This window comes from uncultured Litoreibacter sp., from assembly GCF_947501785.1.
In the GTDB taxonomy this organism is placed as follows: Bacteria; Pseudomonadota; Alphaproteobacteria; order Rhodobacterales; family Rhodobacteraceae; genus Litoreibacter.
Genome location: NZ_CANMXB010000001.1, coordinates 502,986 through 559,392, shown reverse-complemented (window position 1 = coordinate 559,392; position 56,407 = coordinate 502,986). Strand labels below are relative to the sequence as shown.

Genomic DNA, 56,407 nt, shown 5'->3' with positions numbered 1-56,407 from the left:
GTGGTTTTCCGCACCAACGAAGCCTTCCTTGCCGGGTGACACAACGAAATCGAGGCCCAGCTCCCACAGGCTGTCACCCGCTGGCGTGCCGTCTTCAAACGGGAAGGTTTCCGAGTTGTCGCCGGGGTAGAACAGCAGGTACGACTCAATCCGCAACATATCCAATGTGCTGAACTGTGTCGGGCGGATGCCCATGCTTTCGCCCTCGGACAGGATGTTGTCCCAGACATGGACGGCGTCCTTACGCCCCACGAAAATCTCATAGCCACGCTCGCCAGTATAACCGGTGCGGCTGATCATGACGTTCCGGCCAAACAGCTTGGTGTGGATGATGCCGAAATAAGCCAGATCACGAATGCCATCGATATGCTTGGCGAGGAAATCCACCGCGACGGGTCCTTGCAATGACATGTCATGCAGGTCATCATCCATGATGACGGAGCAGTTCTTGGCGGCGGCGACTTTGGTCAGCTGCTCCATCCCGGTGCCGGTACCATGCACGACCATCCAGGAATTCACCGCGAGGTGGTAGATCACGCAGTCATCGACAAAGAGCCCGCGCTCGTCGAGCATCGCGGCATAGGTCGAACGCCCCACCCCGATCTTTTCGACATTGCGGGTGGTCCCGCGGTCAATGACATAGGCCGCGTCTTCGCCCACAACATGCACCTTCTTCAGGCCGGACACATCCATGAGGCCCGCCTTCGTGCGGATGGCCTCATAGTCAGCTTTCGCGCGTTCAGGGGTGTTGTCGTAGAACCATGCGGTCCCCATCCCGTTCCAGTCTTCCAATTCGCCGCCGATCTCGGCATGGCGGCCAGCAAGCGCGGAATGTCTCCAAAGAATGGCCATATTGTCTCCCCTGTTTTTTGAGTCTTTTGTCGACAGTATTCAGCCCTAGCCCAATTCAAAAAGCAAGAACGTGAGGCAAATTATTTTCCTGTCAGGCAAGTTTTGAGATGCGAAAAGGCCGCCCTCCCGGAGCGGCCTTCCCAATTTCGTCTTGGTTTACTTCTCGAAGCGTGACGCCTTCTTTTTCTCAGAGGCGTTGCCGATCACCAGCACGGCTGCGCAGATCGCGGCGGCGATCAGGGTGTAGAGACCCGGCGCTGCCGACCCCCATCCCATGAACATCGCACCGTCTACAACCGACCAGCTTGCTTCATCATATGGAAAACCCATGGTTCTCTCCTTTTCTCAACGGTTATTCAGCTGGAGCCGCGGAGGCAGGAATGCCTTCGGGGTAGCCCTGAGCTGGAACTTTGACGGTATCCATACCGGCGATCTCTGCACCTTCCGGCACACGCAGCATCCCCATGCCCTTGAGCATAAGCGAGACCACGTAGCCCGGTACGAAGCCCAACAGGAAGAAGACAACAGCGCCCACGATCTGGCCAATCAAGCTGATCGTCGGAGCCTCACCTGCGGCACCTTGCAATGCAGGGTAGCCTGTCGCGAAGACGCCCAGCATGATCACACCATAGAGGCCAATCGTACCGTGTACCGTCACCGCTCCAACCGCGTCGTCAATACCACGCTTCTCGAGCCAGGTAGCGCAAGGCTTGAGAATGACACCGGCAGAGAAAGCCACGATGAAGGTCAGCGCCGGATAGTAGATATCCAGACCAGAGGCCGCCGAGATGATCCCGGCAAGCGCACCAGACATCATCCAGAACGGGTCCTTCGTCATGATCCAAGCGCCGATGATGCCACCGGCAATCGCCATCAGGATGTTGAAGGACAGCGCCGACAGCGTAATCGGTGTGCCGTAAATGGTGGATGGTTTGTCTGCAAACCAGCTCCATGCCTCGCCCGGTACGATCACGCAGGCCATCAAGAAGCCCCAGAAGCCGACGATGATGAACATCAGGCCCACGACTGTCATTGGCATGTTGTGGCCCGCAATCTCGTTGGCTGAGCCATCAGCGTTGAACTTGCCGATCCGTGGCCCAAGGTTGATGAGCACACCCAAAGCGAAGAAGCCCGCCACAGCGTGCACCAGCCCGGCAGCGCCGAAGTCATGCACACCGAATTTTGTGACCAGCCAGCCATCGGCGTGCCAGCCCCATGCGGCCGCGACAACCCAGGCAAACGAGCCCAGAACGATAGCGAGGATCACGAAGCCCACTGTCTGGATACGCTCGATCACGGCACCGGACATGATGGACGCGGTGGTCGCCGCGAACAATGCAAAGGCCCCGAAGAACACGCCCGACGCTTGGTCGGCGATGTTTGGACCCATATATTGCGCGCTTTCGCCCCAACCCCATGCAATGGCGTTGGCATATTCAATGCCCGAGATGCCTGCAGGCCCCGGCTCGCCGGGAATGCCAGTTGGGAAGCCCCAATAGACCCACCAACCGAAGAAGTAGAAGGTCGGGATCATAAACGCGAAGGCTAGAATGTTTTTGACGCCCGAAGACAGGACGTTCTTCATTCTTGATGCGCCCATCTCATAGGCCAAGAAACCCGCATGGATGATGATCATCAGCGGGATTGTTAGATAATAAAATGTTTCGGCGAACATGGTGTTGGTGACTTTGGCACCGCCCCCTGCCGCCTCTAACTCGGCCACTTTGGCAACGAGTTCCGCAAGTTGTTGTTCCACGATAGACCCCCGTGTCTTTCTGTTGGCATTCAGTGCACCGTCATATGCAATCTCGCGGTGCTGCGAGGAATGAAGCACGACTTCGCGATTCAAGCGACTCTTTTTTGCCTTAGGTGAAAAAAAGTTTCCCACGGGTTGAGCGACCCAATTTTCGGTGCTAGCGTTTGAGTCGAACTATTCATCACCTGTGGGAGGGCCCCGGCCATGTGCGGGATCGTCGGACTTTTTCTGAAAGACAAATCTCTGGAGCCCGAGTTGGGCAACATGCTGACGGACATGCTCGTCACAATGACCGACCGCGGACCTGACAGCGCAGGCATCGCAATTTATGGCGGTGAAACAAAGAGTAACGCCAAACTGACAATTCAATCTGACACCCCGGATACCGATTTCGACAAGCTGGATGCCGCGCTCGGAGAGCTGATCGAAGGCAAAGTAAAGATGTCAGTGAAAGACACCCATGCCGTGCTCGACATTCAAGCCGATCAGGTCGCCGAGGCCCGCACTGCTTTGGCCGAAATTCGGCCTCGAATCCGGGTGATGAGCCATGGCGAAACGCTCGAAATTTACAAGGAAGTCGGCCTGCCAAAAGACGTGGCAGAGCGCTTCGATGTCCGCAACATGAGCGGAACACATGGAATCGGTCACACCCGCATGGCCACCGAGTCGGCGGTCACGACCATGGGCGCCCACCCGTTCAACACCGGATCTGATCAGTGCCTCGTCCATAACGGCTCGCTGTCCAACCATAACTCGCTCCGCCGCAAACTGCGCCGTTTGGGCGTGCATATTGAGACCGAGAATGACACCGAAGTCGGCGCGGCCTATCTGACTTGGAAGATGCAAACCGGCTCCACCCTTGGTCAGGCGCTGGAAAGCTCGTTGGACGACCTCGATGGGTTCTTCACCTTCCTCGTGGGCACCAAAGACGGCTTTGGCGTGGTGCGTGACCCCATTGCGTGCAAACCTGCCGTGATGGCCGAGACCGATCAATACGTGGCCTTCGGGTCTGAATACCGCGCGCTGGTCAACCTGCCGGGCATTGAAGAGGCCCGCGTCTGGGAGCCTGAGCCCGCAACCGTCTATTTCTGGTCGCACAACGCGGCCCCAACCGCGCAAGAGAAAGCGGCTTAAATGCAAACATTCGATCTGGAAGCGCAGGGTCTGCGCGCGCTGAACGCCACGCTGCATGCGCAGGCGGACAACACCAACCAAACCAAGTGGGAAATCATCAACCCCAAAGGCAGCCACGCGATTGCCGTGGGTCTGGACGCGCCTATTGAGGTGAATGTCAAAGGCTCCACCGGCTATTACTGCGCGGGCATGAACAAGCAGGCGACGGTGCATGTGCATGGCTCCGCTGGGCCGGGTACGGCAGAAAACATGATGTCCGGCACCGTAATCGTTGAAGGTGATGCGTCGCAATATGCAGGGGCCACGGGTCATGGCGGCACACTGATCATCAAGGGTAATGCGTCCTCGCGCTGCGGCATTTCGATGAAGGGCATCGACATCATCGTGCATGGCAACATAGGCCATATGTCCGCCTTCATGGCGCAGTCCGGCAATATCGTCGTGTGCGGCGACGCGGGCGACGCGTTGGGTGACAGCTGTTATGAGGCAAGGTTTTTTGTGCGCGGGTCGGTCAAATCACTGGGGGCAGACTGCATTGAGAAAGAGATGCGGCCTGAACATATTGAGCTGCTGGAAGAGTTGCTGGAACGCGGCGGCTGCGACGCCAAGGCGTCCGAGTTCAAGCGCTACGGTTCTGCCCGCACATTGTACAATTTCGACGTCGACAACGCTGCGGCATATTGAGGGATCGCTAAGATGAAAGACACAGATGCAAAAGGCATCCCGCACACCACGCCGCGCCAATCGGCGACGTTCACCCAGGACGCCAACAGCGACATTCGTCGCGCGGCGGCGACCGGTATCTACGATATTCGCGGCGGCGGGGCAAAGCGCAAAGTGCCGCATTTCGACGACCTGCTATTCCTTGGCGCGTCGATTTCACGCTACCCGCTAGAAGGTTACCGCGAGAAATGCGGGACGGACGTCACGCTGGGCACACGCCATGCCTCCAACCCGATTGAGCTGGATATTCCGATCACTATCGCAGGTATGAGCTTTGGTGCCTTGTCCGGCCCTGCCAAAGAGGCGTTAGGGCGTGGTGCATCGGCCGCGGGGACGTCGACTACCACTGGCGACGGCGGCATGACGCCAGAGGAGCGCGGGCATTCCTCCAAGCTAGTCTATCAATATCTGCCTTCGCGTTACGGGATGAACCCTGACGACTTGCGCAAGGCCGACGCGATCGAGATCGTCGTGGGCCAAGGCGCAAAACCTGGCGGCGGCGGGATGCTCCTAGGGCAAAAGATTTCAGACCGCGTGGCGGAGATGCGCAACTTGCCAAAGGGCATCGACCAACGTTCATCTTGTCGTCACCCCGATTGGACCGGCCCCGACGATTTGGAGATCAAGATCCTTGAGCTGCGAGAGATCACCGGCTGGAAGGTTCCAATTTACGTGAAGGTCGCAGGCGCGCGTCCGTATTTTGACACTACTCTAGCGGTCAAAGCCGGCGCAGATGTTGTGGTTCTGGACGGAATGCAAGGTGGCACTGCTGCCACGCAGGATGTGTTCATCGAACATGTAGGTCAGCCCACGCTTGCCTGCATCCGCCCCGCCGTGAGGGCTCTGCAAGACCTCGGCATGCACCGCGAAGTGCAGCTGGTTGTCTCTGGCGGTATTCGCAATGGGGCAGATGTGGCCAAGGCCATGGCGCTTGGTGCCGACGCAGTGGCCATTGGCACAGCGGCGTTGATCGCACTGGGCGACAATGACCCGAAATGGGAGGCCGAGTATAACGCGCTTGGCACCACCGCGGGCGCCTACGATGATTGGCACGAAGGGCAAGACCCTGCCGGCATAACCACGCAGGACCCCGAGCTGATGAAACGCTTTGACCCTGTGGAAGGCGGTCGCCGTCTGCGCAACTATCTCAAGGTTCTTACGCTGGAGGCGCAAACCATCGCGCGGGCCTGCGGCAAGAACCATATGCACAATCTGGAGCCAGAGGACCTCGTGGCCCTGACCATGGAGGCCGCCGCCATGGCACAGGTCCCGCTGGCAGGCACCGACTGGTACCCCGGAAAACCAAACACCTCATACTGACAACGAAGGGCGCGGCCATCACGGCACGCGCCCTCACTACGAAGACCAATAGGGATAAACGAAAATGGCAACTGACCTCGCGAAATTCGCCAAAGACAACGGCATCAAATACTTCATGATCTCTTTCACCGACCTGTTCGGCGGACAACGCGCCAAGCTGGTCCCCGCCCGCGCTATTGCGGATATGCAGGAAGAAGGCGCGGGCTTCGCGGGATTCGCGACGTGGCTGGACCTGACCCCAGCCCACCCCGATATGCTGGCAGTGCCAGACCCTGAGGCAGTGATCATCCTGCCCTGGAACAAAGAAATCGCATGGGTCCCAGGCAACTGCGTGATGGAAGGCGAAGACGTCGCCCAGGCCCCGCGCAACGTGTTGCGCCGCCTGATCGCCGAGGCCGCCGACGAGGGCATGCATGTCAAAACCGGCATCGAGGCGGAGTTCTTCTTGCTGACCCCCGCCGGTGACCAGATCAGCGACGAATACGACACCGCCGCGAAGCCTTGCTATGACCAGCAGGCCTTCATGCGCCGTCTGGACGTGATCCGCGAGATCTCCGACCACATGCTGGAACTGGGCTGGAACCCCTACCAGAATGACCACGAGGACGCTAACGGCCAATGGGAAATGAACTGGGATTTCGATGATGCGCTGACCACGGCGGACAAGCACTCCTTCTTCAAGTTCATGACGAAATGCATAGCTGAAAAGCACGGCTACCGCGCGACCTTCATGCCGAAGCCTGTTGAAGGTCTAACTGGCAACGGCTGCCACGCTCATATCTCCGTCTGGGATGCGCCCGGCAATGCGTCGAAGACGAACGTCTTCGCGATGGAGCCAAATGACAGGTCACAAACGGCTGAACTGGGCCTGTCGGAGAAAGGTCGCCACTTCCTGGGCGGCATCATGAAGCACGCCTCAGCCCTGGCCGCTATCACCAACCCGACGGTGAACAGCTACAAACGCATCAACGCACCGCGCACCATGTCAGGGGCCACCTGGGCGCCCAACACCGTCACATGGACCGGCAACAACCGCACCCACATGGTGCGCGTCCCCGGCCCCGGCCGGTTTGAGCTGCGCCTGCCTGACGGCGCGGTGAACCCTTACCTGTTGCAGGCTGTGATCATTGCGGCTGGCCTGTCTGGCGTGCGGTCGCAAGCCGACCCCGGCAAGCGACATGACATCGACATGTATGCCGACGGCCATAAGGTGCGCGGCGCGCCGAAGCTGCCGCTGAACATGCTCGACGCCATGCGCGCCTATAACCGCGACAAAGAGCTGAAGGCCGCGATGGGCGAGGAATTCTCCGCTGCCTATCTGAAGATGAAGCAGCAGGAATGGAACGATTTCACCTCGTATTTCTCGCAATGGGAAAAAGACAACACGCTGGACATCTAAGGAGATAACTGCGCAATGACCAAACGTGTCGCAATCATTGGCGCCGGCCCTTCTGGCCTTGCGCAACTTCGTGCGTTCCAATCCGCCAAGCAAAATGGCGAGGACATTCCTGAGATCGTCTGCTTTGAAAAGCAATCCAACTGGGGCGGTCTGTGGAACTACACGTGGCGCACTGGGGTGGACCAATACGGCGAGCCCGTGCACGGCTCGATGTATCGCTACCTGTGGTCCAATGGTCCCAAGGAGGGTCTGGAGTTTGCTGATTATTCCTTCGAGGAACATTTCGGCAAACAAATCGCGTCCTACCCGCCGCGAGCCGTCCTTTTTGACTACATTCAAGGCCGGGTCGAGAGAGCCGGTGTACGGGACTGGATCCGGTTTGAAACCGTGGTCCGACGGGTGGAGCATGAAGATGGCAAGTTCTCTGTCACCGTGAAAGACCTGCCGAACGACACCGAATATACGGAAGAATTCGACCATGTGATTTGCGCATCAGGCCATTTCTCAACGCCTAACGTTCCCGAGTTTGAGGGCTTTGACACGTTCAAAGGCCGGGTGCTGCATGCGCATGATTTCCGCGACGCGCTCGAGTTCAAGGATCAGGATATCCTGATCGTCGGGACCTCCTATTCTGCCGAAGATATCGGGTCGCAATGTTGGAAATACGGGGCCAAGTCGATCACCGTGTCGCACCGGACGGCGGCGATGGGATATGACTGGCCGGACAATTGGGCGGAGGTCCCGTTGTTGACCAAGGTCGACGGCAACACCGCGTATTTCAAGGATGGCACCAGTCGCCATGTAGACGCGGTTTTGCTCTGTACCGGCTACCAGCACCACTTCCCCTTCATGGCGGAAGAGCTGCGTTTGAAGACCGCGAACCGGCTGGCAACGGCTGATTTGTACAAAGGTGTGGCCTGGGTGGATAATCCTGACCTGTTCTATCTCGGCATGCAGGATCAGTGGTTCACCTTCAACATGTTCGATGCACAAGCGTGGTGGGTCCGCGACGCCATCATGGGCAAGATCGCCATACCCTCAAAGGCCAAGATGGAAGCCGACGTGGCCGACCGCGTGGCGCGCGAAGACGCGGGCGAGGATGACTATGACGCCATCTGGTATCAGGGCGACTACATCAAGGAGCTGATCGCCGAGACCGACTATCCCAGCTTTGATGTCGAAGGTGCTTGTCAGGCATTCAAGGAGTGGAAAGGCCACAAGAAGAAAGGCATCATGACATTCCGCGACAATTGCTACAAATCGGTGATGACGGGGACGATGGCGCCGGTTCATCATACGCCTTGGAAGGATGCTCTGGACGACAGTTTAGAGGTCTACTTGCAGAACTGATCGGACTTCCCGCATGCGAGGGATTCACCAACACGTTGAAAACAAGGGGTCTTTTCGAATTTCAGAATTCGTTAAGACCCTTTTTCATTAGTACCACTCATCTTCCAGCGCAGCCTTTCGATCTGCGACGAAACCTTCCAGTTCCGCGCGAATTGAAGGCTCCATCGGGGGTGTTGCGTCGCTTGCGAGCATCTCGCGCCAAGTATCAAAGGCGCGCTCTTCAGCGGTATGGCTGCCCGCCTCGGACCAAGTTTCGTAGGGACCTGGCTCGGCAATGGAGGGTTCGAAATTCGCGTCCGCAAAATGCGCCATCGTGTGATCTGTAGACAGGAAATTCTCGCCGGGACCAGCTTGATGGTAGGAGGCTTTGGACAGGCTATCTTCCGAGACCTCCATGCCACCAACCATTTTCAAGATCGCGCCGCAGGCATCCAGATCCATGACGAATTTCTCGTAGCCCATGGTCAATCCACCCTCAAGCCAGCCTGCGGCGTGCCAGACCTGATGGGTGCCTGACATCACCGTCGCCCACATGGCGGCCACGCTTTCAGCCATGGCTTGCCCGTCGGCGGAGTTCGCGCCGGAGATGTGCCCGCCACCGGAGCGGAAGGGCACACCCAAGCGTCGCGCCATTTGGCCTAAAGCGAAGATCACAAGATTGGCCTCTGGCGTCCCAAAAGTGAGCGCACCTGTTTTGAGGCTCATCGTGTTGTGAAAGCTGCCATAGACCACGGGGCAGCCGGGACGGATCGCTTGGGTCAGGGCAATGCCTGCCATGATTTCCGCATGGGTCTGCGCGGCCATGGCCGCCGGTGTCACGGGCCCCATCGCGCCGCCAAAGATCGCGGGCGAGATGCAGACGCATTGCCCGGCTTGCGCGTAAACCTTCAACGCGCCGGTCATGGTGGCGTCATAGACCAGTGGCGAATTCACGTTGATATTGGCCTGAATGACAGCGCCGCTCTCCATCTGATCTCCAAAGACAATCCGCACCATGGCCAGGCTGTCTTCGGCGCGATGCGGCTCGGTCACGGCACCCATGAAAGGTTTGTCGCTGAGGGTGAGATGGGCCAGCACCAGGTCGAGATGGCGTTTGGAAACGGGGATATCGGTGGGTTCCACCACTGTGCCGCCGGAGTGGTGCAGATGCGGGGTCATGTAGCTGAGGCGCACGAAATTCTGAAAATCTTCAAGCGTCGCGTAGCGGCGGCCTTTGTCCAGATCGGTGACAAAGGGCGAGCCGTAGCCGGGCATGAAGACAAGGTGATCGCCGCCAAGCGTCACGGTTTTGGCGGGGTTTCGGGCGTGCAGATCGAACTGCGCAGGGGCAGTCTCACACAGGGCGCGCGCGAGGCCGGAAGGGAACCGCACACGTTCGCCGTCAATGCGCGCCCCTGTCCCTTGCAGATGTTCCAGCGCTTCGGGGTCGTCGCGGAACTCGATGCCAATCTCTTCGAGCAGCCATTCAGCTTGAGCCTCTAGGGCCTCGATATCTGCCTCGGGAAACGGAGCGTAGGGCGGGATCAGACGACGGACCTTTACGGGGGTCACGACGGTGCGTTTTGCCTTAAGCCGGGCTGCGCGGCCCTTGCGCCTGGGTGCATCTGCCATTGCGCCCTCCTTTCATCAGGATGGCGGTTTGACAGGCCAGAGGTCTAACGGAATTGCGACGTCGGTTTTGACTTAGCTGGCGGGAGTGACGCGGAGAAAGACGTATGTCTGCTGCAAACCGCCCTTGTCTTTGAGGGAGACCCCGACCTCGCCCTGTGGGGCGTTGAAGATGCGCAGGTCGTAAAAATCGGGATGATTTACGTCTTGGTCATCTTCTACTTCAAGCGCGGTGAGAAGGCAGGATGGAACGGCCTTCATCACCGCTTCAAATGCCTGTGTGGCCTCGGGCGCGCGGTAGTCGAAAGGCCATGCACAATGGGTTGACGTTTCGCCTGAAAGTGCCAGCGACGTTGTGCATTTTGCATCATGGTTGAAGGGGGGCGGCAGGACCATTGTTTTGCCGCTATGGAACAGGGCATTCAGCTGCGGGCAGAAAGCCTGCGCGGATGTTGTGGTCAGGATAAGAGTCGCGATCAGCGCCTTCATTTGGGCACCAACTGTTCGCCTTCGACCACCCTGAAGGGCGTGGGCGGGGTCTTTTTCGAGACCCAGTAATAGGTCCCAGCAAACTCCATGACAAACCAACCTTCCCACTCAGCATCACGGGGCCAGATAGATTGGTACTCGTCTTTTTCCCGATCCAGACGCCATTCACCTAAAGTGGAACGTGCATTTTCCTGCGCGTAGATGGTGGAGCCGTCAGAGGCGAAATATTGGCGGTAGTTGGCCCCTTCCCATTCGCCGATGGCGGTGTTGCCGGACAGCAAAGCCTCGATCTCGTGTGCTTTGAGTATTACGGATTGGGCCTGCGCCGGAAGTGCGACGGTCATCGCCAAAGCGCTTAGTATGACCGCGCGCCGGTTCATGATCTGGGACGCTCCTTCTTAGGATCAAAGGCGGCGAGGTCTTCACGGATGGTGGCCGGAAGGCGTTTTTGATGACCGTCCAGTTTGCCAATCTCGATCTGTGTGCCAGGCTCCGCATGTGCGACGTCGATCCGCGCCATTGCAATGTTTTTGCCCAGAAGTGGCGAGCGCATGGAGGACGTGACCTCCCCTATCTGCGCCCGACCGATATGGATGCAATCGCCGTGATCCACCTGCACTTGGCTGTCGACGTCAAGGCCCACGAGTCTGCGCTGCGGATGCTCTTTGCGGCGGATCAGGGCGTCGCGGCCGATGAAGTCGTCCGGCTTGGACTTGAGCGGCACGGTAAAGCCGATGCCCGCCTCGAACGGGTCGGTCTGGTCGGAGAAATCGTAGCCTGCGAAGATGAGGCCCGCTTCGATGCGCACCAGATCGAGCGCTTCAAGGCCCATCGGGGTCAGGCCGTGGTCTTGGCCTGCCTCCCAGATCGCGTCGAATATTTCGGCACAATGTTTGGGATGGCACATGACTTCGTAGCCCAATTCACCGGTATAGCCCGTTCTTGAAAGAACGAACGGCGTGCCGGATTCGTTATGCAGCCGCGCGGGCGTGTGGCGGAACCAGCCAAGCTGGTCAAACTCGGGGTTATGCGGGGCCGTCCACGTGATTTTGCGCAACAGGTCGCGGCTTTCGGGGCCTTGCACTGCGACGTTGTGCAGCTGGTCGGTTGAACTGCGCACCAGCACCTTCAGCCCCAGTTTCTCGGCCTGCTCGCGGATCCATTCCCCACCGTAATCATTGCCGCCAATCCAGCGGAAGTTGTCTTTGTCGAGCCGGAACACGGTGCCGTCGTCGATCATGCCGCCATGCTCATAGCACATCGCGGTGTAGACGACACCGCCAACAGGCAGCGTTTTCATGTTGCGGGTGAAGACATATTGACAGAGTGCTTCGGCGTCGGGGCCGGTGATCTCGAATTTGCGCAGGGGGCTGAGGTCCATGATCACCGCCTTTTGACGGCAGGCATGGTATTCCTCGATGGGCCCGGCCTCGGCGAAGCAATTGGCCAGCCAGTAGCCGTTATATTCGATGAAATTGCGGGTGTGCTTGGCGAAGCTGTCGTGGAAGCCGGTTTGCTTGGTCATCTTGGGTTCCGCATCTGGAGTGGGCCGGTACGCGACCGAGCGTTGGAAAGTTTCTTTGCCCGAGTAGGTGCGGACGTGAATGTCGGTGGGGTTCCAGCCATTGGCGGCCGTGGTGTCATCGGGACAGGCGGAGGACACGCAGACGATGTCTGTCAGGGCGCGCAACAACACATAGTCGCCTGGTCGGGACCACGGCTCGTCGGCATACATGACGCCGTGTTCGTCGAGGAAGGTGTTGAAGAAGAAGTTGATCGCCATCCAACCGGGGCGCGCAGTGACGTTGAATTTCGACAGCGCGGTGTTGAAGTTTTCTGAGCAGTTGGCGTGGCCGGGGTAGCCGATATCGTCGTAATATTTGGCGGAACACGCCAATGCGAATGCGTCGTGGCGACCGCATGTGTCTTGGACGACTTCGACCAGCGGCAGCATTTCCTGATCATAGTATTTCGCGTGCAGACCGGGCATTGGGTAGGCGTGGCCCATCAGCGTGCGGGTCGTCGTCACATCCAAAGCGTGCTCGATCCCCTTGTCCAGCTTGCGCGCGGAGAAGCATTCGAAATCCGTGCACTGGCGACCGTCGACGTCGATGATCTGGATATAGTCACCGGCTTTCACGAAGAAGGCTTCGGCGGTTTGGGTATGGACGCGGATGTCGTCTTGGATATCCGCCAGCGGGTCGGGCAGTTCGAATTTGACATGGGACTTGATCGTCGCGCGTTTGATCAGGACAACCAGCGGGGTGGTGGTGTTCTGCTCCTCGATATCCATCGCCTCCCCCGGGGCTGCGATGACGACCACGCCGTCACGTTGGGCGCGAAGTGTTTCTTCGGCCTTGGCACGAGTGTCGGCATCAAACAGGCGCAAAGCGTCTGCGTCCGCTAGGTCAATTTTGCGCGCGTCCAGCCCCATGCGGAATCCGCGCAGGGATTGGTCGGAACCAGTGAGCAAAGCTTGCAAGCCGGTGGGTTTGGCATTGGGGGTGGCCCCTAGAATGCCAAGATCAACCCGCCCCTTGGCATCGGCAGAGACCACTTCAGCCACCTGCCCGCCCTCGTCATTGATAACGGTTACCTGATCGCCAGCCTCAACCGGGATCAGCACCGCGCCGGAGCCTTCGACGACATAGCGTTCCGTTCCAGGCGGCATGGAGAAGACACGTGGCTGGATAATCTCACTGGGACGCGGCGGACCGGGCTGGACCCTGGGGTAAAGATCATCGAGCATGTGTCATTCCCTCCCATGCCCATGTTGCATGAGCGGAATAAAACTTTAACAATAAGAATAACGAGGCCAAGTGAGTCTCGCAAGCATTCGAGGCAGCCTAGCATGGAAATTTCAGCGCTCACCCAATGGGGACTTGCATGGGAGCGCTGACGCTCGGGTTGATCGCTGCGCTCTGCTGGGGCTTTCACGACATTTGCGTGCGCTATGTGTCGCAACGCACCGGCATCCTGCCCGCGTTTCTGACGGTGCTGGTGGTGGGCTGCTTGCTAGTGGTGCCGTTGGCAGTCTTTGCCGAAGGTCTTTGGCCAAAGGGCAATGGCGTCTGGTGGTCCCTCGCGTCCGGCCTGATGTTCGGACTGGCAGGCAGCGCACATTACAAGGCGTTTTCAATCGGACCCGTGCGGCTGGTGGCGCCGATCATAGGGGCCTACCCTGCACTGTCTGTTGGCTGGGCCGTCCTGAACGGCGAACCTATCACCTTGTTTCAATGGCTGGCGGTCTTCATGATCATTGGCGGGGTCGGGTTTGTCGCCGCCTCCTCCGATGATGAGGCATCTGCCGCCCCGAAGCTGGAGGCCGTTATCTGGTCGATCCTCGCTGGCGCCGGCTTTGCAATCACCTTCGCGCTGGGCCATATCGCAACCATATGGGGCGCGGAATTGGCAACCATCGCAATTGCACGTATCGCGGCGATGCTCGTTTTGATTGCACTTGCATTGGGCCTGCCGGGGCCGGTTCTGCCGCAACGCGCGCAATTGCCAATATTGGCGGTCATGGGGGTTCTGGATACTGTGGCGCTTGGGGCCGTGCTGATCGCAGGCACCCGCGACAACCCGGAATTTGCGGCAGTTGCTGCGTCAACCTTTGGGTTGCTCACAGTTCTATTGGCCTGGCTGTTCTTGAAAGAGAAAATGACGCTCACCCAATGGGGCGGCGTCATGATTGTATTCGCAGCGATTGGATATCTGGCGCTTTAGCCCGGCTCGTAGCTCAGCAGGCTGATCTTCGTGCGCGCCCGCATCTTCGACGGCGTCATCCCGTATTCATCCTTGATGGCCTTGGCCAACGTGTCACAAGAACCAAAGCCGGTGGCCACGGCGACCTCGACCATTGGCAGCAATGTTTCTTCGATCATGATGCGGGCGCGTTTCGTGCGAATGCGTTTGTAGAACTTGGCCGGCGTGTCATCGAAGACTTTGCGGAACACCCGCTCCAAATGTCGGGTCGACAAACCAAGATCGGCAGCAAGATCGGCCATGGGGATTGGATCGGAAATCGCGTTTTCCATCCGCCGGATTGCCTCGGTGACATTGGCGTCGAAGAGCGCCTCGTTATCCGCAATGTTTTTGGGTTGCTCAGCGTCGCTTTTGCGGATCGTGTGCAGCAGCAACCGGTTGCCAAGTTCGGCCACCTGCACGCTTTCAAGAAGCGGCGCGATCAGCCCGATGACCAGCTCGGACGTGGCTCCCGCCCCGGCCCCAGTAATGATCCCATCAGAGTTTTCGCTGAACCGGGCGGTGAGGTTGGGGTGGTACCCCGTCTCGGCCAGGGTCGCGATGTCGCGCCAATGGGTGGTCAGCTTGCCAGCCGGGGATCTTGTGCTGCGGATGTAGCCTGTCGCCGCATCCGACAGCAGCACAACGGGCAGCGCCTTGCGCTGCATGGCGCGGGCACGCCGCAGCCACGGCGTCTGTCCCGCTTTCACGCCGCCCACCACGATCATCACATCTGAAAAGCCGTGATCTTCGATCGCGGGTTCCGCCCGGACCATCATGTCGCAGGCCCCCGACACAAACCCCGGCGTGTCAGAGACGAAACGCCATGTGAATGTGGAACGAGCCAAAATATCATTGGCCGTATTCAGCGTATGGGTGATGGAGGCCAGTTCCAGATCGCAAAACCCAGCGCTGACAAACAGCTCGACCGTGCGGGTCAACGGCTCCTTTGCGTGGCGGGGGTTGATGGTGGCGAAGCTGTTAAATCCGGTTTGTCTCAGTCCCATACCCTTACCTCACCCAGCCTGCGGCAACCTGCCGTTGATAGGCCACCACCGCGTTGCGCATGAGAAGCGCGACGGTCACGGGGCCTACGCCGCCAGGAACCGGAGTGATCCAGCCGGCGACCTCCTTCACGGCGTGCGTGTCCACATCGCCCACAATCCTGGTGTTGCCATCCGCGTCGGTGATCTGGTTGATACCGATGTCGATGACCGCGGCGCCCGGCTTGATCATGTCCGGGCTAAGGAAATTGGCTTTGCCAACCGCCACCACCACCACGTCGGCGCGGCGCGAATGCATGGCGACGGAGCGGGTCATATGGTGGCAGACGGTCACGGTTGCGCCTTCGGCCATCAACATCATGGCGGCGGGTTTGCCGACGATCTCGGAATGGCCGATCATGACGACCTCAAGCCCTTCAAGGTCAAGGCCGGTTTCTTTGATCAACTCGACGCTGGCCGCGGCGGTACAGGGCGCAAGAGCCACGTCGGAATAGACGATATTGCCGATGGACGCGGGGTTCATGCCCTCCACGTCCTTCAGCGGATGGATCGCAGATTGCAGGGAGCGCACATTGATATGGTCTGGCACAGGCCGCTGCAAAATGATCCCAAGCACCTCCGGGTCATCATTCATAGCCTGGAGCTTGGCTTTGGCGTCCTCCTGACTGATCGCGGCATCCCAGTATTGTTGGTCGAACTCCAACCCGGCCCGTTCCGCCCCACGCGCCTGATTGCGCATGTAGACAGCGACTTCCGGATTATCGCCGATCGAAATGGAAACCAGCCAAGGTATATTCGACTGCATCTCAATCTGGGCCCGGCACTCGTCAAAGATCCGCGCGGCAACGGCCCTTCCGTCCAGATCAAGGTGATGACTCGTCGTGTCTTTCATGTGAATTTCTCAAAGTTTAGTTGGAACAGGACACTGCCACTTCATTCACATTGGTAAACATTTTTTCCTTAGGGTCAACTTCGATATCGAAACCAACCGTAAATGTGAGCACTCCAATGAGTGTATTGGATATTGGCCTATGAGCTTTCGCATGCCAGTAAGAATCCGCTTCCCGCCCTGTTGGACGAAAGGTTCAACACCCACCCCCACCAACCAAGGATAGCAATCCTCAAGAACGAAAGCGCTTTAGAACCTCGCGCTGGCGCTCCCGGCTCATGGGCAGGTATGACTGATAGGAGGTGGACAGGTGTTCGTGGCCAAGGTTCATCGACCATGCTTTGATCTCTTCTAGGGTCTCACACGTCTCCACACCAAGCAGGAACAACGTCTTGCGGAAGCTATGTGGGGTGTACTCTGGCATTCCCAATCTGGAGAAGGCATTGCGAATGATCTTGTTGAGGCTAGCCGTAGACGCATAGCCCTCCCTGGCCAGCCCCAGATTGGCAAAGCCCTCGCCGTCTTTCACGCCTACGAGCGCCTTAGGGAAAAGAGCATCCTCTTGTCCAAAGAATTTGTCCTCTCTCAGATACGCCACCCAAGCGGCAAAACAGTCTAGGTATGCAGACGCAACGGGAAAGAACCATGTGTCGATGTCTTTGGCATTTTTGGTCGCCACTTCGCGGGCATCTTGGCGTAGATGGCACTCAGTGAGGTTCACGTGCTTAAGTTTGAGCGTCGCAACCGCACCAATACGCGCTCCAGTGAGCATCAAGAAGGCAAAGAGAGCTTTGTCACGCATTTGGACCTCCGTATCGCTAGGAAGTGCCTCAAACGCCCGTGAAGCTGCAGGCAATGACGGATACGGAACATCGCGTTGGGCATGGGCAATGCGGGCGTTCTTACGGTTGTTCTTGAAGTATGCCGCGTCGCTATAGGTGAATTTTGAGCGGAATCCATTGCGACCTGACAGCCAAGTAAAATACTTCCGCACCAAAGCAAGCGTTGCATCAACCGTTGCGTGACTGAGTGCCTTCCCAGTGCGGGGGTGCTTTGCCCTGTTGAGTTCTTTTTTGAACTGCACGGCCTGCTCGATATGGAACTTCGTGAAGGGTTTGAAACCGGTGCTTTCTTCGAATTTAAGGATTGCCGCTAAGACTTTGTCAGTTGACTTCTCATCAAGGCCCTCGGTCTCTTCTAAGAACAAGACATAGTCCCGTTTCATGCGCTCGTTCTGAGCGTTTCGTTTTGCCATTTTGTGGCTCCTTTTCTGCTCTAATATTCGGATGGATTCCGAAACCCTGCGAAGTGGTGTTTTCAGCTAGGTCTGAGAGGTTCCTTTAGGCTTGCTAAGAGCTGTTCCGGACAATCTCAAAATACTGAGCGAGTTGAGAAAGGCTGCGCTCACTTGCAAACCGCCGACACTGCCCCTCACAGACCTCGCAAAATGCTTCCAACTGTCCGTGCAATGCGGAATACGGCGTGTAAAAAACCACCCGATCCAAAGGGCGTGTTGGCGTTTTGCATGTAAGGCACCGAAACTGATCCGGTGCCATTTGGTTGGCTGGTTTGGTTTTTGCCTTGATGAATGCAATCAAGTCTTCACCTACGATCACATGCGGCCTCGTGTCGGTTATCACAACAAGCCCAGCTTTACGCCAAGACCGGACCGTGGCCTCTTTACGATCAAGCAAATATGCCGCGTCGGGATACGTGTAATGACGATTGGCCTTTACGAGACGCGCCGAAAGACGCCGCCCCACTAGCCTTCCCCCTGCCCTGGTTCCACTCGATTGGCATTCGCCCAAGCGTTAAGGTCAGCGCCGCGATAGATGATCTTACGGCCAAGACGATAGAAGGCTGGACCCATGTTCTTATGCCGCCATTGAGCCAGCTTGTCGCGGTCGCCAATGAGGTCAAGTTCTGGATCACCCAGAACGTAGTTACGGTTTTGCTCGAATAGGTTTGCCATTCAGTTACCCTTTCACGGTATTTGAGTGGCTATGTCTTTTAGTCGTTGCGTCTTGATTTAGAACAATGACGAGTCGCCGCCTAACCGCATGCACCAATCAGCTGATTGGGCTAAGTGGATCGCAACACGGTTAAAACCACTTAACCGGTTTTTGGGAAGAGTTGACGATACCGAACTCGGAAAGCGTCGTCGCTCGCAAACAAGGTTAAATAGTTGTCCAATTGACCGCTACCTTGAGACCACAACTCTTGGTTTTCCTCGGTTGCGTCACTAACCGCAAGCTTCGCAACTTCAACGGGCTTCATCCTCGATAGAGCCGGGTTTTCACCTACTAGGCGGGCCATATGGGAAAACAGATGATCGAGCCGTTGCTCCTTTCGATCCTTAGACTTTCCCTTCTTTCCACGCTCCCTGTAACTCTTCTCATACTCTTGCGCTTTACGTGCGTCCGGTTCCAAAGTTACATAGTTTTGGGCACTCGAAAATAAGCGCCCAACGCAATACCCCAGATCAAAAATGTCCTGAGTAACTTGGTCGTCCACAAAGCCTTCTCGCACTAAATCGAGCAATTGCAACGCAGCGACGATATCAACCTCAAGCCGGTCATAATCCCTATCCAAATCAACATTCGTCGATAAGCTTAGCTTTTCGGCCATATTTTCAAGGTGTTTCAGCTCAATCCTACTGTCGATCACATTGTTTGACTGGACGTGGTCGCAACAGGCACTGAACGTCCCGAAACAGCTATCGAATTGATCTCGTCCAATTAAAAAGCGGCGTACGTTTCTGCCAGATTGACGGACCGCCAAAATGTAACCATCGAACTCACCACCCAATGCGAAGAAACTCACATCTACGACAGATGAGGAAACTGTTATTGGGCCAAGCTCGCAAATTGCATCGTAGGTTTCCTGAAAGGAGCCGTAGTCTTTCTCCATTCGAACGCCGTGGCGGCGGCTCATACCACGCATAGAGTCCTCTTCAGCAACCCAACGCACAAGTTCCAAGTCTTTTATCTCCAGCTCGGCTTGGCTCCCCTCAGGCTGTTCCAATTCGCAAAACCTTTCCATTCTGTCCACTCACAAACTGTGACCACCGCTTTAATAACCTACGCCGCTTGTCCAGCAAATCAGACCGCGCATAGGCCCGTTCCACATCAGACCCGACCTTATGCGCCAAACTCAACTCGGCCACCTCACGCGGCGCATTTGCCACCTCTGACGCCCAATCTCGGAAGGTAGAGCGAAAGCCGTGCACCGTGACGCCCTCAACGACCATCCGGCGCAAAAGCATCAACATCGACATATTGGACAACGGCTTGTGACGCTTCTGACCCTCAAACACGACTTCAGATTTCATCGCCCTCAAAGGCTCAATGATCGCCAGCATCTCTTCAGTCAGCGGAACACGGTGCGCCGCCCCTGTCTTCATACGCTCTTCCGGACAGGTCCAGACACGCGCCTCAATGTCTAGTTCATCCCAACGCATCCCCAAAACCTCCCCTGTACGGCTTCCCGTCAGGCAGGTGAACATCAGCGCCTTTGCGGCCATCGCGTTACGGGTCTTGAGAGAGGCATAGAAGGCAGGCACGTCCCGCCAGTGCATTGCCTTATGGTGTTTCGGCTTGGCCGTCACCTTCGGCAACACCTTAGCGTCTTTGATTGCCGTGACCGGGTTTTCGCCCGAACGCATCCCCTTCGACTTTGCTACATCCAAAACCGTCTTGATCCGCTGCGCCAATCTCCGCGCCGTTTCGTGCTTCTCCGTCCAGATCGGAGATAGGCACATCAAAACTTCGGGTTGGTCGATGCTATCAATCGGCATCCGCCCGATCTTGGGGAAGGCGTAATCGCGCAGGGTGTTGATCCATTGCTGGCCGTGCTTGGCGTTCTTCCAAGTCGGCATCCGGTCAATGTGAACTTGTTGGGCAACCTCTTCGAAGGTTGGTATTTCCTGCTTGGCGTTAAAGCGTGGATTTAGCCCTTGCTTGGCCATGCGCCGATATTCAAGCGCCCGTTCTCGCGCTTGATTGATCGTTACGATGTCAGCGCCACCAAGGCCAAAGTCGGTGCGCAACGGCGCGCCCCTCTTGTTCTTCTGCCCTTTGACCACAACCCGCACGATCCAGCGCCGTGCACCGGAGGGGTCCACGACCAAATACAAGCCATTGCCGTCGCCATGACGCCCTGCGCCGAGGTTCTCAACCAGCTTCTTCGTTAGTTTGCCAGATAAGGCCATTCAAAAAATACCACAATTCATACCACTCACGAGACAAATATATATGCTATCGAAATAAACTCAACACAAACCGCCATCGGCACTTATGCTATATAAATAGAGAAAAAATATCGCCGGAGACGACCAATTCAAACTCTAAGGAATGGGGTGGTGGCGGACAGACAGGGATTCGAACCCTGGAGACGGTCTCCCGCCTACACACTTTCCAGGCGTGCGCCTTCGACCACTCGGCCACCTGTCCGTAACGCGGGGTTTACCCAAACCTGCCCCGCCTTTGCAAGCGCTTTCCGAAACATCGCGTCTGTCTTCTCATGTTCCCAAATATCCCCGCCGGAGGCGCCACGCGATCAATACATGCGCCGCGTCGCATCAGCGCGTCAGCTCGCCAATTTCAATGAACAAACAACGCGCGGAAGCGCCCATTTGGGTTCCTTAGGCTCCGTCCTTGGCCTTGCGCGGTTTGGGCGCCGGCTTCGCACCCGGCAAGCTCTCCGGGTTGCGCAGCCAGACGTCGCGTTGGGCGAATGGGATCTCGATGCCCTCTTCGGCAAATCGCTTGGCGATCTGATGGTTTATCTCGGACGGGGCCTGCATGACGTAATTGACGTCGCGCAAGATCGCGCGGATCTCGAAATCCATCGAATCCGCGCCGAATCCTATGAAAAAGACATTTGGCGGCGGCTTGATGATCACCTGCGGATGCGCCTCGGCGATCTCGCGCAAAACGCGCTCCACCAGCCGGGTGTCTGTGCCATAGGCCACCCCCACCGGCACAATAATGCGGCCCGTCAGATTGCCCTTGGTCCAGTTGGTCACCGAGGTCGAAATCAAGTCCGCGTTCGGCACGATCACGTCGCGCCGGTCAAAGGTCTCAATCCGGGTGGCGCGCACCGAGATGTTGCGCACCACGCCCATCGTGCCGCCCACTTCGATCCAGTCGCCTTCGCTGATCGGGCGCTCCACCAGCAAAATGATGCCCGACACGAAGTTTGACACGATGGTCTGCAGCCCGAAACCGATGCCCACCGACAAGGCACCTGCCACAATCGCCAGCGAGCTAAGGTCGATCCCCGCGGTGGTGATCGCCATAAGTGCGGCCAGGAAAATACCGACATAGCCCAGCCCCGACACAATTGCGTTGCGCCCGCCAATGTCCATTTTGGTCTTGGGCAGCACTTGTGTCTTCAACGTGTTCTGCACCAGCCGCGTCAGCATGTAGCCGATGGCAAAGACCAGCGCGAAGGTCAGAAAATCGGTCGGGGAAATACGGCTTTCGCCGATCTGAAATCCGGCGGAGACAGTGGCCCATGTCTCGCTGATATCGGCGGAACGTGCGCCCCAGATCAGGGCCAGAATGGGCAGGGACAGCAAGACCAGCGCGAAGCCGATCAGCACCGGGATCAATGCGTTCACCTTCGCCTCGTCGCCCATGACCATTGCGTAGATGTCGCGCACGAAACGCTGCAGCACGGCCAGCAGCGCGAAAAGCGCCAGCGTCAGGACGGATGAAAAGACCAGCTGCCCCCCGGCGGAGACATAGCCGACCGCGGCCAGGACCGGCCCGGCCACGCCGACCAGCGCTGCCGCGCGCCCGAACGTCTTTATCACAAGATTGGGACGGCGCGGCGTCTGCTCGTCGGCCGCGTCAGGATCGTCTGCGGGGCCCACGCGGGCGGCCTTGATCAGGATCTGGCCGAGCCGGAACAGCATGAGCCCCGCGGCCGCAATGATTGGGAAAGACAGCACGCTTTGCACCGGTCGGGTCAGCAGCTGCTTGAGAAACTCTGTCTCCGACAACGCGCCCAGCCCAAGGTGAAGCGACAGCAAGACCGCAAGCATGATCGCATAGAACCGCCCCTCCCCCTGCCCGCCTGCCTCTGGTGAAAGGATCGGGTAGGCTGGTGTCAGCTTGGGGAACAGCTGGGTCGACAACCACCGCGCGGCGGCCAAGGCGGTCACCAAGACCGCAAGAATGCTCAACAGTTTGTCGCCGACGATGGCCGTCAACTCGGTGGACTCGATGGCGTAAATCAGCGTCAGCATGCCCGCCACCGGCAGGATCACCCCAAAGATCGAGGCCACAAAAGCCGCGACCCGAAACGCCGCCTTACCGTCCGGTCGGCTTTGCCGCCACGCCAGAACCGCGCGTTCGATCCAAGCACCTGAGCGGAACACCAGCACAAAGCCCACAACCAGCAGCACGATGGTCCAGACAACGCCCTGCCGCAGCGCGCCACTGCGCGAGACGTAGTTGTTGCGCACCTCGCCGATGGCGGCCTCCCCGACCATGCCGACGGCTGACACTGCGTCAGGCCACAGGACCGGGTTCAGGGGCGTCGGGTCGAGCCGCAGCACCAGCGCCGCCTGCCGTTCGCGTACCAATGTGTCGAGCTGCGAAATCAGGCCGTTCGCGCGTGTATAGGCCTCTTCCGCGGCACGCACCGGGGCCAGGGCCTCGTTCAGCTGCTGTTCCAGCGCCGCCCGCCGATCCGAAATTTCGCTTGGGACACCGGCCTCCCCTTCGGGCTTGGGTCCCAGCGCCTCGATCTGGCCGCGCAGGGTGGCAATCCGTTGGCGGTTGATGTCTTGCGCGGCCAGAAAGGCCTCGCGCCACTCGGCCAGTTGGGTGCGCAGCACGTCCAACCCTTCGTTGGAGGCAAGCGCCGTATCCAGCACGTCCTCCGCCCGGCGGGCGTCGCGTTCCCAGACCGAATAGTTCGGCGCCGTCGGCTGGCTGAGCACCTGCTCCTGCGCCTGAGCCGGGGCCGCTCCACTGATCCCCAGGGCAACGCCGCAGGCCAGCAGTATTGCAAGAAGGACGTATTTCATTCTTCAAAAACGGTCGGCAACTTTTGCGCGGCGGCGTCCAGCCAGTCGGGGAATGGCAGGCCCTTTTCTTTGAGGAAGGCCGGGTTCCACAGCTTGGACTGATATCGGGTGCCGTAGTCGCAAAGGATGGTTACAATGGTGTGCCCCGGCCCCATCTCCTTGGCCATGCGGATCGCGCCGGCCACGTTCACGCCGGATGACGCGCCAAGGCACAGCCCTTCTTCTTTCAGCAGGTCGAACACAATGGGCAGCGCCTCCTCATCGGAGATCTGGCAATTGAAATCCGGCTCCAGCCCCTCAAGGTTCTTGGTTATGCGCACCTGCCCAATGCCTTCGGCGATCGAGCCGCCATCGGTGGTCAGCTCGCCTTTGGTGTACCAATCATACAAGGCCGCCCCCATCGGGTCGGCCAGGCCGATCTTCACACCTTTGGGCTGCAACGCCATGGCCACCCCCGACAATGTCCCGCCGGAACCGACAGCACAAATGAAGCCGTCCACCTTGCCGCCGGTCTGGTCCCAAATCTCGGGGCCGGTCGTCTCAATATGGGCCTGCCGGTTGGCCACGTTGTCAAACTGGTTTGCCCAAATGGCCCCGTTTGGCTCGGTCTCGTTCAGGGTGTTGGCCAGCCGCTCGGAATACCGCACGAAATTGTTGGGGTTGCGGTATGGTGCTGCAGGCACCTGCACAAGCTCTGCGCCCGCCAGACGCAGCATGTCTTTCTTTTCTTCGCTTTGGGTCTCCGGGATCACGATGACGGTCTTGAACCCCATCGACGCCCCAACCAGCGCCAACCCGATCCCAGTGTTTCCGGCGGTGCCCTCGACAATCGTGCCGCCTGGTTTCAGCGCGCCGCTTTCCACTGCGTTGCGAATGATGGTCAGCGCAGGGCGGTCCTTGACCGACTGGCCGGGGTTCATGAATTCACACTTGCCCAGAATTTCGCAGCCCGTGGCGTCGGAGACGGCGTTGAGCCGGATCAAGGGGGTGTTGCCAATCAGGTCAGCCAGGTTGCTTTTGATAGTCATTGCGCGGTCTTCCCTTAGGCATGTGTTGCTTGCTCTAAAGGTGTAGGCCTGTGGCCGCGCGAACTCAACTGAAATGGGTGCCGGTCAGCTGCGCAGGAACGCACGCATCCGCGCAAGATACAGCGCCGAGATCACCAAGGGTCCGTTCTCCACCTCCCCGCTGTCGAGCGCGGCCATCAGCGTGTCAAAGGAGACCAGCATGGACCGGATATCCTCGGCCTCGCAGTCCAGGCCGCCGACACCTTCGATACCATCGGGCAAATCGGCAATGCCGATGAAAGAGGTCAGATATTCGGTGTTCGCGCCGGGCGAGCCATAATAGCTGGAAACCTTGTGCAGCGCCTGCATCTCAAGCCCCGCCTCTTCCAGCGCTTCGCGCCGCGCGGTTTGTTCAAACGTTTCGCCCGGGTCCTGCCGCCCGGCGATCGCCTCCAGCGACCATGGGTTCTGGTCGCCGCGCAAATAGGTTGCCGCGCGAAACTGTTCGATCAACATCACGCGGTCCCGCTTGGGGTCATATGGCAAAACGGTGACCGCATCGGCCGTCACGAACACCGCTCGCTCCACCGGCTCGGCGATGCTGCCGTCAAATTTGCGCACCGCCAGATCGACCTCGTCCAGCACAAAGAACTGGGAATATTTCCGTCTTCTTTCAACCAGTTCCACGTCGTTCCTGCTATGAGGTCGGCGCAGCTGTGTAGGGCTGCTGACGGCGGCGGCGTTTAGCCGCTGCTGCGCGCGGGTGCGGATGACGCCCATATGTTTGGCCACTTGGGCCGCAGGGATGGTTCCCATGCCCGCCATGATCTCTGTCGCCGCTTCGCGCATCAACGCGCCGTATTGATCCTGCCAGCGTGTCAGTGACCAATTGCCGGAAGGGGCCCAGCGCCCCGGCGGCGGGGCATAAACCTCAGCCTGAACCGCGCCCTGGTCCGTCGTCACGGTGACCGGCACGCGGGTATAGTCGTAGGGTGCCTCGTAGTAATCCAGCCGCTCTGCCTGCTCGGGGGTCAACGTCAACAACAGCCCTTCGGACGCTTTGTTCACGCGCTCGTCAAGAATGGGGAAGGACTGATCTTTGGCGCAGGCCACCCGAAATCCCGACAGAAACGCGTCGCGGGCGTCAACGTTTCCGCCGGCGACAATGTCCAGCAACTGCCGGTCTCGCAAAGTTCCAAAGATGAATAACGGTGCGGCGTCGGTTAATGCCACTTCTTTTCGGCCCATTCAGCGGCAATGCCGATAACCACGCCACCGACAAGCAGCGCGCCCAAAATGGGCGGGTGCAGGAACATGGCGCCGTATTCAATCACCAGCCCGAACATGGCGACAATCGCCTCCATCGGGCCGTCATAGCGCAGCTTGGTAGAGCGCTTGATCATCTCGGTGATGGCAAACAGCAGACAGGTGAAAAACATAGAACAAGCAACAGCATAAAGGCCGGTGCTAATGGCGTCCTTGTAGCCCCGCCCGATCAGCCGGCCGACCACGCGCCACGCGCATGCGACCGAGATCGCCATGGCCCAGGGCGTGAACACCCCGACCTTGGTGCCCTCCGGCAACAGCGTCTTGGCGATGTTGCTGGTGTGGTAGGCAAGCGCGGCCAATAGGACCGCCGCGATTAATCTGGCTGCTGTGGGCATCTTGCTCGGGCCTCTTATGTGGCCCCGCCTTTATCGGCTTTTAGTTGGGCCTTGTTGGTCGTGTCATCGTGATCTGCGTCACGTCGCAGTTTCCACTCCAGAAGGTCGCCGCGCAAGAGGTGAGATAAAAATTCCACATGCGTTGAAAACGTGCATCAAACCCCTGTTTGGCCACGTCGTCCCAGCGGTCGTTGAAGGTCTCGTGCCACCGGCGCAGCGTGTCGGAATAGCTCTGCCCGAACTCAATGGACCCTTTCAGGTCCAGCCCTGCCCGCGCAATCTGCGCTTTCAGCGCCGACGGGCTGGGCAGCATGCCCCCCGGGAAGATGTATTTCTGAATGAAATCAACGCCCCGTTTGTAGACGTCCCAGCGGCTGTCGGCCACGGTGATGATCTGCAAGGTCGCGTTTTTGCCCGGTTTCAGGCGGTCGCGCACGGCGTCAAAATAGGTGGGCCAGTATTTCTCCCCCACGGCCTCAAACATCTCGATGGAGGCAATGCCGTCATAAAGGCCGGTCTCGTCGCGGTAGTCCTGCATCTTGATCTCGACCATGTCCGACAGGCCCAAACGCTCCATCCGCGCCACGGCGTAGTCATGCTGTTCCTGGCTGATCGTCAGCCCGGTCACTTTGATGCCGCGCTCCTTGGCGGCGTATTCGGCGAAGCCGCCCCAGCCGCAGCCTATTTCCAGCACGTGGTCGCCCGGCTGCGCCCCCATCTGGTCGACCATGCTGGCATATTTATGTTCCTGCGCCTTCTCCAGGCTTTCCTGCCCGTCTTTGAACAGGGCCGAGCTGTAGGTCATCGTGTCATCAAGCCAGAGCGCATAGAAGTCATTGCCCAGGTCGTAATGGTAGCTGATGTTCTTCTTGGCCTGCGATTTGGAATTCGACTGCATCCAGAACCGCAACTTCTCATAGGCGCGCACCAGCGCCATACCCGCGTAGCCGTCATAGACGTCTTCATTGTCGGCATGGACCAGATCCATAAAGGCCTGCAGATCCGGCGTGCTCCACCAGCCGTCCAGGTAAGCGTCGCAAAAGCCCAGATCGCCCTCGCGGATGATACGGGCAAACAGGTCGTTATTGTGCACGGTGAATTCGGCCACCGGTCCGGGCTTGTCGCCTTCGGTGCGGAACACCCGGCCGTCCTCAAGTTTGATGTCCAAACGCCCGCGTTGCATCTTTTGCGCAGTGGCAAAAGCCTGCGCAAAGTAGCGCGGCAGGTTGTCTTGGCCCTCAGCCGTGGTCAGGACGGTCATGTCCAAGCCCCCCAGAATAGTGAGTTATTGTAAGCAGATACGGCCGAACCGCTCAAGAAGTTTCAAAATAGTTAACGTGAGCGTCCCAGCTGACGTAAGGGAATGCGCGTCAACGGTCCTTATAGGCGGCCAAGGCCCGTTCCCGCCCCTCGCTCAGCCCGACAACCGGCGCGGGGTAGCTGTCATCCAAGGACAGCCCCCACCTGCGGGGAATGGCGGCGAAATAGTCATCCGCCCGCGCTTCGTGGTTTTGGAACAGCTCACCCAGATACCGCGCCCGATATGCGCGGGCCTTGTCGAATTTCTCGGCCTGCGTGTCGGGGTTGAACACCCGGAAATAGGGGGAGGCGTCCGGCCCCGACCCAGCCGTCCATTGCCACCCCATCGCATTAGACGCGGGGTCCCAGTCAATCAGGCAATCGTCGAACCACGCTTGCCCGATTTTCCAATGCGTCATCAAATGCTTGGTCAGGTAGGACGCCACTATCATGCGGCCGCGGTTATGCATGTAGCCGGTCACGTACATCTCGCGCATCGCGGCATCGACCAGCTGCACGCCGGTGCGCCCTTGCTTCCACGCCAACACCTCGGCCGTCTCGTCCTCGATCCATGGGAACGCGTCCCATTCAGGCTTCCAGTTGCTGTCAATGATGTGGGGCGTGTGAAACGCAAGCTGGTAGGCAAACTCGCGCCAGACCAGTTCTTTCAGGAAGGTTTCCGCGCCGGCCTTGCCTGAATTCAGCGCCGCCCACCCCGCATGCCAGCAGACCCGCGGCGAAATTTCGCCATAAGTCAGGTTTTCCGACAGGCCCGAGGTCCCCTCCATCGCCATCTCATCGCGCGCGGCCCGGTAGTCGTCGATCTTGTCGTCAATGAAGCTATGCAGCCGTTCAAGGGCCGCCTGCTCCCCCACCACAACGTATTTTCCGACCACGTCGGCCCCGCGGTTCATCGCGGCCCCCATGCGCCAGTCCTCCAGCGCGTCGCTTGCGGGCCAGGCGGTCGGGGCGGGCAACCGGGTCACTGGCGGCAGGCTGGCTGCCAATTCGCGCCCGCGCACCATCTTCCACATTGGCGTGAAGACTTTGTAGAACGCGCCGGTCTTGGTCTCCACGGTCCAGGGCTCAAACAGAAGATGCCCCGTGAAGGATTTGGCCTCAACCCGGGCCTCCTTCAACGCGGCCTTCACGGCTGTGTCGCGCTTGATTGCAACCGGGTCATAGGCCCGCGACCAGTAAACGGCCCCTGCCCCCGTCTCTGCGATCAGCGCCTGCAACACCTCCAGCGCATCCCCGCGCCGCAGGATCAGTTTTGAGCCGATGCCCTCCAGTGTTTGGGCAAATCGCGCGACCGCAAGCCCCTGCCGCCATTTCGGGCAGGCGCCATAGGTCTCAAACACCTCGTCATAGATGAATACGGGGATCACCGGGCGACCGGATTGTGCAGCGTCGGTCATGGCGACGTGGTCGGACAAGCGCAGGTCGCGCCGCAGCCACAAAATCACGGGGGTATTGCTCATATCTCGTGATCTAGCGCGGTGTTTCATTGGTCAAGTTCGAAACGCAAAAGCCCCCGCCGGTTGGGCGGGGGCTTTCACAATTTTTCAAAGGCAGAACCTTACTCGGCTGGTGTTGCCACGACGTTATCATGCGTGGTGGCGACACCGGCTTTTTCGCGGCGACCGTCGTTCCAGATCGCCTTGATCAGGCCAAAGCACATCAGAACCATCACGACCGAGAATGGCAATGCGCCAATCACCATCGCGGTCTGAATGGCCGAGGTCCCGCCTGACAGCAGCAGACCCGCCACCACCAGACCAAGGGCCGCGCCCCAGAATAGGATGTGTGGACGCGCTTTGGGGCCTTCGTCGCCCGCCGCGTTGATCGTGTTCACGATCAGCACCGCCGAGTCGGCCGAGGTCACAAGGAACGTCATCAGCAGAACCACGATCATCACCGCCATGGCCCATGCCAATGCGTCGGCAATCGGGGCCAGCATGAACTCGGTCATCGCGAAGATCTTGTCGCCGTTGCCCGCATCCAGGATCAACCCGTTTGCGTTGCCGTTCAGCTCCAGATCGATGGCGGTGCCACCGGCCCAGGAGAACCACACGAAGCACATCAGCGCAGGCACGATCATCGCGCCCAGAACGAATTCACGGATCGAACGACCGCGCGAAATACGTGCCAGGAACAGGCCTACGAACGGGGCAAACGCGATCCACCAGGCCCAGTAGAACACGGGCCACCAGCCCTGCCACTGCGCCAGTTTGAACGCTTCAGAACCCTCGACACCATCGGACACCCAGACGTTGAAGCTTAGACCCGGCAACGCGACGAGGTAGTCGAAGATACCCACGAAGAACGCCGTTGCGCCAAAGAAGGTCGCGCCGAAGATGATGAAGAAGCCCAAAAGGACAATCGACAGCACCATGTTGATGTTGGACAGCCATTTGATGCCCTTGCCCACGCCAGACAGCGCCGACAGGGTCGAGGCCCCCATGATCACCAGAAGTGCTACGATGATACCAACGGTGTTGGCGTCTCCGGCAATGCTTTCGCCAGCTTCGTTCACCGCTTCCGCGCCATAAACAAGCCCGCCAATGCCGATACGGGTCAGACCCGCCACGAACTGGTCAACACCAAAGCCAAGCGTTTGCGCCACACCAAGGATCGTCGCCACCACGGCCACGATATCAATGATCGACCCCAGGACGCCCGACAGCGCCTTGCCAAACAGCGGCGTCAGCGACGAGCGGATGGTCAGCGGCAAGCCACGACGGTAGCTGAAGAACGCAAGCGCCAGCCCCGCAACCGCGTAGCACGCCCACGCGCCAAGACCCCAGTGCAGGAAGGACCAGACATAGGCCTCGCGCACGTTGTTGGCGTCCAGCGCTGTGGTCACACCCTGAATGACGGCCGGGTTGTTCTTGAAATGCGCCACCGGTTCCGCAACCGCCCAGGTCAGCATGCCCACGCCGATCCCGGCGCCGAACATCATGGAGAACCACGAGAAGTTGGAGAATTCAGGCGTCTCGCCCTCCACCCCAAGGTTCATGCGCCCCGCTGTTGGCCAAAGCGCCAACCCGAGGCAAACAATAATGAAAAAGGCCACAACCCAAATATACCAGGCCGCGAAGTTGGCCAGGATGGTGGTGTTCCAGGCGCCAAGCACCTCACCCGCCCATTCCGGCCAAACGATGGCCCAGACAACCAGCGCGGCGATAATGATCTTACTCACCACCGTCACATCGACACTGAAGCCCCGATAAAAACCGCTGTCGGCGGTCTTGATCGGCAGCTCCGTTAAAGGAGGTTTTACAGACATATTGTTTTCCCTGTTGCTTCACTCCGGCCATGACACCTGTCATCGCGCCTGCCCGAGCCTTTGATTGGAGAGGCAGTGTTGGATGCGATTGAAACCAAATTACCTGGCACACCGCGTCCTCCCCCCTGCTTTACAGCAAACCATAAGTTGCTACGTTTGATAATAGGGAACTTTTTGACCCATGGTTTCAGTTATGGGAAACATTCAATGGTAAAGCGCGCGCAGCTCAAAAGCCTGGGCGATGTCGACATCCGGCTGGTGCGGGTCTTCGTGGCCGTCACCGAGTCCGGTGGTCTGGCCGCGGCAGAGCCGGAACTCAATATCGGCCGCTCAACCATCTCCAAACATGTCGCTGATCTTGAAATGCGCATGGGGCTCAAGCTATGCAACCGCGGACCTGCCGGTTTTTCGCTCACAATCGAGGGTGACCGCGTCTTAAGGTCAGCCCGTAAAATGCTGTCATCCATAGATGATTTTCAATCATCAGTAGACAATATCCACACCAATCTCGCGGGCACGCTGCGCCTCGGCCTGTTTGATCAATCCACCACCAACCCCAATGCGCATATCCATGACGCCATCCATCACTTCGACAAACTGGCGCCTGACGTATCGCTCGAAATCTCTGTCGAGCCGCCAAACGGCATCGAAGGCCGGGTGATTGACGGCTCCATGGATATCGGCATCGTCCCCATTCACCGCCAGTCCGCGTCGCTGAATTACGACACATTATACGAGGAATGGATGACGCTGTATTGTGGCGCGGGCCACCCGCTGTTCGACTTGCCTCCGACGCAGCACCCCACACTGGACCTGTCAGAACATAAATATGCAGGATTCGGGTTCAATTCGCCAAACATGAAAGCAGGCCAGACGCTCGGAATGCGCCGTGCGGCACGGGTTCAGGATGAAGAGGCCCTGTCACTGCTCATCCAATCCGGCAGCTACCTTGGCTTCCTCGCCGACCACGTCGCCGAAACCTTCCTGTCAAAGGGCAAGGTCCGGCCCGTGGCGCCCGAGCGCAGCAAATACGTTTCAACTTTCGCCGCCATCACCCGCAAACAGCCCGAACCGGACCGCAAAACCCACACATTCCTGACCTGCCTGAAAGATGCCCACCCGAAGTGACACGCGACCAGTCCGCATCATTGTTCGCGAAATACTCCGGGGTTTGGGGCAGAGCCCCAAGAAAGCCTGCGTGGCGAACGCAAAAGATCAAGCGCGCGGAACGCGCTCAATAAGGTCACGCATTCACATCGACCACGACCCGGCCCTTGACCTGCCCTTTCAAAATGTCACGGCCCAAGCCCGGCAAATCGCTCAGCGTCGCGGGTTGCACCATGCTCTCCAGCTTCTCCATCGGCAGGTCTTTCGCGATCCGCTCCCAGGCCCGCACGCGGTTGTCATAGGGTTGCATCACGGAATCAATCCCCAGAAGGTTCACGCCGCGCAGCAAGAACGGGATCACGGTCGCAGGCAAGCCCGCGCCGCCCGCCAGACCAACGGCCGACACGGACGCCCCGTATTTCATCTGCCCCAAGACCCGCGCCAGCATCTCGCCGCCCACGGCGTCCACGCAGCCTGCCCAGGTCTCGGCCTCCAAGGGGCGCTTGGTGGTCTCGTTCAGCTCTTCGCGGGCCACAATTTGAGAGACTCCCAGCGACTTCAGATAGTCCGCCGTCTCAGGCCGCCCGGTGACGCCTGCCACCTCATGCCCCAATGCCGCCAGCAGCGCCACGGCCACCGAGCCCACGCCACCCGCAGCGCCCGTCACAAGCACCGGCCCGTCACCGGCTTTCAACGCATGATCTTCCAAAGCCATAACCGCCAGCATGGATGTAAACCCGGCGGTCCCCACGGCCATGGCCTGACGCGCATCCAAACCCAACGGCAGCGGCACCAGCCAATCGGCTTTCACCCGCGCCTTCTGAGCGTAGCCGCCCCAATGCGCCTCCCCCACACGCCAGCCGGTCAGCACCACCTTGTCGCCCGCTTTGTAGCGATCATCCGAAGACGCCTCGACGGTGCCCGCAAAATCAATGCCCGGCACATGCGGGTAATTGCGCACCAACCCGCCGCCCGGCCCGATGCACAGCCCGTCCTTGTAGTTCACGGTCGAATACTCGACCGCCACTGTGACCTCGCCATCAGGCAGTTGGTCTTCAGAAATTTCCGTGACAGAGGCGCTCGTCTTGCCCTCGTCATCCTTGGTCACAAGCAATGCATTGAACATGTCGTCTCTCTCCTAAGCTGGGCCTGTTACAGCCAAAAATTCTCATGCACGACGGCGCGGCGTGGCCCGTCTTGCGTTTCCACCTGCACCTCGGTGCCTTCGTCCCAATGGGTCATCTTGATCATGCCAATCGCGACGTTTGTCTTAAAGTCCGGCGACTTCGCGGCGGAGGTCACCTGCCCGATCAATTTGCCCTTGCTCGTCACCTGCCACAGCCGGTCGCAGGGGGGGATGTCTCCATCAATTGCAATCGCACGCACCTGTTTGACCGGCCCTTCCTTGGCCACACGCAACAACGCGTCGCGCCCCACGCAGCCAATCGCCGTCTGGGTCGAACAAAACCTGCCCAACCCGCATTCATGCGGGGTGTTGTCGCGGTTCATGTCGTTGCCGTAGCTCAGCAACCCGCCCTCAATGCGCTCGATCAGGTTGGGGCAGCCCGCGTACACGTCCAGATCCTTGCCCGCCTCCATCAGCGCATTCCACAAAGGCATACCGCGCTCATGGCCATCCACATAGATCTCGAACCCGCCCTGCTTGGAATAGCCCGACCGCGCCACCAGGAACGAATGACCTTGGAAATCAAAGAACCCGTAGCGGAAAAAGCGCAGCTCCTTCACCGCGTCACCAAACACCCGCGCGGCCAGCTCATCGGCCTTGGGCCCTTGGATCGCCAAAGGCGACACATCAGGCTCTTCGACGATCACATCCAGATAAAGCGCATGCGCCAAACCTTTGACCCAAAACAGCAAATCGCTATCCGCAATTGAAATCCAGTAGCGGTCATCAGCCAGCATCACCGCCACCGGGTCGTTCAGCATGCCGCCTGTGCCGTCCACGACAGGCACGTAGTAGCACATCCCCGGCAGCATGCCGCGCAGGTCGCGCGGGGTCAGCATCTGCATCAACCGCCCGGCGTCGGGCCCGCGCAATTCCACCTGCCGCTCAACGGCCACGTCCCACACCTGCACCGCCGATTTGAGGTGGTGGTAATCTTCCTCAACGGATCGGAACACCGTCGGCAGCAACATGCGGTTGTAGACGGTGTAGCTTTTCACCCCGGCGGCTTCGACACCGTCAGAGAAAGGCGTGCGGCGCACGCGGCGGGAGGGAGCAATGGTCGCCATGGCAATTATTCCGGCATGAAGGGAAGGTCAGTGTCGTCAGGTTTCTGCCCGGCGGCAGTCAGCATCGCATGAATTTGCCCGCGATGATGCGTCTGGTGATTGAAGAAATGCACAACGCACAGCGCCTTGGGCTTCGATATTTCGCGCTCCATCGCCCCCGAATACCACGTCATAGGCCCCGTCAGATCGAGGTTTTGCAGCTTGTCCGCCCATCGCTGGATACGGGCGTCGGTGCGCATACGATCGTCAAGAAACAGCTGCAAATCGTCATGCAGCGACGTGCTGTCAGGGATGCCGGTTTGCGGCCCATGGCCGCCGTCAAAGCGGCTTATCCACAGCTGGTCCCCCCATAGCAGGTGGTTGCCCGTGCTCCAAAGCGAGCCAAAGAACGCCTTGCGGTCTTTCTGCAGCTCCTTCAGACCCAGCGCCTTGAAACACCGCGCCACGCTCTTGTTCTGCCACGCGTTGTAGCGCGCCATGATGCGGCAATACTCGACGTCGACAATCATCGACCTACGGCCCCGACCACTCGATCGGGCAAATCTCGGCCGACTTGCCGCCAAAGTCCCAGACGCGGCCATAGTCGCGGATGCGCGAGCGCGTGCCGACGGCGGCAATGATATCCGGCCCCATCCAGTATTTGGAGTTGCTGACCATCACCGGATGCTCATCCGATTTGCCCGCGATCATCTCGATCTCGCCCTGCAATTTGCGCCCGATATTGATCGACCGTTTCTTGCCGTCACGCACAATCTCCACCGGCGCGCGCTCCGCGCCAATGATCTCGGACACCAGCATTGTGAACAGACCAGTGGTCCCGCCCGCAGCGCCTGAGAAAATCTTCAGAATGCCGTTATACGCCTTCTGCGTGGACCGCTCGTCCACATAGGCCGCGACCTTCCAGTCGCCCTCGCCCATGCGGCCCGGGATGTCGACCAGCAGGCCAATGTTCAGCCCGCCAAGGTCCTCGCCCTCGAAATGCCCCTCGTCAATGGCAATCGCCATCCACGCATGGCAATGCCCCTCGGTGGGGGGATGCGCGCCAAGTGACACCACGCAAGGGCAGAACACCGTGCACGAGCAGTTCAGAAACAACTCGCCCTTGATCGACCAATCCGTCGGCTCCTTGCGCCGCCGCCGCGGGTTCATCCGCGCGTCGATCTTTTGCATCACCTGCAACCGGTCTGATGGTTTGCGTTCCTTCTTGGCCATGAAAAGCCTCCCTTATGCGATCACGCCGTAAAAGGCGCATCCTATCCCTGCGAGGATCAGCAAGACCCCCATTGGTTTTGTGACATAATGCCCGATCTGCGGCAGCTTTTCGACCACCATGAACAGCGTCGCCAACCCCATCCACAAAAGGCTCATCACGCCGCCTACAAATCCCAGCGCCATGAAGCCCCAGCAGCAGCCCACGCAGAACGCGCCAAGCCCCAGCCCCATGCGCAACCCGCCGCCAAACCCGGTCTTCCAGTGGCCCAGGAAATACATGCCGGGCGAGTGGCACACCCCGTGGCAAATCTCCTTCGCGCGGGTGAATTGGAACAGCCCCACAACGATGAACAGCAACCCCGCGAACCACAGCGAGTTCGCGATCCCCAGATCGTCAATCAGCCCCGACGCCATCAGCGCGATCTGCGCCACGGCAATCAGCGCGGCAAAGCCCACCCAGACCACGAAATAGCCCAGCAACACGCCCAGCCACCCTGCCCGGGTGCCGTTGGCGCTTGTCATCAGGTCCTCATAGCTGCGCAGCGTCGGCACCATAGTCGGCAGCATCATCGCGGCCATCATAATGGCCCACATCGGGAACAGCGCGCCAAACGTGGTCATCTGCATCATGGGCATATCGCCCATCTGCATCATCTCCATGGGTCGGCCAATCCAGTCGACGCCCATCATCCGCGCCATCATGAACATCCACGCCCATGCCAACAGTATCGCGGCGAAGAAGGACAACCAAAAAACTGATCTGGTGATGGCAGGCATGCGAGTGCTCCCGACTCAAGGCTTGCAAAATTAATTGTCATACATTTAATTGTCTGACAAATGAAAATTGATCCGAACTCGCCAAAAGACCTGTCAGCGCAAATCGCGCAGGCCATCAAAGAGGCCATCATCTCTGGCCAATTGCCTGTCGATGAACGCCTGCCCTCTGAATCCGAGCTGTCCGAGCAGTTCGACGTCTCCCGCCCCACCGTGCGCGAGGCCCTGAAACGTCTCGCCGCGCAATCGCTCATTCGCACGCAACGCGGGGCCACCGGCGGCGCTTTCGTGAACCGCCTGTCATTCGAGGACGCCTACGCCCAACAAATCACCACCTCCACGCTGCTGCTGTCGATGAACGCCGTATCGTTCGAAACCGCCTGCGAGGCCCGCTACGCGTTGGAGCGCGCCTGCGCCCCACTTTCTGCCCAACGCCGCGAAGCCGACCACCTCGCCACCATGCGCGCCGAAATTCACCGCCAGTCGCAACCCGGGCTGTCAGACGAGGCGTTCTGCGCCTCCGACGTCGCCTTCCACCGCGCCCTTGTCGATGGCGCAGGCAATCCGGTCCTGTCCTACCAACTGGCCGGCGCGGTCGAGGCGATGCAGCCCTCGATGAACATGATCACCTTCACCGCCCGCTCCCGCGAAGAAATCATCGCGCTGCACACCCGCATCGCCGACGCGATTGAGGCCAAAGCGCCCACCAAAGCCGATGCCGCATTGACCGAGCTGCAAAGCTACACTGTGCAACTGGCCAACGATGTGATCGCGGCGCGGGCCGCCAAATCCTGACCGTTCCATCATTGTTTCAAAAATACCTCGGGGGTCTGGGGGCAGCGCCCCCAGCGGATCGCCGTGCAAAGCACGGCGAAACCCCAAGAAACTCTTGTCCAACGTCGCCCCAATCCGTAGCCTTTCCGCCAGCAAAACCACCATGCCGCCTGGGAGGGCATTTCATGAACCACATCACCAAATTGCTGGGCACCGCCGCGCTCGCGCTTACCACCACCACCGCTTTCGCCGCCGACCCGGACCTTCTGGTCTTCGACTGGTCCGGCTACGAGGAAGAAGGCTTCTTCATCAAATACGCCGAAAAGCACGGCTCTGGCCCGACTTACGCATTCTTCGGTGAGGAAGAAGAGGCGTTCCAAAAGCTGCGCTCCGGCTTCAAGGCCGATGTGGCCCACCCCTGCTCGCAATCGGTGGATAAATGGTTCCAGGCGGGTCTTTTGGAGCCTTGGGACATCTCGAAAATCCCCAGCTACGACACGCTGGCCGATCTCTACAAAACCGACCCGACCTTCGTGCGCGACGGGGAGGTCTATTTCATCCCAGCCGATCTCGGCATGACCGGCATCGCCTATCTCAGCGAAGACGTGCCTGCCGAAGATGTGGCCTCCCTGCAGGTCTTCCTCGATCCGAAATACGCAGGCCGCACCTCGCTGCCCGACAATGTCGATGACGCCTATGCGCTTGCCTATCTGGCGACCGGAACTCCAGATTGGACCAAAGCGACCGAGGAAGATTTCAAGAAAGCCTCCGACTGGCTGCGCAAGGCCCACGCCAATGCCCGCGCCTATTGGGCCGATGGCGCTGAGCTGGCACAGTTGATGGCCACGGGCGAAGTGCAAATCGCCTGGTCCTGGAATGAAACCCCGGTGCAGATGGTCGGCGACGACTACAAGGTCGGCTTCCAGCGCGAGGCGGCAGAAGGCTCGTCCAGCTGGTTCTGCGGCTATGTGAACCTCAAGGACGGCCCCGGGTCCGAGGACAAGGCGCATGACTTCATCGAAAGCTTCCTGTCTCAGGAAACCGCTGACTACATCGTCAATGAATGGGGCTACGGCCACTCCAACACTGCCGCCATGGGGACGTTTGGTGAGGACACGCTGACCGAAGTGGGCCTCAACGACATCTCCGCCCCGCAGCTGGCGCAGCTGCCGATGGACAACGCGTTGCGTGAAGCCATGATCAAGGATTTCGAGCGAATCAAAGCCGGATTCTAAGCGTTCAGGCGGCCGCCTTTCGGGGCGGTCGCCATGCTCCGATTGCGGGCAGCCAGCCCCCGGGCGCGCAGTTTTTCGCCGAAATAACTTGCGCTGCCAACACCTGCTTCTAACCACCTGATTTCCAATTCGAATGCGCCGTCTCGCGCGCGAGCGCCGCCGCGCGACCCGCGTCCGCGATCCGGTCGCAGGCGCTCCTGCCGATTTTGAAAAACGCTTGATTTGTGGTACGATCCCACCGTCGCATTTATTTTTAAGCGGCGTAGAAGACCAATTTGAAAAAGTCATTTTTGCAAAGGAATTTGGTATGTCTGATGAAGGCAAGACTGGATGTGGTTGTGATGTCATGCTGGAAAGCGACGACGTCAGGACCGGCATCATTTCCGGGGAAAACTTCAAGAACCGAACGGTGCAATACGCAGCCGTTGACGGGCTTGCGGTGTTCGAAGGGTGCATCGTGCTCGGCACGGTCGACGAGGTGGAGGCCACAACCGCCGCCGCCAAGGAGGCCATAGAAGCCGAGGGCGCAGACACCGACGTCGCCCACGGCGTGGTCATCACCGGTGCAAACCGCCGCTGGCCCAACGCCACTATGCCCTACGAAATCCACTCCGGGCTGACCAACCAGAAGCGCGTCACCGATGCGATTGCCCACTGGAAGCAGAAGACGGGCGTCAATTTCGTGAAACGCACGTCGGCCAATGCGTCGCAATATCCCGACTACGTGCGCTTCCGCACCGCGACGGGCTGTTGGTCCATGGTGGGCAGGCAAGGCGGGCGGCAGGACATTGGCCTGGCCCCGGGTTGCGGCCTGGGTGCGACGATCCACGAGATCGGGCACGCCTTCGGCCTGTGGCACGAGCAAAGCCGCGAGGACCGCAACTCCAAGGTCAAGATCAACTGGCAAAACATCACCGCTGGCAAGGAGCATAACTTCAACCAGCACATCGCCGACGGCGATGACGTGGGCGCCTATGATTACGGGTCAATCATGCATTATGGCCGCTACGCGTTCTCCAAGAACGGGCAGCCGACCATCGAAAGCATCCCGCCCGGCAAGACGCTGGGGCAGCGCAACGGGCTCAGCCCGGGCGATGTGGCCGCCATCCACAGCATCTACCAGCTGTGGGAGACGGTGAACATCGCGCGGGTCTACGCCACGCATGGCCACAAGAACTGCTGGGTGGCCCCGCAGGGCAAGGGCTGGCTGCGCATCGACCCCAAGACCGAGGACGGCTGCTCAAACGTCTTCGATCTGTGCTGCTTTGCGGCGGCCTTCGGCAAGAAGGTGTCGCTCTATAAGAACGGCAGCACCATCTACCGGGCCCAGATGGTCTAGGCCCGGCCACACCACCATTTTTACCAAAATACATTTTCAAGAAGGATTACGACCATGTGGAATAACAACAAAACCGTGACACGCACCTACTCGACCTCGCAGGCGCAGAACTGCTGGGCGATCATCAGCGGCATCTCCGGCTGGAAGAAGGTGAAAACCGGCCAGAAGGACGGGGTGTCCAACGTCTTCACCGCGCTGAATGCGGCGCGCGCGGGCGGCAAGCGGGTCGATGTCTACATCGCCAACAACGTCATCGAACGCGTGGTGATGCGCTAAGGCGCGGATTGGAGAAATATGATGTCAGACAACATTACAGTGACCGTCAGCTTAGGCGACGGCGCAAGCGCGGCGCAGAGCTTTGATCTCGGCAATGACGCCACCATCCCCCCGCCTCTGGACGGCGATATGTCCGCGGGCGACGACGTTTCCTCCGATGCCGGTGCGCCTCCCCCACCTGCCATCGGGGGCGACGACGACCTGTCGGCGGGCGCGGATGAGGGTTCGACAGCAGCCGCTCCTCCGGGCCATGGTGACATGGACGGCGACGACGATTACGATGAGGACGATCAAGGCGACGGTGATGTGGAGGAAGAAGCCCCTCCGCCACCCGATCCGTAACTGAAAGCAACCCCGCCGCCCGGCGCGCGCACACACACGCCGCGCCGGGCGGCATCCAACATTCCAGCCCCGAGGCCCGCATGATTCGTGGACACCTGACATTTGAAAACCCGGACGCGGTCGAACCCGGTCAGGACGTCACCATCACGCTGCAGGACACGTCGCGGCTGGGCGATCGCTCGGTCGATGTGGCCAAGGTGGTGGCCACGATCCCCGACAATTTCGACGCGTCCTCCGAGACCCTGCCCTTCGAGATCGACGTCCCCCACGTCGCCCCCGCCGCCACGATCAAGGCGCATCTGGCCAAACACGGCGGCCCCGACATCCAGCTCGGCGACATGATCACCACCCAATCCATCCCCGCCGACAGCGGCGACGACATCACGGTGCCGTTGCAGTTGGTGGATTGAAACCCAAGCCCCCCTACCTTGTTTGGATACAGGCCCGGCGCTAGTCTTTTCCTTATTGAGTTTTTTCCGCGCGGTACGGGCCATTTGCACCACAGCAAAGGATCCGAACCAGAGCGGCGACGGATTTAGGCACCTGAGGGGGGACAAAATGCCAGAAAGTAATTCCAAAGCGGCCAAACTGACACGACGCACCGCGCTGCAGCTCATGGGCACCACCAGCCTCGCGGCACTGCTGCCGAACGGTGCGCAGGCAAGACCGCTTTCCATTCCAACAGTTCAAGAGAGCGTCACTCCGAACGCCGTGCCGTTCTCTCAGCCACCTTCGGAAAGCTCCGATGGTGGGCATCTCTCCACCTCACTGACAGTCACCCTGCGGGAAGAATTTCTGGACGGTCAAACACGGCGCTATCGCACCTATGACGGCCTCTTCACCGGCCCCACTTTGCGGATCAAGCCCGCCGACACGATGGCCATCGCGCTCCGCAACACCCTGCCGCCGGAACCACATGCCCATACAGGCTCCATGAACGAGCCGCATGGTATGAACACAACCAACCTGCACACCCACGGGTTATGGGTGTCGCCGCAATCGCCCGCTGACGATGTGCTTCTCAGCATACCGCCGGGCGGCGGGTTTGATCACTATTACGAAATTCCTGACACGCATGTCTGTGGTACATTCTGGTATCACCCCCATAAACATGGATCCGTTGAGCCGCAGGTCTCCCAAGGCATGTCGGGGGCGATTATCATCGAAGGCGGCATTGACGAGCTTGATATCATCCGCGACGCGACCGAACGGGTCATGGTGATCCAGCAGATCAAGCCGGAGGAAACGAACCGCATCCTGAAAAGCCAGGCCGATATTGCAGGCGCGCCCAACAAGACCACCACCATCAATGCCCTGCATGGCCCCACCCTTCAGGCAAATTACGGCGATATTGAACGCTGGCGGTTTATCGCGGCCAACTACCACGACTTCCTTCATATTCAGTTGCGCGACATGGCCACGGGACGACCCGTCGATCTGCACCCCATCGCCTTTGACGGCATACCGGTGCGCACTGTGCGCCCCACCGACACAATCGATCTTGCACCCGGCAACCGGGTCGACGTGCTGGTGCCACAAGTTGGCCCGGGCATGTACGAGATTTACAAAGTCGGCGACCACAGCCAGTTCGACGCCGACAAGGAGGATGAGACCATCGGCTTCTACGAAGTTCTGCCGTCTGAGGAGCCGGTCGTCATTCGCGAACTGCCCGAAGGCTTTGACGCGCGCTTCTCCCACGACAACGTCACCGACACCGAAGTTGAGAAAACTGAAACGCGTAACATCGTCTATTCGATGGAAGACCGCGGCGAGGGCAAACTTCCCGGCTTCCTGATCAACGGCAAGGAATTCGAAGAAGGCCGCGTGGACGTCGAGATGACGGTGGGCACCGCGGAGGAATGGGTCATCACCAACGAGTCCGATTTCATGCACCCGTTCCATATCCATGTGAACCCGTTCGAAGTTATCGAGATCAGCGACGACTCGATCGAGCCAAACCGCTGGCTAGACACCGTCCCGCTGCCGCCAAAGGGTCATGTTGTAATCCGCATGCGTTTGCGGGAGTTCACCGGCGACTTTGTCCAGCACTGCCACATCCTGCTCCATGAAGATCACGGGATGATGCAGCTGATCCGCATATCTGAGTGATCTGAGGCAAGTTTATTTTGTCCCAAAATGGGTTTTGGCCCATAACGTTTTGTCCCAAAATGTCCCAAAACAGGGGCAACACGGTGATTGCAACCTTTGGGCGGGGTCCCTATATCTAAAGGGTCCTTCGGGACTATGGACATAAACGCGCTCGTAATAAGCGGATCGGACCCGGGGGCGGTACCCGGCGACTCCACCAAATTTCTCTTTCGTTTGAAGAGCTTGGGGTCGAAATAGGATCGACGAACGTCTAAAGGGGTTAGCTTTGTCTCGGTGAGATACCACCGTTATCGGTTCATTTAAGCTAGTTGCAAACGACAACAAAGCTCCAATGGCTCTGGCTGCGTAAGCAGTCCGAAACATTGAAATCTTAAGCCCTTAGGCCTAGCCGCTTAAGGCGGGGTTTGCAGGTACCTGGCAACAGAAACCTGCGCTTTATCAACAGCTTAGCGTCGCTTACCGGTTCTTTACCTATTGGTTTTAAACCGTGGTCATGGCCCCTTTTCGCGAAAGCCGACGTCATGACCAATGAAGACTTCCTGAGAGATTGGCTGCAAAAAGTCTGGATCGATCAGGATTTCAAAGCCGCCGAAGCCGCCTTCAGCCCCCAGACCGAGATGTCACCCGTCGCTGGCGACCTCAAAATGCGACCCAATGACTACGAGACCATGGTCAGTGCCATTTGCCGCAACTTCCGGCCGCACCGTTTCACCCTGGACCACGTGATCAGCAAAGGGTCAGAAATTTCAGGCCTGTTCACCGTTTACGGCCGCCGCCTCGACACCGATGCGGAGGCGACGCTGACCGTTCATTTGTACCGTAAGATCGAGAACGGAAAGTTCGTCAGATCTGCGTCCAGCCCCGATTACATAGGTCTTTTCAAGTCCTTGGGACAGCTTCCAGAAGACACAATGCAAACGCTGATGATGGGCGGCAGGCTCTATGAAACCTTCACCTAGAAGGTGAAGGCTTTGGCAAATGCAGCAGCGCCGGTTCCGGTGAACCGCACGATACGGGTCCCCTCAACGCGGCTTCCCCAGCCCTGCGCATAGATGTGATCCAGGATTGCCCGCCCGGTGCGCCCCGCAAGATGCGACCTGCGCTCGGACCAATCAAGGCATTCGCGACATTCCGGCGCGCGGCTCTTCGTGTCGATCTCGACGCCCAGTGCGTCCAGCCGCGCCCTGCCCTTTTCGGTCAGCACAATGCCATCAGCCCTTATTTCCAATGCGCCGCGGGCCTTCAGCCGGTCAAAAAGCGCGACCCCCATGTCGCCGGCCAAATGGTTGTAACAGACCCGCGCCAAACGCAGCTCCTGATCACGCGGCCCTGTTCTTGTGCGCAGTTGACCCTTCTTGGCGGCCAACCCCATGAGCGCCTCCAACACACCGGCGACATCCGCATCCGCGATCTGGAAATAGTGATGACGCCCCTGCTTGTTGCGTTTTACCAAACCGCCTTCTTCCAGCCGCTGCAGATGGCCGGACGCGGTCTGGCCGCGCACCCCGGCCTCTGACGCCAACTCCCCCGCGGTCAGAGCCTTGCCGCTCATCAATGCCGCCAGCATGTTGGCGCGCCCCGGGTCGCCAATCAAAGCGGCGATCTGCGCAATGTCTGGTCCGTCTTTCATAGGAAGCCCCCGGCATAGTTCGATTCACGCCGAACTATGCGCTACGCGGCGCTGAAAAATCAACCCCGCATAGTTCGGCCCTGACCGAACCATTGACGACGACATTGCTGTTAGGTGTTCACCACCCAACCTGAGGACCACAAAATGCTGACCTGTTTCATCCGCTACCAAATCGATCCAACCAAGACGGCGCAGTTTGAGCAATATGCCCAGACCTGGGGCCAGGCCATTCCGCGCAACGGGGCCGATCTTGTTGGCTATTACGCCCCTCATGAAGGGTCTTCCACCCTGGCCTATGGCGTCTATAACATCCCTTCTCTGTCCGCGTATGAAACGTACCGCGCCAGACTGGCCAGCGACCCGTTGGGGCGGCAGAATTACGATTTCGCGATGAAGGAAAAGTTCATCTTGCGCGAGGATCGCACATTCCTGAAACTGTGCAGCACCCCACATGGAGAGCTGAAATGATCGCTGTTATGTTCGAAGTTGAACCCGCCGACGGCAAGATGGAGGGCTATCTGGAGATAGCCGCGAAGATGCGCCCCCTTCTGGAGGAGGTCGACGGCTTCATATCGGTCGAACGGTTCCAATCCATAACCAACCCCGGCAAGCTTATCTCGCTTTCCTTCTTCCGCGACGAGGAGGCCTTGAAGAACTGGCGCACCTTGGCCGAACACCGCGCGGCACAGAAGGCGGGGCGCGGCGGCTTGTTCGCGGGCTATCGGTTGCGCATCGGGTCGGTGATCCGAGACTACGGGCTGGATGAAAGGCGCGATCAAGCCCCCGATGACAGCAACCTCGCCCATGGGTGCCCGTTCAAGGCAGGCGCTTGACGTTTTTGGCGGCGCGCGGCACATTTCCCGGATGGGGTTGCGCGAATACCCCGTGAGGCGCCAGCCCAAGTTTCGCATCCCAATCAAACTCTAGTCGGGGTGCCACTATGCCTTCATTCAACCAAATCTCTACAGCAAACCTGATGCGTCTGATCGGCACGCGCGACGCGCCCGAGGTGATCGACGTTTGCATTGAGCCGGATTTCGAAGATGATCCGCGCCTGATCCCAACCGCGCGACGCTGCCCCCACGCTGACATCGAGGCACTGATCCCCGAGCTGGCCGGCAAGCGGGTGGTTGTCATCTGCCAAAAGGGCAAGAAACTGAGCCACGGGGCCGCCGCGTTGTTGCGCGCGCATGGCATCCAGGCGGAAAACCTGGAGGGTGGAAATTTTGGCTGGCGCGACGCTGGCCTGCCTTTGGTGCCTGCCGCAGCAATGCCACAACCCTTGCGCGGCGCACTCTGGGTCACGCGGCACCGGCCCAAGATCGACCGAATTGCCTGCCCGTGGCTGATCCGCCGCTTCGTGGATCCGGCCGCCAAGTTTCTGTTTGTCCCCCCTGCTGATGTGGAACTGGTCGCCGAAAAATTCGGCGGCACCGCGTTCGACATTGAAGGGGTCGCGTGGTCGCACCATGGCGACCGCTGCACCTTTGACACCATGATCGAGGCGTTCAAGCTCGACATCCCGGCGTTACAATCGCTTGCGACCGTGGTGCGGGCGGCCGACACCAACCGCCATGATCTGGCGCCGGAGGCCGCGGGCCTTCTGGCAATCTCGGTCGGCCTGAGCCGGGCCTACAAGGATGACATCGCGCAACTAGACGCCGGCATGGAAATATACGACGCGCTATACCGCTGGGCCCGCGATGGTCAGGGCGAAGGCCATGATTGGCCGGGCAACAAAAAGGCCAGCTCATGACCCTGGCCGAGCTTACGCGCGTCTTCGCGCGCATCGGGGTGTTGTCCTTTGGCGGCCCCGCCGCCCAAATCGCTTTGATGCATAAGGAGTTGGTGGAGTCCCGTCCCTGGCTGACCGAGGCGCAGTATCTGCGGGCCCTGAGCTTTTGCATGCTGCTGCCCGGACCGGAGGCCATGCAGCTTGCGACCTATGCGGGGTGGCGGCTGAAGGGCGTTGTGGGCGGGTTGATCGCGGGGCTGCTCTTCGTGCTGCCGGGCGCTGCGGTCATTCTGGCGCTCGCCTTGGGCTACGCCGCCTTTGGCGGGTTGGGCTGGGTGCAAGCGGTGTTTCTGGGCATCAAGGCGGTGGTCGTGGTCATCGTGATCGAGGCGCTGCTCAAGATATCGAAACGCGCACTGCTGCGCCCCGCGCACTGGGTCATCGCAGGCGTGGCATTTGTGGCAATCTATGTCCTGTCCGTTCCCTTCCCGATGATCATTCTTGGCGCGGGCGTGATCGGCGCGGCACTGTCCAACAAGACACCGCCCGAGGATGCGGCCCCTGTTTCGCTCAACCAGACTATGCGCACCACGCTGATTTGGGCCTCCATCTGGCTGGCCCCGCTTGGCGTCATCTTTGCGATCGACCCCGATTTTCTCGGGCCGCTCGGCCTGTTCTTTTCCAAGCTGGCGCTGGTGACATTTGGCGGGGCCTACGCGGTGCTGGCCTACATGACCCAAGCCGTGGTTGGCGATTTGGGCTGGTTGACCACGCCAGAGATGATGGACGCGCTGGGGCTGGCCGAAACCACGCCGGGGCCGCTGATCCTTGTGACGGAATTTGTGGGCATTCTGGCAGGCTACCGCGAGGGCGGAATTGGGCTGGCGCTGGTCGCGGGGATTGTCACGCTTTGGGTGACCTTTGCGCCCTGCTTTTTGTGGATCTTCGCGGGCGCGCCGTACATAGACTGGCTTGCAAGCCGCCCACGGCTGGCGGCGGCGCTCAGCGCCATCACCGCAGCGGTTGTCGGCGTGATCTTGAACCTGACCCTGTGGTTCGCCGTTAACCTGTTCTTTGCAACACTGGGCGAGGTCCCGCTGGGCTTTGGTGCGGTCCTTGTCCCGGACCTGGCAAGTCTCGACTGGGTTGCAATCTTGCTGGCGCTCGCGGCGGGGTATCTCTTGCTGGTACGGCATATGAACCTGATTGCGGTGCTGGGCATCGGCGGTTTGGCGGGGTTGGCGGCAAGTCTGGTCTGATCGCCCCTTCCCCTCAGGTGCGAATCCCCTATGCTGAGTCACAGGATGACGCCAAGGGATTTGCGCCCATGCCCGACACCATCGACTACGGCAAAAAGATGCACCACGCGATGCGCGGGCTGATCTCGGATGTGTTGCAGGATGTGGCCGACCACGGGTTGCCGGGCGAGCACCATTTCTTCATCACCTTCGACACGCAGCACCCGGATGTGGAAATGGCGGATTGGTTGTTTGACCGCTACCCCGAGGAAATGACCGTCGTCATCCAGCACTGGTATGACGCGTTGTTTGTGACCGAGGACGGGTTCCAGATTACCCTGAATTTCGGTGACAACCCCGAACCGCTGCGCATCCCGTTTGATGCGTTGCGCACCTTTGTTGACCCCTCCGTCGAATTTGGCCTGCGGTTCGAAAGCCACGAAGGCGATCTGCACGAGGTTGTCGAGCTGCCCAACTTTGACGAAGAAAGCGCGGCCCCCGACCCAGTCAAAGAGGCTGAGGCAGAGGCAGAGCCCGACATGTCAGGCGCGCCCGAGAAGAAGGCCGACGTTGTCAGCCTGGACAGTTTCCGCAAGCACTGATCCGGATCGTTTGTGATCCACACCGGCGCGCGACCGCCGGTTCCGGCGCGGTTTTTCATCCCCTAGTTTGAGGTCCTGACACCAGTAACAGGAGCCTCCCCATGAACCGCCGCGACCTTTTGCGCAGTACCGCCGCCGCAGCCGCTGTCACCCTTGCCTCACCGCTGCCGCTGGCCTCCGCGCCCGCAGATTTCCCGTATGACATGAAGACCAAGTCGATCCTGGGCAATAAGATGGCCTATGTGGACACAGGGTCCGGCAGGCCGGTGGTGTTCCTGCACGGCAACCCAACCTCTTCCTACCTGTGGCGCAACATCTTGCTGCATGTCGCGGACACGCATCGCGTGATCGCCCCGGACCTGATCGGGATGGGGCAAAGCAGCAAACCCGATATTGACTACAAATACGCCGATCACGCGGCGCATCTTCACGGGTTGCTGGACGCGCTTGATCTGCAGGACGCGGTGCTGGTGATCCATGACTGGGGCTCCGCGTTGGGGTTGGACTGGGCCTCGAAGAACCCCGACCGCGTCAGCGCGGTCGCCTTCATGGAGGCCGTCTTGCCCCCGGTCATGCCTGCCCCAAGTTACGAGGCCTTTGGCGAGTTTGGCGATCTGTTCAAGGCCTGGCAGACCCCCGGTGTGGGCGAGAAAATGATCCTGGAGGACGACATGTTTCTGCAGGTCATCCTGCGTCAGGTGGGCGTGAAAACCCCGCTCAGCGATGAGGTGATGGCGCATTACACAGCCCCCTATCCGACCCCCGAAAGCCGCGCGGCGCTTTTGGCATGGCCCCGCGAAGTGCCCTTTGGCGATCAACCTGCCAACGTCATCAAGGTGATCGACGACTATTCCGAATGGTTCCTTGCCTCCGACATGCCCAAGCTGATGTTTCACGTCACGCCCGGCGCGCTGATCCCGCCACAGGCCGCTGACTGGCTGAAGGCCAACCTGCGCAACCTGCAATCGGTCCATCTGGGCGAAGGCACGCATTACATTCAGGAAGATTACCCGACCGAAATTGGCACAGCTTTGGCCACATGGCTGAAATCAATCTGATAGCGTAAACATGGTCCAAGGTGGGGGCGCATGATTGTCATCGCGCCCCCTGCCCCGTATAGGTTTTCTCGACCCTAAATTCGAGGATTTCCCCATGACCGACACCCGTACCGAGACCGACAGCTTTGGCCCCTTGGAGGTCCCTGCGGACAAATACTGGGGCGCGCAAACACAGCGCTCGATCATGAATTTCCCGATTGGTTGGGAAAAGCAGCCCGTCGCCATCATCCGCGCGCTTGGCGTGATCAAGAAGGCCGCGGCGACGGTAAACCTTGAGTTTGGCGATCTCGATGCCGAACTGGCCCCCCATATCCAAGCCGCCGCGCAAGAGGTGATCGACGGCAAGTTTGACGACAACTTCCCGCTGGTGGTCTGGCAAACCGGCTCCGGCACGCAATCCAACATGAACTCGAACGAGGTCATTTCAAATCGCGCGATCGAGATGATGGGCGGCGTGATGGGCTCCAAGACCCCCGTCCACCCGAACGATCACTGCAATATGGGGCAGTCGTCAAACGACACATTCCCGACCGCGATGCATGTGGGCATCGGTATGGTGGCCCGCGACACGTTGCTGCCTGGCCTGCGCAAACTGCACAGCGCCTTGGTGGCTAAGTCGGAAGAATTCAAGGACATCATCAAAATCGGGCGCACCCATACCCAAGACGCAACACCTTTGACCCTTGGCCAGGAATTCGGCGGCTACGCGCATCAAATGGCCAAAGCCATTGAACGGGTCGAAGCCTGCCTGCCCGACATCTACGAGCTGGCCCAAGGCGGCACCGCTGTGGGCACCGGGCTGAACACACGCAAAGGCTTTGCCGAGAAGGTCGCGGCGGAAATCGCGTCCATCACCGGCTTGCCTTTCGTCACTGCCCCCAACAAGTTCGAGGCACTGGCCGCCCATGACGCAATGGTCATGTTCTCAGGCGCGCTGAAAACTGCTGCGGCCTCTATGTTCAAAATCGCCAATGATATGCGCCTCTTGGGCTCCGGCCCCCGCTCCGGCCTTGGCGAGTTGATCCTGCCCGAAAACGAGCCGGGGTCGTCGATCATGCCCGGCAAGGTGAACCCAACGCAGGCCGAGGCGCTGACCATGGTCTGCGCTCATGTCATGGGCAATGACGCGGCCGTAGGGTTCGCGGGCTCCCAAGGTCATTTCGAGCTGAACGTCTACAACCCGATGATGAGCTACAATGTCATCCAGTCCATGCAATTGCTGGGCGATGCGGCGGGCAGCTTCACCGACAACATGGTTGTCGGCACGCTGGCCAATGAAGAGCGCATCGACAAGCTGATGAAGGAGTCGCTGATGCTGGTCACGGCTCTGGCCCCGACCATCGGCTATGACAACGCGACCAAGGTTGCCAAAACCGCCCACAAGAATGGCACCACCTTGAAAGAGGAAGCCATTGCGCTGGGCTTGGTCGATGAGGAGACATTTGACCGCGTGGTTCAGCCGAAGGACATGATCGGCCCGAAATGAAGCCGGTCAACCTCAACAAATTTCGCAAGGCCAAGGCGCGGGCAGACAAAAAGGCCCGCGCAAACGCAAACGTGATTAAGCACGGGCGCAAGGGGGTTGAAAAGCTGGTCGACAAAGCGGCGCATTCTCGCCAAAAGGCCCATATTGATGGGCATAAACTGGACCAAACAACAGACTGACGCTGGCAATTGCAGCCAAGGAAACTAGCTTTTTTCGGAAACCGGTTTCGTAACTATCTGCCAGTTCATTCAGGAATACGAATTCACGGATAAAAAAGAGCAATTTTTCCCCGCTCCCACAGTGCATCTGCGCGGTAGGTTATGAACGACCCGGGGGGGCATCGGACAATAAATCTATGCAGCTATATTTTAGGAACTTAACAGTCATATGACCAAGCGACCGAAGAAAAGATCACTGACGTTGAAGGGGCACCGCACGAGCGTTTCCCTCGAAGATCCGTTTTGGGAAGAATTCCGCAAACTGGCGGCCAATCAATCCCGTCCGATCAACGACCTCGCATCCGAGATTGACTCTGGTCGTGGCGGGGATATCGGCCTCGCTTCAGCCATCCGGCTCTACATTCTAAGGCAGCTCACGCATCCTGACGGCTGACAGATGGATGCGGCGCATGATCAACCAGATGCCGCCCAGCCAGGACGCAGCGCCGACAGCGGTGAACACCCACATCACAATTGACGTGCCCAACTTACGCTGAAACGGCAGGTCGATGGCAATCGTCTCGCTGTTCTCTCGCCACAACACGCGGACAGGTTGCTCCCTCTCAAAATCGTAATGTACCGAGCCGCGCTTCGTCTCCATCACGCGGATTTTGCCGTCCGGGTCGCGAAACGCGATCTTGGGAACGTAGGTCGGATAGGTGTTGTCGGGCAGCCGGTAGGACCGCACATCGACCACCAGACCGGGCAGCTTGGCGCCATGCGAGGTCCAGTTCCAGAACAGCCGGTCCGCGTTGCCAAACCCTACAAACACCACGCCAATCGTCAGCAGGATCGCGATAACGCCCCAAGGCGGCCGGTGATGAACCGTGTATGTCTGAGAAAAATTCGGCATGGGTTATCGCTTGCTGACCCTCAACCAGATGCCATCCTTGGCGCGCACCGTCAAATGCGCCACGGGGACCGGTACCTTGCCCTCGACCAGATCAAACCGGTAGGCGCGCAGCAGCATGGACAGGATCAGCGGCCCCTCAAACATTGCAAACCCCGCCCCCGGGCACACCCGCGCGCCGGACGAAAACGGGATGTAGGCGTCGCGCTGACAGGTCTTGCCGTTCTCGGTGCCCCAGCGGGTGGGGTCGAACCCGTCGGGGTTGTCCCATAGTCGCTCCTGCCGGTGCAAATGCCACGGCGAAACAACGATTTGCGCGCCCTTTTTGATGTCGCGGTCGCGGAAGTTTTCGGGGCAGCTGGCCTCTCGCACCATCATCGGCACGGGCGGGTACAGCCGCAGCCCTTCACGAAACACATCTCGGCTGAGGCGCAGCTTCGACATCACGGCGACGTCCGGCCCCTGCTCCAACGCCTTTGCCTCGTCAGCCAGCCGGTCCTGCCAGTCAGGGTGCATCGCCAGCAAATATAGCGTCCATGCAAGCGCGGAGGCGCTGGTCTCATGCCCCGCCAAAAAGAAGATCGCGACCTGATCGACCATCTCATCGGTGCTGAAGGTCTGCCCCGTCTCAGGGTCCTTGGTCGTCATGATCTTGGTGGCCAGATCGTCCGGCGCGGTGCCTGCCTTGATCGCCGCCATCCGCGCGGCCGTCAACTGAGTGATCAGCGCCCGGATCGCCTTGGCGGTGTCCTTGGTCTGGCGGCTGAACAGGCGCGGCACCCAACGCGGCAGCGGCACCATGGCGGCGATGTTCAAAATCGGCTGGCTGCGTTGGTAGTCGCGGAACTGGGTGAACACGCGGCTGGCAACCTCGTCCTCGATGGGGATCGAAAACAGGGTGCGAAAGATCACGTCGGCGGCGGCAAAGCTGGTTTCCTGCTCAATTTCGGTTTCGCCCTCGTCCAGCCGCGCCACGGCGGCCTGCCCCGCCGCCCACATGGCCGGAAACGTGTCACGCAGCCGCCCGCCTTCAAAGGCGGGGTCAATGATGCGGCGTTGCCGCTTCCAGGTCTCGCCATTGGTCACAAACACCGAGTTGCCCAGGAGCGGGCGCAGCCCCTCGTTGATCCGGTCGGATTTGGGGAAATCGTCGGGCCGCGCATTCAGCACCTCGCGCACCAACTCGGGCTGGTTGATCAGGTAGCTGCGGAAGAATGGCGTTTTGAATTCCGCCATCCACGCGCGGTACAGCTTGGCGGGCTGCGCCGACAGAATGTCTTGGCGAAACAGGCGCAGGTAGCGCAGAAAAGAGACCTTGTCGGGCCGCGCGGGCGGCTTGGGCGGCAACATGTTAGGCCGCCATCGACGTGTGCCGCGACACGGCAATGTCTATGCGCGACCGCGACGGCGGCCGATCCTGGTACCGGTCCGCCAGCGTCATGGGGCCAGCGGTAATCTGGAAATAGTCGTAATCCTTTGGTCGATCAAACGCACAGAGATACTGGAAATGCAGGCGGAAAAAGCGCCAGCGAAGCTCTTTCCAGCGCTGCGGGCTGAGCGTTTGCGTGAACGCGGCTGAGAAGACCAGCGGCCACTTCTTGTCCGCAGGGCCCACACCGCTGACCGCCACGGGATCGCAAAGCGCAAAGGCGCAACCGTCGCCCGGCGCTGTGACGTCAATCCAGGTCAGCTCGTCCCGCGACGACAGGAAATGCAGGTCGCGGCGCAGCCGGTCGGCCTTTGGCAGGAACGACACCATCGGCACCACCTGCCCCAGCGACAGGAATGACAGAACAGGCCCCCCATCCGACACGCGCCCTTGCCGGATCAAATCGGCCAGCACCGACACCGCCAAATGCGCGCCGGAGGAATGACCGACGATCAAAACCTCGTCGGTGTCTTGCTTCAATGCCGTCGCAATCGTGTCGGCAAACTCCGCCATGCGTTCCTCTAACGCAGGCGGGTTGGCCCCACCCCAGCGGGCCGAAAACGCGTAGTCATGCATCAGGTAATAGGCGAAGAACCTCCCGTCCTTCTTCTTGAACCATCGGAGCAGCGCCACGCCGGCCACGGCCCCCGCTGCCGCGCCAATCCATGACCCGATGGTCAGCACCACTGCCGGTGTTGCTGCGGGCAGCAAGCCGAAGACCCGGTCCACGAGCCCCCAGACCACAAGAAACGCCACCAGCGCCAGCACCAGTTGCAACAGCAACATGCCAACCGGGTAGAGCGCCGCGATCACAGGCCCCTTGCGCAATAACATCAGCCGACGCAACGCGCCGGACCCGATATAGGTCCACGCCGTGCGGGCCAGCTGCAAATAGGTGCGCGGAATGTCGGTGGCCATGCTGTCGCGCACGATGTCGGACCAGACCAGCACATCCACCTGCGCATTGGTCACCGCGTGGTCAATCTCGCCTGTGACATGCCAGCCATAAGTTGCGCCCTTGGCCTTGGGAGACAGGTTCAGACGGTAGCCGCTGATCTCGGCCTGCGCGGCACCTTCAGAGCGGTAAAGCTCGCGGTACCGGCGGGGATGAATCGGATCGTAGCCGGGGATGTAGAACACCCGCCGCCTCGTTACCTCAACCTTTGCCTGCTCACTCGCCATGGGGCGAGCCTAACGCCTGAGTTGGGCAAAAGTAAGGAGCATGCACCCGTGGACAACGCCCCCTGTGGCACATAAATCATGGGCATGGACTTTGACGACACATTGGACGCCACGGGGCTGCTTTGCCCCCTGCCCGTGTTGAAGGCGCGCAAGCGGCTTGGCGGTATGTCATCCGGCGCCGTGTTGAAAGTGGTCGCCGATGACCCTGCCGCCATCATTGATGTGCCGCATTTCTGCACGGAGGCCGGTCATGATCTGCTGGATCAGGCCGAGGCGGACGGCGCGCAAACCTATCTCATCCGCAAAGGCTAAAGGCCCTATTCAGCCGCCTGTTTTGACGGCTCAGCGCTGAGCGCCGCCAGCAGCTCTTCGCGCCGCTTGGCCGCCGCGCGTTCATTGGCTTCCTTGACGGGGCCGAAACCTCGGATTTGCAGCGGCAGTTCTGCCAGGGCAATTGCCGCGTCGCGGTTGGTGGCAGAAGCGATCTTTTTCAGATCACCCTCATATTGCTTGATCAACGCCCGCTCCATCCTGCGCTCAGCCGTGTAACCGAACGGGTCAAGCGGCGTGCCGCGCAGGCGTTTCATCCGCGCCAGCAGTTTGAACGCCTTGCCCATCCACGCGCCGTATTCTTTCTTCACCGGCCTGCCATTCGCGCCGGTTTTCGACAGGATCGGCGGGGCAAGGTTGTAGGTCAGCTTCAGATCGCCATCAAACGCTTCACGCGCCTTGGCTTCGGTGTCGAGATGCAGGCGGGCGACCTCGTATTCATCCTTATATGCCAATGCCTTATGGTAGCCTTTTGCCACGGCTTCTTTCAGCTGCGGGTCGTCAAAACGATCCAGCGCCTTACGGTAACGTTTCGCTAGACGCGGGCCTTGATAGGCGGTCAGATGATCGGCGCGATAGGCGATCTTGTCGTCCAGCGTCTTGGGCAAAGACACGACCGTGTCTTCGAGGTATTTCGCCGCATCCTCAGGGTGCAGCACCGCCCAGCGGCCCAATTCAAACGCACGCAAGTTGCGGTCTGGTGCGGCGCCGTTCAGGCGGATGGCCTCAGCGATTGCCTCGGCCGACAGCGGGATCAAGCCGCGCTGCCACGCGGCGCCGAAGATCATCATGTTGGAAAAGATTGAATCCCCCATCAGCGCCTTGGCCAGATCAGAGGCGTCGAAGAAATCCAGCCGGTCACGCAGCTTGGCCTCCAGCGACAGGCGCAAACGGTCGGTGGGGATCGAAAATTCGGTATCGCGGGTGAAATCGCCGGTGATGATCTCATGCGCGTTCACAACCGCGCCCGAGGTGCCGGGCTTCATCAGCCCAAGCGTTTTTGCGCCCGCGCTGACCACCAGATCGCCGCCAATCAGCGCATCCGCCTCTCCCGTCGCCACGCGAATAGCAGAGATATCCTCGGGCTTATTGGCCAACCGGCAATGGATATGCACCGCACCACCCTTTTGGGCCAGCCCCGCCATTTCCATCATGCCCGCACCTTTGCCGTCGATATGGGCGGCCATAGCCAGCACCGCGCCAATGGTGACAACGCCGGTGCCGCCGACACCGGTGATCACCACGTTATGGGTGCCGTTAATCTTAGGCAAAGTGGGGTCCGGCAGGTCCGGCAGCTCAACCTCGACCGCCTCGCGCTTCTTGATCTGCGCGCCTTCGATGGTGACGAAAGACGGGCAGAAGCCGCCGACGCAGCTGAAATCCTTGTTGCAGGACGACTGGTCAATCGCGCGTTTGCGGCCCAGCTCTGTCTCCACCGGCACGATGGAAACGCAGTTCGATTGCACCCCGCAATCGCCGCAGCCCTCGCACACATCCGTATTGATAAAGACCCGCTTGTCGGGGTCGGGGAACAGCCCGCGCTTGCGGCGGCGGCGTTTCTCAGCCGCGCAGGTTTGCACATAAACCATGGCCGTTACGCCTTTGGTTTTGCTCAACCTTTCCTGAACCGACTGCAGCTCGGCGCGTTCGTACAGCTTCATGCCTGACGGGAAGGCAGACGGCTCCACATCCTCTTTCTCATCGTAGACCACGACAACTTCGCCCACCCCCATCGCCACCAGCTCTCGGGCGATTTGGGGCGCGTCCAGGTCGCCCTCGTTGCCCTGCCCGCCGGTCATGGCAACGGCGTCATTGTAGAGCACTTTGTAGGTGATGTTCGTGCCCGCCGCGACGGCGGCGCGAATGGCCAGGTTGCCGGAGTGGTTGTAGGTCCCGTCCCCGATGTTCTGAAAAACATGGTCGCGCGTTGAAAACGGCGCCTCGCCGATCCAGTTGGCCCCCTCGCCGCCCATCTGGGTCGATCCGACGGTGTCGCGGTCCATCCATTGCACCATGTAATGGCAGCCAATGCCGGCATAGGCGCGCGACCCTTCGGGCACTTTGGTCGATGAGTTATGCGGGCAGCCCGAGCAGAAATAGGGCAGCCGCGCCGCGATATCTTGCGCGTTGTCGGACCGTTTGGCCTCGGCCAGCATCGCCAGACCGGCCTCAATCCGGTCGGTGCGGCGGCCCTCTTCGATCAGGATGTTGCCAAGTTTCTCTGCAATATCAAGCGGATCAAGCGCGTAGCGCGTCGGGAACAGTTCCTGCTGGCGCCCGTTTTCCCAACTGTCGCCCTTGTGCCAGCCATAGACGCGCCTGCCGCCGCGGTCGTCGAAAATGGCTTCCTTGACCTGCACCTCAATGAGCTTGCGCTTTTCCTCCACGACAATGATCAGGTCCAGCCCGTCGGCCCAGTCATGGAACGTGTCGACATCCAGCGGCCAGACCTGGCCCACTTTGTAAGTCGTCAGCCCAAGGCGTTCTGCCTCCGCCTCGTCAATGCCCAGCAGGGACAGCGCGTGCACCAGGTCAAGCCAGTTCTTACCGGCGGCCACAAAGCCGATCTTGGCGCCGGGCTTGCCCCATACGCGCTTGTCCATTTTGTTAGCCTTTGCAAAGGCTTCTGCGGCGAACCTCTTATGATCGATCATCCGCGCCT

Annotated in this window: 55 protein-coding genes, 1 tRNA gene and 1 other RNA gene (2 of these 57 only partly in view); 26 read left to right on the top strand and 31 right to left on the bottom strand. The window is 59.6% G+C overall.

Annotated elements, in window-relative coordinates; all coding sequences use genetic code 11:
• The 3 genes from Q0899_RS02830 to Q0899_RS02820 all read right to left on the bottom strand — a co-directional run.
• Window positions 1–852: the 5' portion of an aminomethyltransferase family protein gene (locus tag Q0899_RS02830; protein ID WP_299191039.1), read on the bottom strand. It extends 303 nt beyond the left edge of the window; the window shows 852 of its 1,155 coding nt (coding positions 1–852); it begins with the start codon at window positions 850–852; the stop codon falls past the left edge of the window.
• 156 nt (window positions 853–1,008) lie between these two features.
• On the bottom strand, window positions 1,009–1,182 hold the full coding sequence (locus tag Q0899_RS02825) for a hypothetical protein (RefSeq protein ID WP_298291896.1): 174 nt from the start codon (window positions 1,180–1,182) through the stop codon (window positions 1,009–1,011).
• Between the two features lie 22 nt (window positions 1,183–1,204).
• Window positions 1,205–2,608 (bottom strand): ammonium transporter, encoded by a 1,404-nt coding sequence (locus Q0899_RS02820; RefSeq protein ID WP_298291898.1) that lies wholly within the window; start codon window positions 2,606–2,608, stop codon window positions 1,205–1,207.
• Window positions 2,609–2,812: 204 nt separating this feature from the next.
• Between Q0899_RS02820 and Q0899_RS02815 the strand changes: the two genes are divergently transcribed.
• The 5 genes from Q0899_RS02815 (at window position 2,813) to Q0899_RS02795 (ending at window position 8,534) form a co-directional block, all read left to right on the top strand.
• Entirely contained in the window at window positions 2,813–3,742 is a 930-nt protein-coding gene (locus tag Q0899_RS02815; protein WP_299191038.1) for a glutamine amidotransferase family protein, read from the top strand.
• Window positions 3,743–4,426, top strand: coding sequence for a protein GlxC (locus Q0899_RS02810; RefSeq protein ID WP_298291902.1), 684 nt, complete (start codon window positions 3,743–3,745; stop codon window positions 4,424–4,426).
• Between the two features lie 12 nt (window positions 4,427–4,438).
• Entirely contained in the window at window positions 4,439–5,785 is a 1,347-nt protein-coding gene (locus tag Q0899_RS02805; protein WP_298358183.1) for an FMN-binding glutamate synthase family protein, read from the top strand.
• Window positions 5,786–5,849: 64 nt separating this feature from the next.
• The gene (gene glnT / locus Q0899_RS02800) at window positions 5,850–7,184 is read left to right on the top strand and encodes a type III glutamate--ammonia ligase (RefSeq protein ID WP_298291906.1); all 1,335 of its coding nucleotides are present in this window, start codon (window positions 5,850–5,852) and stop codon (window positions 7,182–7,184) included.
• 15 nt (window positions 7,185–7,199) lie between these two features.
• On the top strand, window positions 7,200–8,534 hold the full coding sequence (locus tag Q0899_RS02795; protein ID WP_299191037.1) for an NAD(P)/FAD-dependent oxidoreductase: 1,335 nt from the start codon (window positions 7,200–7,202) through the stop codon (window positions 8,532–8,534).
• A gap of 87 nt (window positions 8,535–8,621) precedes the next feature.
• Here the strand turns inward: Q0899_RS02795 and Q0899_RS02790 are convergent, their stop codons facing one another.
• The 4 genes from Q0899_RS02790 to Q0899_RS02775 all read right to left on the bottom strand — a co-directional run bounded on the left by Q0899_RS02790 (window position 8,622) and on the right by Q0899_RS02775 (window position 13,380).
• Window positions 8,622–10,145 carry a trimethylamine methyltransferase family protein gene (locus tag Q0899_RS02790; protein ID WP_299191036.1) on the bottom strand — a complete coding sequence of 508 codons (1,524 nt, stop codon included), beginning with the start codon at window positions 10,143–10,145 and terminating at the stop codon, window positions 8,622–8,624.
• Between the two features lie 72 nt (window positions 10,146–10,217).
• Window positions 10,218–10,631: a hypothetical protein gene (locus Q0899_RS02785; protein WP_299191035.1), complete on the bottom strand. Its 414-nt coding sequence runs from the start codon at window positions 10,629–10,631 to the stop codon at window positions 10,218–10,220.
• Window positions 10,628–11,011, bottom strand: a complete 384-nt coding sequence (locus Q0899_RS02780) for a hypothetical protein (RefSeq protein WP_299191034.1) — start codon at window positions 11,009–11,011, stop codon at window positions 10,628–10,630. Before Q0899_RS02780 ends, Q0899_RS02785 begins: the two co-directional genes overlap by 4 nt.
• Entirely contained in the window at window positions 11,008–13,380 is a 2,373-nt protein-coding gene (locus Q0899_RS02775) for a DUF1989 domain-containing protein (RefSeq protein ID WP_299191033.1), read from the bottom strand. The genes Q0899_RS02780 and Q0899_RS02775 overlap by 4 nt, the downstream gene beginning before the upstream one ends.
• A gap of 137 nt (window positions 13,381–13,517) precedes the next feature.
• On the opposite strand from Q0899_RS02775, the gene Q0899_RS02770 reads away from it, so the two are divergent.
• On the top strand, window positions 13,518–14,357 hold the full coding sequence (locus Q0899_RS02770) for a DMT family transporter (RefSeq protein ID WP_299191032.1): 840 nt from the start codon (window positions 13,518–13,520) through the stop codon (window positions 14,355–14,357).
• Here Q0899_RS02770 and Q0899_RS02765 read toward each other — a convergent pair.
• The 14 genes from Q0899_RS02765 to Q0899_RS02700 all read right to left on the bottom strand — a co-directional run bounded on the left by Q0899_RS02765 (window position 14,354) and on the right by Q0899_RS02700 (window position 30,566).
• Entirely contained in the window at window positions 14,354–15,382 is a 1,029-nt protein-coding gene (locus Q0899_RS02765) for a helix-turn-helix domain-containing protein (RefSeq protein ID WP_298291922.1), read from the bottom strand. The genes Q0899_RS02770 and Q0899_RS02765 overlap by 4 nt on opposite strands.
• A gap of 4 nt (window positions 15,383–15,386) precedes the next feature.
• Window positions 15,387–16,271 carry a bifunctional 5,10-methylenetetrahydrofolate dehydrogenase/5,10-methenyltetrahydrofolate cyclohydrolase gene (locus Q0899_RS02760; RefSeq protein ID WP_298358203.1) on the bottom strand — a complete coding sequence of 295 codons (885 nt, stop codon included), beginning with the start codon at window positions 16,269–16,271 and terminating at the stop codon, window positions 15,387–15,389.
• Window positions 16,272–16,500: 229 nt separating this feature from the next.
• A complete protein-coding gene (locus tag Q0899_RS02755) occupies window positions 16,501–17,523 on the bottom strand; it encodes a tyrosine-type recombinase/integrase (RefSeq protein WP_299191031.1) in 1,023 nt (340 codons plus the stop codon).
• A gap of 507 nt (window positions 17,524–18,030) precedes the next feature.
• Window positions 18,031–18,240 carry a MerR family transcriptional regulator gene (locus Q0899_RS02750; RefSeq protein ID WP_299191030.1) on the bottom strand — a complete coding sequence of 70 codons (210 nt, stop codon included), beginning with the start codon at window positions 18,238–18,240 and terminating at the stop codon, window positions 18,031–18,033.
• A gap of 140 nt (window positions 18,241–18,380) precedes the next feature.
• A complete protein-coding gene (locus Q0899_RS02745; protein ID WP_299191029.1) occupies window positions 18,381–19,292 on the bottom strand; it encodes a hypothetical protein in 912 nt (303 codons plus the stop codon).
• On the bottom strand, window positions 19,279–20,478 hold the full coding sequence (locus Q0899_RS02740; protein WP_299191028.1) for a site-specific integrase: 1,200 nt from the start codon (window positions 20,476–20,478) through the stop codon (window positions 19,279–19,281). The genes Q0899_RS02745 and Q0899_RS02740 overlap by 14 nt, the downstream gene beginning before the upstream one ends.
• Before the next feature lie 151 nt (window positions 20,479–20,629).
• Window positions 20,630–20,719 (bottom strand) — tRNA-Ser (locus Q0899_RS02735).
• A 191-nt stretch (window positions 20,720–20,910) separates the two neighbouring features.
• Window positions 20,911–23,307, bottom strand: a complete 2,397-nt coding sequence (locus Q0899_RS02730; RefSeq protein WP_299191027.1) for a DUF3772 domain-containing protein — start codon at window positions 23,305–23,307, stop codon at window positions 20,911–20,913.
• Window positions 23,304–24,335 (bottom strand): cysteine synthase A, encoded by a 1,032-nt coding sequence (locus tag Q0899_RS02725; protein ID WP_298291937.1) that lies wholly within the window; start codon window positions 24,333–24,335, stop codon window positions 23,304–23,306. The genes Q0899_RS02730 and Q0899_RS02725 overlap by 4 nt, the downstream gene beginning before the upstream one ends.
• Before the next feature lie 84 nt (window positions 24,336–24,419).
• Window positions 24,420–25,547: a gamma-glutamylcyclotransferase gene (locus Q0899_RS02720; RefSeq protein ID WP_299191026.1), complete on the bottom strand. Its 1,128-nt coding sequence runs from the start codon at window positions 25,545–25,547 to the stop codon at window positions 24,420–24,422.
• On the bottom strand, window positions 25,538–25,978 hold the full coding sequence (locus Q0899_RS02715) for a TrgA family protein (RefSeq protein WP_298291941.1): 441 nt from the start codon (window positions 25,976–25,978) through the stop codon (window positions 25,538–25,540). The genes Q0899_RS02720 and Q0899_RS02715 overlap by 10 nt, the downstream gene beginning before the upstream one ends.
• A gap of 40 nt (window positions 25,979–26,018) precedes the next feature.
• Window positions 26,019–27,239, bottom strand: coding sequence for a cyclopropane-fatty-acyl-phospholipid synthase family protein (locus Q0899_RS02710; protein ID WP_298291943.1), 1,221 nt, complete (start codon window positions 27,237–27,239; stop codon window positions 26,019–26,021).
• 109 nt (window positions 27,240–27,348) lie between these two features.
• Complete coding sequence (locus tag Q0899_RS02705) at window positions 27,349–28,758, bottom strand: deoxyribodipyrimidine photo-lyase (RefSeq protein ID WP_299191025.1); 1,410 nt, start codon at window positions 28,756–28,758, stop codon at window positions 27,349–27,351.
• Window positions 28,759–28,856: 98 nt separating this feature from the next.
• Window positions 28,857–30,566 carry a BCCT family transporter gene (locus Q0899_RS02700; protein ID WP_298291947.1) on the bottom strand — a complete coding sequence of 570 codons (1,710 nt, stop codon included), beginning with the start codon at window positions 30,564–30,566 and terminating at the stop codon, window positions 28,857–28,859.
• Window positions 30,567–30,773: 207 nt separating this feature from the next.
• Here Q0899_RS02700 and Q0899_RS02695 point away from each other — a divergent pair, with 207 nt between their 5' ends.
• Complete coding sequence (locus Q0899_RS02695; RefSeq protein ID WP_298291949.1) at window positions 30,774–31,694, top strand: LysR family transcriptional regulator; 921 nt, start codon at window positions 30,774–30,776, stop codon at window positions 31,692–31,694.
• A 115-nt stretch (window positions 31,695–31,809) separates the two neighbouring features.
• Here the strand turns inward: Q0899_RS02695 and acuI are convergent, their stop codons facing one another.
• From acuI to Q0899_RS02670, 5 genes are read right to left on the bottom strand one after another with little or no spacing between them, the layout of a single operon-like run.
• Window positions 31,810–32,799 (bottom strand): acryloyl-CoA reductase, encoded by a 990-nt coding sequence (gene acuI / locus Q0899_RS02690; RefSeq protein ID WP_299191024.1) that lies wholly within the window; start codon window positions 32,797–32,799, stop codon window positions 31,810–31,812.
• Window positions 32,800–32,825: 26 nt separating this feature from the next.
• A complete protein-coding gene (locus tag Q0899_RS02685; protein WP_298291953.1) occupies window positions 32,826–33,926 on the bottom strand; it encodes a dimethylsulfoniopropionate demethylase in 1,101 nt (366 codons plus the stop codon).
• 5 nt (window positions 33,927–33,931) lie between these two features.
• Complete coding sequence (locus Q0899_RS02680; RefSeq protein ID WP_298358379.1) at window positions 33,932–34,435, bottom strand: DinB family protein; 504 nt, start codon at window positions 34,433–34,435, stop codon at window positions 33,932–33,934.
• A gap of 4 nt (window positions 34,436–34,439) precedes the next feature.
• Window positions 34,440–35,138, bottom strand: a complete 699-nt coding sequence (locus Q0899_RS02675; protein ID WP_299191023.1) for a DUF1326 domain-containing protein — start codon at window positions 35,136–35,138, stop codon at window positions 34,440–34,442.
• A gap of 12 nt (window positions 35,139–35,150) precedes the next feature.
• Window positions 35,151–35,915, bottom strand: a complete 765-nt coding sequence (locus Q0899_RS02670; RefSeq protein WP_298291960.1) for a DUF2182 domain-containing protein — start codon at window positions 35,913–35,915, stop codon at window positions 35,151–35,153.
• A gap of 60 nt (window positions 35,916–35,975) precedes the next feature.
• On the opposite strand from Q0899_RS02670, the gene Q0899_RS02665 reads away from it, so the two are divergent.
• The 9 genes from Q0899_RS02665 to Q0899_RS02625 all read left to right on the top strand — a co-directional run bounded on the left by Q0899_RS02665 (window position 35,976) and on the right by Q0899_RS02625 (window position 42,946).
• Window positions 35,976–36,707, top strand: coding sequence for a FadR/GntR family transcriptional regulator (locus Q0899_RS02665; protein WP_298291962.1), 732 nt, complete (start codon window positions 35,976–35,978; stop codon window positions 36,705–36,707).
• A gap of 164 nt (window positions 36,708–36,871) precedes the next feature.
• Window positions 36,872–37,921, top strand: coding sequence for an extracellular solute-binding protein (locus tag Q0899_RS02660; protein WP_298291964.1), 1,050 nt, complete (start codon window positions 36,872–36,874; stop codon window positions 37,919–37,921).
• Between the two features lie 307 nt (window positions 37,922–38,228).
• A complete protein-coding gene (gene legP / locus Q0899_RS02655; RefSeq protein ID WP_298291966.1) occupies window positions 38,229–39,260 on the top strand; it encodes a Dot/Icm T4SS effector Zinc-dependent metalloprotease LegP in 1,032 nt (343 codons plus the stop codon).
• 54 nt (window positions 39,261–39,314) lie between these two features.
• Window positions 39,315–39,536 (top strand): hypothetical protein, encoded by a 222-nt coding sequence (locus Q0899_RS02650; protein ID WP_298291968.1) that lies wholly within the window; start codon window positions 39,315–39,317, stop codon window positions 39,534–39,536.
• A gap of 21 nt (window positions 39,537–39,557) precedes the next feature.
• On the top strand, window positions 39,558–39,878 hold the full coding sequence (locus Q0899_RS02645; protein ID WP_298291969.1) for a hypothetical protein: 321 nt from the start codon (window positions 39,558–39,560) through the stop codon (window positions 39,876–39,878).
• Between the two features lie 80 nt (window positions 39,879–39,958).
• A complete protein-coding gene (locus Q0899_RS02640) occupies window positions 39,959–40,288 on the top strand; it encodes a hypothetical protein (RefSeq protein ID WP_298291971.1) in 330 nt (109 codons plus the stop codon).
• A gap of 148 nt (window positions 40,289–40,436) precedes the next feature.
• Window positions 40,437–41,987, top strand: coding sequence for a multicopper oxidase family protein (locus Q0899_RS02635; RefSeq protein WP_299191022.1), 1,551 nt, complete (start codon window positions 40,437–40,439; stop codon window positions 41,985–41,987).
• A gap of 83 nt (window positions 41,988–42,070) precedes the next feature.
• Window positions 42,071–42,422, top strand: a transfer-messenger RNA (tmRNA) gene (gene ssrA / locus Q0899_RS02630).
• 86 nt (window positions 42,423–42,508) lie between these two features.
• Window positions 42,509–42,946: a nuclear transport factor 2 family protein gene (locus tag Q0899_RS02625; RefSeq protein ID WP_298358393.1), complete on the top strand. Its 438-nt coding sequence runs from the start codon at window positions 42,509–42,511 to the stop codon at window positions 42,944–42,946.
• On the opposite strand, the gene Q0899_RS02620 is transcribed toward Q0899_RS02625, so the two are convergent.
• Window positions 42,943–43,617, bottom strand: coding sequence for a winged helix-turn-helix domain-containing protein (locus tag Q0899_RS02620; protein ID WP_299191021.1), 675 nt, complete (start codon window positions 43,615–43,617; stop codon window positions 42,943–42,945). The genes Q0899_RS02625 and Q0899_RS02620 overlap by 4 nt on opposite strands.
• Before the next feature lie 144 nt (window positions 43,618–43,761).
• Between Q0899_RS02620 and Q0899_RS02615 the strand changes: the two genes are divergently transcribed.
• From Q0899_RS02615 to Q0899_RS02575, 9 genes are all read left to right on the top strand, one after another.
• Window positions 43,762–44,085 carry an NIPSNAP family protein gene (locus Q0899_RS02615; protein WP_298358396.1) on the top strand — a complete coding sequence of 108 codons (324 nt, stop codon included), beginning with the start codon at window positions 43,762–43,764 and terminating at the stop codon, window positions 44,083–44,085.
• Window positions 44,082–44,450, top strand: a complete 369-nt coding sequence (locus Q0899_RS02610) for an antibiotic biosynthesis monooxygenase (RefSeq protein ID WP_298291979.1) — start codon at window positions 44,082–44,084, stop codon at window positions 44,448–44,450. The genes Q0899_RS02615 and Q0899_RS02610 overlap by 4 nt, the downstream gene beginning before the upstream one ends.
• A 107-nt stretch (window positions 44,451–44,557) precedes the next feature.
• On the top strand, window positions 44,558–45,373 hold the full coding sequence (locus Q0899_RS02605; protein WP_299191020.1) for a sulfurtransferase/chromate resistance protein: 816 nt from the start codon (window positions 44,558–44,560) through the stop codon (window positions 45,371–45,373).
• Entirely contained in the window at window positions 45,370–46,611 is a 1,242-nt protein-coding gene (chrA, locus tag Q0899_RS02600) for a chromate efflux transporter (RefSeq protein WP_298291983.1), read from the top strand. The genes Q0899_RS02605 and chrA overlap by 4 nt, the downstream gene beginning before the upstream one ends.
• A 68-nt stretch (window positions 46,612–46,679) precedes the next feature.
• The gene (locus tag Q0899_RS02595) at window positions 46,680–47,192 is read left to right on the top strand and encodes a ClpXP protease specificity-enhancing factor SspB (RefSeq protein ID WP_298291985.1); all 513 of its coding nucleotides are present in this window, start codon (window positions 46,680–46,682) and stop codon (window positions 47,190–47,192) included.
• A gap of 101 nt (window positions 47,193–47,293) precedes the next feature.
• A complete protein-coding gene (locus Q0899_RS02590; protein WP_299191019.1) occupies window positions 47,294–48,250 on the top strand; it encodes a haloalkane dehalogenase in 957 nt (318 codons plus the stop codon).
• 94 nt (window positions 48,251–48,344) lie between these two features.
• A complete protein-coding gene (gene fumC, locus Q0899_RS02585) occupies window positions 48,345–49,736 on the top strand; it encodes a class II fumarate hydratase (RefSeq protein WP_298291989.1) in 1,392 nt (463 codons plus the stop codon).
• Complete coding sequence (locus Q0899_RS02580; RefSeq protein ID WP_298291991.1) at window positions 49,733–49,915, top strand: DUF4169 family protein; 183 nt, start codon at window positions 49,733–49,735, stop codon at window positions 49,913–49,915. The genes fumC and Q0899_RS02580 overlap by 4 nt, the downstream gene beginning before the upstream one ends.
• Before the next feature lie 208 nt (window positions 49,916–50,123).
• Entirely contained in the window at window positions 50,124–50,348 is a 225-nt protein-coding gene (locus Q0899_RS02575) for a ribbon-helix-helix domain-containing protein (RefSeq protein ID WP_298291993.1), read from the top strand.
• On the opposite strand, the gene Q0899_RS02570 is transcribed toward Q0899_RS02575, so the two are convergent.
• Genes Q0899_RS02570 through Q0899_RS02560 form a run of 3 tightly spaced genes read right to left on the bottom strand, consistent with a single transcriptional unit; the run spans window position 50,319 to window position 53,415 of the window.
• On the bottom strand, window positions 50,319–50,807 hold the full coding sequence (locus tag Q0899_RS02570) for a hypothetical protein (RefSeq protein WP_298291995.1): 489 nt from the start codon (window positions 50,805–50,807) through the stop codon (window positions 50,319–50,321). The two genes, Q0899_RS02575 and Q0899_RS02570, sit on opposite strands and share 30 nt — an antisense overlap.
• Before the next feature lie 3 nt (window positions 50,808–50,810).
• Window positions 50,811–52,154 (bottom strand): cytochrome P450, encoded by a 1,344-nt coding sequence (locus Q0899_RS02565; protein WP_299191018.1) that lies wholly within the window; start codon window positions 52,152–52,154, stop codon window positions 50,811–50,813.
• Between the two features lies 1 nt (window position 52,155).
• The gene (locus Q0899_RS02560; RefSeq protein WP_299191017.1) at window positions 52,156–53,415 is read right to left on the bottom strand and encodes a hypothetical protein; all 1,260 of its coding nucleotides are present in this window, start codon (window positions 53,413–53,415) and stop codon (window positions 52,156–52,158) included.
• Between the two features lie 84 nt (window positions 53,416–53,499).
• On the opposite strand from Q0899_RS02560, the gene Q0899_RS02555 reads away from it, so the two are divergent.
• Complete coding sequence (locus Q0899_RS02555) at window positions 53,500–53,727, top strand: sulfurtransferase TusA family protein (RefSeq protein WP_298360578.1); 228 nt, start codon at window positions 53,500–53,502, stop codon at window positions 53,725–53,727.
• 5 nt (window positions 53,728–53,732) lie between these two features.
• Here the strand turns inward: Q0899_RS02555 and Q0899_RS02550 are convergent, their stop codons facing one another.
• A protein-coding gene (locus Q0899_RS02550; protein WP_299191016.1) for an indolepyruvate ferredoxin oxidoreductase family protein crosses the window boundary here: on the bottom strand, window positions 53,733–56,407 show its 3' portion. It continues 733 nt past the right edge of the window; 2,675 of the gene's 3,408 nt are visible here — the last part of the coding sequence; its start codon lies beyond the right edge, outside the window; its stop codon occupies window positions 53,733–53,735.

What these genes read in the sequence shown, in the direction of transcription:
- Q0899_RS02825 (WP_298291896.1), bottom strand. Translation starts at nt 1,182, where the DNA reads ATGGGTTTTCCATATGATGAAGCAAGCTGGTCGGTTGTAGACGGTGCG.
- Q0899_RS02815 (WP_299191038.1), top strand. Translation starts at nt 2,813, where the DNA reads ATGTGCGGGATCGTCGGACTTTTTCTGAAAGACAAATCTCTGGAGCCC.
- Q0899_RS02810 (WP_298291902.1), top strand. Translation starts at nt 3,743, where the DNA reads ATGCAAACATTCGATCTGGAAGCGCAGGGTCTGCGCGCGCTGAACGCC.
- Q0899_RS02805 (WP_298358183.1), top strand. Translation starts at nt 4,439, where the DNA reads ATGAAAGACACAGATGCAAAAGGCATCCCGCACACCACGCCGCGCCAA.
- glnT (WP_298291906.1), top strand. Translation starts at nt 5,850, where the DNA reads ATGGCAACTGACCTCGCGAAATTCGCCAAAGACAACGGCATCAAATAC.
- Q0899_RS02795 (WP_299191037.1), top strand. Translation starts at nt 7,200, where the DNA reads ATGACCAAACGTGTCGCAATCATTGGCGCCGGCCCTTCTGGCCTTGCG.
- Q0899_RS02790 (WP_299191036.1), bottom strand. Translation starts at nt 10,145, where the DNA reads ATGGCAGATGCACCCAGGCGCAAGGGCCGCGCAGCCCGGCTTAAGGCA.
- Q0899_RS02785 (WP_299191035.1), bottom strand. Translation starts at nt 10,631, where the DNA reads ATGAAGGCGCTGATCGCGACTCTTATCCTGACCACAACATCCGCGCAG.
- Q0899_RS02780 (WP_299191034.1), bottom strand. Translation starts at nt 11,011, where the DNA reads ATGAACCGGCGCGCGGTCATACTAAGCGCTTTGGCGATGACCGTCGCA.
- Q0899_RS02775 (WP_299191033.1), bottom strand. Translation starts at nt 13,380, where the DNA reads ATGCTCGATGATCTTTACCCCAGGGTCCAGCCCGGTCCGCCGCGTCCC.
- Q0899_RS02770 (WP_299191032.1), top strand. Translation starts at nt 13,518, where the DNA reads ATGGGAGCGCTGACGCTCGGGTTGATCGCTGCGCTCTGCTGGGGCTTT.
- Q0899_RS02765 (WP_298291922.1), bottom strand. Translation starts at nt 15,382, where the DNA reads ATGGGACTGAGACAAACCGGATTTAACAGCTTCGCCACCATCAACCCC.
- Q0899_RS02760 (WP_298358203.1), bottom strand. Translation starts at nt 16,271, where the DNA reads ATGAAAGACACGACGAGTCATCACCTTGATCTGGACGGAAGGGCCGTT.
- Q0899_RS02755 (WP_299191031.1), bottom strand. Translation starts at nt 17,523, where the DNA reads ATGGCAAAACGAAACGCTCAGAACGAGCGCATGAAACGGGACTATGTC.
- Q0899_RS02750 (WP_299191030.1), bottom strand. Translation starts at nt 18,240, where the DNA reads ATGGCAAACCTATTCGAGCAAAACCGTAACTACGTTCTGGGTGATCCA.
- Q0899_RS02740 (WP_299191028.1), bottom strand. Translation starts at nt 20,478, where the DNA reads ATGGCCTTATCTGGCAAACTAACGAAGAAGCTGGTTGAGAACCTCGGC.
- Q0899_RS02730 (WP_299191027.1), bottom strand. Translation starts at nt 23,307, where the DNA reads ATGAAATACGTCCTTCTTGCAATACTGCTGGCCTGCGGCGTTGCCCTG.
- Q0899_RS02725 (WP_298291937.1), bottom strand. Translation starts at nt 24,335, where the DNA reads ATGACTATCAAAAGCAACCTGGCTGACCTGATTGGCAACACCCCCTTG.
- Q0899_RS02715 (WP_298291941.1), bottom strand. Translation starts at nt 25,978, where the DNA reads ATGCCCACAGCAGCCAGATTAATCGCGGCGGTCCTATTGGCCGCGCTT.
- Q0899_RS02710 (WP_298291943.1), bottom strand. Translation starts at nt 27,239, where the DNA reads ATGACCGTCCTGACCACGGCTGAGGGCCAAGACAACCTGCCGCGCTAC.
- Q0899_RS02705 (WP_299191025.1), bottom strand. Translation starts at nt 28,758, where the DNA reads ATGAGCAATACCCCCGTGATTTTGTGGCTGCGGCGCGACCTGCGCTTG.
- Q0899_RS02700 (WP_298291947.1), bottom strand. Translation starts at nt 30,566, where the DNA reads ATGTCTGTAAAACCTCCTTTAACGGAGCTGCCGATCAAGACCGCCGAC.
- Q0899_RS02695 (WP_298291949.1), top strand. Translation starts at nt 30,774, where the DNA reads ATGGTAAAGCGCGCGCAGCTCAAAAGCCTGGGCGATGTCGACATCCGG.
- acuI (WP_299191024.1), bottom strand. Translation starts at nt 32,799, where the DNA reads ATGTTCAATGCATTGCTTGTGACCAAGGATGACGAGGGCAAGACGAGC.
- Q0899_RS02685 (WP_298291953.1), bottom strand. Translation starts at nt 33,926, where the DNA reads ATGGCGACCATTGCTCCCTCCCGCCGCGTGCGCCGCACGCCTTTCTCT.
- Q0899_RS02680 (WP_298358379.1), bottom strand. Translation starts at nt 34,435, where the DNA reads ATGATTGTCGACGTCGAGTATTGCCGCATCATGGCGCGCTACAACGCG.
- Q0899_RS02675 (WP_299191023.1), bottom strand. Translation starts at nt 35,138, where the DNA reads ATGGCCAAGAAGGAACGCAAACCATCAGACCGGTTGCAGGTGATGCAA.
- Q0899_RS02670 (WP_298291960.1), bottom strand. Translation starts at nt 35,915, where the DNA reads ATGCCTGCCATCACCAGATCAGTTTTTTGGTTGTCCTTCTTCGCCGCG.
- Q0899_RS02665 (WP_298291962.1), top strand. Translation starts at nt 35,976, where the DNA reads ATGAAAATTGATCCGAACTCGCCAAAAGACCTGTCAGCGCAAATCGCG.
- Q0899_RS02660 (WP_298291964.1), top strand. Translation starts at nt 36,872, where the DNA reads ATGAACCACATCACCAAATTGCTGGGCACCGCCGCGCTCGCGCTTACC.
- legP (WP_298291966.1), top strand. Translation starts at nt 38,229, where the DNA reads ATGTCTGATGAAGGCAAGACTGGATGTGGTTGTGATGTCATGCTGGAA.
- Q0899_RS02650 (WP_298291968.1), top strand. Translation starts at nt 39,315, where the DNA reads ATGTGGAATAACAACAAAACCGTGACACGCACCTACTCGACCTCGCAG.
- Q0899_RS02645 (WP_298291969.1), top strand. Translation starts at nt 39,558, where the DNA reads ATGTCAGACAACATTACAGTGACCGTCAGCTTAGGCGACGGCGCAAGC.
- Q0899_RS02640 (WP_298291971.1), top strand. Translation starts at nt 39,959, where the DNA reads ATGATTCGTGGACACCTGACATTTGAAAACCCGGACGCGGTCGAACCC.
- Q0899_RS02635 (WP_299191022.1), top strand. Translation starts at nt 40,437, where the DNA reads ATGCCAGAAAGTAATTCCAAAGCGGCCAAACTGACACGACGCACCGCG.
- Q0899_RS02625 (WP_298358393.1), top strand. Translation starts at nt 42,509, where the DNA reads ATGACCAATGAAGACTTCCTGAGAGATTGGCTGCAAAAAGTCTGGATC.
- Q0899_RS02620 (WP_299191021.1), bottom strand. Translation starts at nt 43,617, where the DNA reads ATGAAAGACGGACCAGACATTGCGCAGATCGCCGCTTTGATTGGCGAC.
- Q0899_RS02615 (WP_298358396.1), top strand. Translation starts at nt 43,762, where the DNA reads ATGCTGACCTGTTTCATCCGCTACCAAATCGATCCAACCAAGACGGCG.
- Q0899_RS02610 (WP_298291979.1), top strand. Translation starts at nt 44,082, where the DNA reads ATGATCGCTGTTATGTTCGAAGTTGAACCCGCCGACGGCAAGATGGAG.
- Q0899_RS02605 (WP_299191020.1), top strand. Translation starts at nt 44,558, where the DNA reads ATGCCTTCATTCAACCAAATCTCTACAGCAAACCTGATGCGTCTGATC.
- chrA (WP_298291983.1), top strand. Translation starts at nt 45,370, where the DNA reads ATGACCCTGGCCGAGCTTACGCGCGTCTTCGCGCGCATCGGGGTGTTG.
- Q0899_RS02595 (WP_298291985.1), top strand. Translation starts at nt 46,680, where the DNA reads ATGCCCGACACCATCGACTACGGCAAAAAGATGCACCACGCGATGCGC.
- Q0899_RS02590 (WP_299191019.1), top strand. Translation starts at nt 47,294, where the DNA reads ATGAACCGCCGCGACCTTTTGCGCAGTACCGCCGCCGCAGCCGCTGTC.
- fumC (WP_298291989.1), top strand. Translation starts at nt 48,345, where the DNA reads ATGACCGACACCCGTACCGAGACCGACAGCTTTGGCCCCTTGGAGGTC.
- Q0899_RS02580 (WP_298291991.1), top strand. Translation starts at nt 49,733, where the DNA reads ATGAAGCCGGTCAACCTCAACAAATTTCGCAAGGCCAAGGCGCGGGCA.
- Q0899_RS02575 (WP_298291993.1), top strand. Translation starts at nt 50,124, where the DNA reads ATGACCAAGCGACCGAAGAAAAGATCACTGACGTTGAAGGGGCACCGC.
- Q0899_RS02570 (WP_298291995.1), bottom strand. Translation starts at nt 50,807, where the DNA reads ATGCCGAATTTTTCTCAGACATACACGGTTCATCACCGGCCGCCTTGG.
- Q0899_RS02565 (WP_299191018.1), bottom strand. Translation starts at nt 52,154, where the DNA reads ATGTTGCCGCCCAAGCCGCCCGCGCGGCCCGACAAGGTCTCTTTTCTG.
- Q0899_RS02560 (WP_299191017.1), bottom strand. Translation starts at nt 53,415, where the DNA reads ATGGCGAGTGAGCAGGCAAAGGTTGAGGTAACGAGGCGGCGGGTGTTC.
- Q0899_RS02555 (WP_298360578.1), top strand. Translation starts at nt 53,500, where the DNA reads ATGGACTTTGACGACACATTGGACGCCACGGGGCTGCTTTGCCCCCTG.